General features: G+C 71.1%; 40 protein-coding genes and 3 pseudogenes (1 of these 43 running past the window's edge). 20 read left to right on the top strand and 23 right to left on the bottom strand.

Annotated features, from left to right (window positions below):
* Nucleotides 1-1,437: the 5' portion of a tyrosine-protein kinase domain-containing protein gene (locus IE239_RS13700; protein ID WP_190149558.1), read on the bottom strand. The gene continues 39 nt to the left of window position 1, outside the view; 1,437 of the gene's 1,476 nt are visible here — the first part of the coding sequence; the start codon lies at nt 1,435-1,437; its stop codon lies off the left edge, out of view.
* Between the two features lie 495 nt (nt 1,438-1,932).
* On the opposite strand from IE239_RS13700, the gene IE239_RS13695 reads away from it, so the two are divergent.
* Both IE239_RS13695 and IE239_RS13690 read left to right on the top strand, forming a co-directional pair.
* On the top strand, nt 1,933-2,418 hold the full coding sequence (locus IE239_RS13695; RefSeq protein ID WP_190149557.1) for an LAVTG motif-containing sortase-dependent surface protein: 486 nt from the start codon (nt 1,933-1,935) through the stop codon (nt 2,416-2,418).
* Nucleotides 2,419-2,434: 16 nt separating this feature from the next.
* Complete coding sequence (locus IE239_RS13690; protein ID WP_190149556.1) at nt 2,435-3,379, top strand: glutaminyl-peptide cyclotransferase; 945 nt, start codon at nt 2,435-2,437, stop codon at nt 3,377-3,379.
* Nucleotides 3,380-3,450: 71 nt separating this feature from the next.
* Here IE239_RS13690 and IE239_RS13685 read toward each other — a convergent pair whose 3' ends face one another.
* Genes IE239_RS13685 through IE239_RS13670 form a run of 4 tightly spaced genes read right to left on the bottom strand, consistent with a single transcriptional unit; the run spans nt 3,451 to nt 10,007 of the window.
* Entirely contained in the window at nt 3,451-4,647 is a 1,197-nt protein-coding gene (locus IE239_RS13685) for a glycosyltransferase family 4 protein (protein ID WP_190149555.1), read from the bottom strand.
* Complete coding sequence (locus IE239_RS13680; protein WP_190149554.1) at nt 4,634-5,608, bottom strand: D-glucuronyl C5-epimerase family protein; 975 nt, start codon at nt 5,606-5,608, stop codon at nt 4,634-4,636. Before IE239_RS13680 ends, IE239_RS13685 begins: the two co-directional genes overlap by 14 nt.
* Nucleotides 5,605-6,831: a glycosyltransferase family 4 protein gene (locus IE239_RS13675; protein WP_190149553.1), complete on the bottom strand. Its 1,227-nt coding sequence runs from the start codon at nt 6,829-6,831 to the stop codon at nt 5,605-5,607. The genes IE239_RS13680 and IE239_RS13675 overlap by 4 nt, the downstream gene beginning before the upstream one ends.
* Nucleotides 6,828-10,007 carry an O-antigen ligase family protein gene (locus tag IE239_RS13670; RefSeq protein ID WP_190149552.1) on the bottom strand — a complete coding sequence of 1,060 codons (3,180 nt, stop codon included), beginning with the start codon at nt 10,005-10,007 and terminating at the stop codon, nt 6,828-6,830. Before IE239_RS13670 ends, IE239_RS13675 begins: the two co-directional genes overlap by 4 nt.
* A gap of 79 nt (nt 10,008-10,086) precedes the next feature.
* Here IE239_RS13670 and IE239_RS13665 point away from each other — a divergent pair, with 79 nt between their 5' ends.
* Entirely contained in the window at nt 10,087-11,394 is a 1,308-nt protein-coding gene (locus IE239_RS13665) for a glycosyltransferase family 4 protein (RefSeq protein WP_190149551.1), read from the top strand.
* Nucleotides 11,391-12,098: an acetyltransferase gene (locus IE239_RS13660; protein ID WP_190149550.1), complete on the top strand. Its 708-nt coding sequence runs from the start codon at nt 11,391-11,393 to the stop codon at nt 12,096-12,098. Before IE239_RS13665 ends, IE239_RS13660 begins: the two co-directional genes overlap by 4 nt.
* A 272-nt stretch (nt 12,099-12,370) precedes the next feature.
* Here the strand turns inward: IE239_RS13660 and IE239_RS13655 are convergent, their stop codons facing one another.
* From IE239_RS13655 to IE239_RS13640, 4 genes are all read right to left on the bottom strand, one after another.
* Nucleotides 12,371-13,534, bottom strand: coding sequence for a DegT/DnrJ/EryC1/StrS family aminotransferase (locus IE239_RS13655; protein WP_190149549.1), 1,164 nt, complete (start codon nt 13,532-13,534; stop codon nt 12,371-12,373).
* A complete protein-coding gene (locus IE239_RS13650) occupies nt 13,527-14,255 on the bottom strand; it encodes a sugar transferase (protein WP_229878080.1) in 729 nt (242 codons plus the stop codon). Before IE239_RS13650 ends, IE239_RS13655 begins: the two co-directional genes overlap by 8 nt.
* On the bottom strand, nt 14,252-16,042 hold the full coding sequence (locus tag IE239_RS13645) for an SDR family NAD(P)-dependent oxidoreductase (protein ID WP_190149548.1): 1,791 nt from the start codon (nt 16,040-16,042) through the stop codon (nt 14,252-14,254). The genes IE239_RS13650 and IE239_RS13645 overlap by 4 nt, the downstream gene beginning before the upstream one ends.
* 422 nt (nt 16,043-16,464) lie before the next feature.
* Complete coding sequence (locus IE239_RS13640; protein ID WP_229878091.1) at nt 16,465-18,225, bottom strand: DUF4012 domain-containing protein; 1,761 nt, start codon at nt 18,223-18,225, stop codon at nt 16,465-16,467.
* Between the two features lie 407 nt (nt 18,226-18,632).
* Here IE239_RS13640 and IE239_RS13635 point away from each other — a divergent pair, with 407 nt between their 5' ends.
* Together IE239_RS13635 and IE239_RS13630 are read left to right on the top strand one after the other, a co-directional pair.
* Nucleotides 18,633-19,661 (top strand): P1 family peptidase, encoded by a 1,029-nt coding sequence (locus tag IE239_RS13635; protein WP_190149546.1) that lies wholly within the window; start codon nt 18,633-18,635, stop codon nt 19,659-19,661.
* 437 nt (nt 19,662-20,098) lie between these two features.
* Nucleotides 20,099-20,845 carry a DUF6227 family protein gene (locus tag IE239_RS13630; RefSeq protein WP_190149545.1) on the top strand — a complete coding sequence of 249 codons (747 nt, stop codon included), beginning with the start codon at nt 20,099-20,101 and terminating at the stop codon, nt 20,843-20,845.
* Nucleotides 20,846-20,864: 19 nt separating this feature from the next.
* On the opposite strand, the gene IE239_RS13625 is transcribed toward IE239_RS13630, so the two are convergent.
* The 5 genes from IE239_RS13625 to IE239_RS13605 form a co-directional block, all read right to left on the bottom strand.
* Nucleotides 20,865-21,137, bottom strand: a complete 273-nt coding sequence (locus tag IE239_RS13625) for a hypothetical protein (RefSeq protein WP_190149544.1) — start codon at nt 21,135-21,137, stop codon at nt 20,865-20,867.
* A 253-nt stretch (nt 21,138-21,390) separates the two neighbouring features.
* Complete coding sequence (locus tag IE239_RS13620) at nt 21,391-23,517, bottom strand: PTS fructose transporter subunit IIABC (RefSeq protein ID WP_190149543.1); 2,127 nt, start codon at nt 23,515-23,517, stop codon at nt 21,391-21,393.
* A gap of 421 nt (nt 23,518-23,938) precedes the next feature.
* Nucleotides 23,939-24,886: a 1-phosphofructokinase gene (pfkB, locus tag IE239_RS13615; protein WP_190149724.1), complete on the bottom strand. Its 948-nt coding sequence runs from the start codon at nt 24,884-24,886 to the stop codon at nt 23,939-23,941.
* Nucleotides 24,887-24,912: 26 nt separating this feature from the next.
* Complete coding sequence (locus tag IE239_RS13610) at nt 24,913-25,674, bottom strand: DeoR/GlpR family DNA-binding transcription regulator (RefSeq protein WP_190149542.1); 762 nt, start codon at nt 25,672-25,674, stop codon at nt 24,913-24,915.
* A 297-nt stretch (nt 25,675-25,971) separates the two neighbouring features.
* The gene (locus IE239_RS13605) at nt 25,972-27,537 is read right to left on the bottom strand and encodes an MFS transporter (protein WP_190149541.1); all 1,566 of its coding nucleotides are present in this window, start codon (nt 27,535-27,537) and stop codon (nt 25,972-25,974) included.
* A 62-nt stretch (nt 27,538-27,599) separates the two neighbouring features.
* Between IE239_RS13605 and IE239_RS13600 the strand changes: the two genes are divergently transcribed.
* On the top strand, nt 27,600-28,625 hold the full coding sequence (locus IE239_RS13600) for a helix-turn-helix transcriptional regulator (protein WP_190149540.1): 1,026 nt from the start codon (nt 27,600-27,602) through the stop codon (nt 28,623-28,625).
* A gap of 526 nt (nt 28,626-29,151) precedes the next feature.
* Here IE239_RS13600 and IE239_RS43470 read toward each other — a convergent pair.
* Both IE239_RS43470 and IE239_RS13590 read right to left on the bottom strand, forming a co-directional pair.
* Nucleotides 29,152-29,575 (bottom strand): annotated as a pseudogene (locus IE239_RS43470) (TetR family transcriptional regulator); the annotation flags it as partial.
* A gap of 859 nt (nt 29,576-30,434) precedes the next feature.
* A complete protein-coding gene (locus IE239_RS13590; protein WP_190149539.1) occupies nt 30,435-31,433 on the bottom strand; it encodes a sigma-70 family RNA polymerase sigma factor in 999 nt (332 codons plus the stop codon).
* 186 nt (nt 31,434-31,619) lie between these two features.
* Between IE239_RS13590 and IE239_RS13585 the strand changes: the two genes are divergently transcribed.
* Nucleotides 31,620-32,159, top strand: a complete 540-nt coding sequence (locus tag IE239_RS13585) for a GNAT family N-acetyltransferase (protein ID WP_190149538.1) — start codon at nt 31,620-31,622, stop codon at nt 32,157-32,159.
* A gap of 24 nt (nt 32,160-32,183) precedes the next feature.
* Here the strand turns inward: IE239_RS13585 and IE239_RS13580 are convergent, their stop codons facing one another.
* Nucleotides 32,184-32,993: a dioxygenase family protein gene (locus IE239_RS13580; RefSeq protein ID WP_190149537.1), complete on the bottom strand. Its 810-nt coding sequence runs from the start codon at nt 32,991-32,993 to the stop codon at nt 32,184-32,186.
* A gap of 280 nt (nt 32,994-33,273) precedes the next feature.
* On the opposite strand from IE239_RS13580, the gene IE239_RS13575 reads away from it, so the two are divergent.
* Nucleotides 33,274-33,783: a MarR family winged helix-turn-helix transcriptional regulator gene (locus IE239_RS13575; RefSeq protein ID WP_190149536.1), complete on the top strand. Its 510-nt coding sequence runs from the start codon at nt 33,274-33,276 to the stop codon at nt 33,781-33,783.
* A gap of 234 nt (nt 33,784-34,017) precedes the next feature.
* On the opposite strand, the gene IE239_RS13570 is transcribed toward IE239_RS13575, so the two are convergent.
* Nucleotides 34,018-35,559, bottom strand: coding sequence for an MFS transporter (locus IE239_RS13570; RefSeq protein WP_190149535.1), 1,542 nt, complete (start codon nt 35,557-35,559; stop codon nt 34,018-34,020).
* Nucleotides 35,560-35,863: 304 nt separating this feature from the next.
* Nucleotides 35,864-36,514, bottom strand: coding sequence for a TetR/AcrR family transcriptional regulator (locus IE239_RS13565; RefSeq protein ID WP_190149534.1), 651 nt, complete (start codon nt 36,512-36,514; stop codon nt 35,864-35,866).
* Between the two features lie 562 nt (nt 36,515-37,076).
* Between IE239_RS13565 and IE239_RS13560 the strand changes: the two genes are divergently transcribed.
* Nucleotides 37,077-38,387, top strand: a complete 1,311-nt coding sequence (locus IE239_RS13560; protein ID WP_190149533.1) for a M6 family metalloprotease domain-containing protein — start codon at nt 37,077-37,079, stop codon at nt 38,385-38,387.
* A gap of 238 nt (nt 38,388-38,625) precedes the next feature.
* Nucleotides 38,626-40,272 (top strand): IclR family transcriptional regulator domain-containing protein, encoded by a 1,647-nt coding sequence (locus tag IE239_RS13555; RefSeq protein WP_190149722.1) that lies wholly within the window; start codon nt 38,626-38,628, stop codon nt 40,270-40,272.
* 33 nt (nt 40,273-40,305) lie between these two features.
* On the opposite strand, the gene IE239_RS13550 is transcribed toward IE239_RS13555, so the two are convergent.
* The 3 genes from IE239_RS13550 to IE239_RS13540 all read right to left on the bottom strand — a co-directional run bounded on the left by IE239_RS13550 (nt 40,306) and on the right by IE239_RS13540 (nt 46,267).
* Nucleotides 40,306-43,875 carry a HelD family protein gene (locus tag IE239_RS13550; protein WP_190149532.1) on the bottom strand — a complete coding sequence of 1,190 codons (3,570 nt, stop codon included), beginning with the start codon at nt 43,873-43,875 and terminating at the stop codon, nt 40,306-40,308.
* Between the two features lie 437 nt (nt 43,876-44,312).
* On the bottom strand, nt 44,313-44,975 hold the full coding sequence (locus IE239_RS13545; RefSeq protein WP_190149531.1) for a response regulator: 663 nt from the start codon (nt 44,973-44,975) through the stop codon (nt 44,313-44,315).
* A complete protein-coding gene (locus tag IE239_RS13540; RefSeq protein WP_229878078.1) occupies nt 44,972-46,267 on the bottom strand; it encodes a sensor histidine kinase in 1,296 nt (431 codons plus the stop codon). Before IE239_RS13540 ends, IE239_RS13545 begins: the two co-directional genes overlap by 4 nt.
* Nucleotides 46,268-46,555: 288 nt before the next feature.
* On the opposite strand from IE239_RS13540, the gene IE239_RS13535 reads away from it, so the two are divergent.
* Nucleotides 46,556-48,046, top strand: coding sequence for an alpha/beta hydrolase family protein (locus IE239_RS13535; protein WP_190149530.1), 1,491 nt, complete (start codon nt 46,556-46,558; stop codon nt 48,044-48,046).
* Nucleotides 48,047-48,189: 143 nt separating this feature from the next.
* Here IE239_RS13535 and IE239_RS13530 read toward each other — a convergent pair whose 3' ends face one another.
* Nucleotides 48,190-49,695 (bottom strand): alpha/beta hydrolase, encoded by a 1,506-nt coding sequence (locus tag IE239_RS13530; RefSeq protein ID WP_229878077.1) that lies wholly within the window; start codon nt 49,693-49,695, stop codon nt 48,190-48,192.
* Between the two features lie 20 nt (nt 49,696-49,715).
* Here IE239_RS13530 and IE239_RS13525 point away from each other — a divergent pair, with 20 nt between their 5' ends.
* From IE239_RS13525 to IE239_RS13490, 8 genes and pseudogenes are all read left to right on the top strand, one after another.
* A complete protein-coding gene (locus IE239_RS13525; protein WP_190149529.1) occupies nt 49,716-51,890 on the top strand; it encodes a hypothetical protein in 2,175 nt (724 codons plus the stop codon).
* Nucleotides 51,877-54,237: a WD40 repeat domain-containing protein gene (locus IE239_RS13520; protein ID WP_190149528.1), complete on the top strand. Its 2,361-nt coding sequence runs from the start codon at nt 51,877-51,879 to the stop codon at nt 54,235-54,237. Before IE239_RS13525 ends, IE239_RS13520 begins: the two co-directional genes overlap by 14 nt.
* A gap of 316 nt (nt 54,238-54,553) precedes the next feature.
* Nucleotides 54,554-55,240 (top strand): RES family NAD+ phosphorylase, encoded by a 687-nt coding sequence (locus IE239_RS13515; RefSeq protein WP_190149527.1) that lies wholly within the window; start codon nt 54,554-54,556, stop codon nt 55,238-55,240.
* Between the two features lie 241 nt (nt 55,241-55,481).
* A complete protein-coding gene (locus IE239_RS13510) occupies nt 55,482-55,694 on the top strand; it encodes a hypothetical protein (RefSeq protein WP_190149526.1) in 213 nt (70 codons plus the stop codon).
* A 222-nt stretch (nt 55,695-55,916) separates the two neighbouring features.
* Complete coding sequence (locus IE239_RS13505; RefSeq protein WP_190149525.1) at nt 55,917-56,318, top strand: XRE family transcriptional regulator; 402 nt, start codon at nt 55,917-55,919, stop codon at nt 56,316-56,318.
* 85 nt (nt 56,319-56,403) lie between these two features.
* Nucleotides 56,404-56,792: pseudogene (locus IE239_RS13500) on the top strand (FtsX-like permease family protein); the annotation flags it as partial.
* A gap of 57 nt (nt 56,793-56,849) precedes the next feature.
* Nucleotides 56,850-57,035: a hypothetical protein gene (locus tag IE239_RS13495; RefSeq protein WP_373308095.1), complete on the top strand. Its 186-nt coding sequence runs from the start codon at nt 56,850-56,852 to the stop codon at nt 57,033-57,035.
* A 392-nt stretch (nt 57,036-57,427) separates the two neighbouring features.
* Nucleotides 57,428-57,671 (top strand): annotated as a pseudogene (locus IE239_RS13490) (DUF418 domain-containing protein); the annotation flags it as partial.

The raw sequence follows: 57,671 nt of genomic DNA, 5'->3' as shown, positions 1-57,671 counted from the left end.
CCTCCCTTCCAGAAGGGCCGACATGCGGGGAGCGGGCAGCTCGCCGTGCTGCCCGTAGGCGCCATAACCGCCATAGCGGCCGCCCTTGGAAACCGGAGCCATGCTGAACACCGTGCCGAGCACGCGCACGCCCACGCGCTCCAGTGCCTCCGCGGCGGTGCGCACCTGATCCCGGCTGGTCTTCGCGGCCCGTACGACCAACAGCGCGCCCTGCGCGAGGGAGGCGAGTCCCACGGTGTCGGCGACCGGCAGCAGCGGCGCGGTGTCGACGACGACGACCTGGTACATGTCCGCAAGTTCGCGCAGCACTTCTTCCATGCGCGCCGAGCCGAGCAGTTCCGCGGGGTTGGGCGGAACAGCGCCGCTGGCAAGCACCGAGAGTCCGCCGGCGACCTCCTGCATCACGTCTTCGAGACGGGCCTGGCCGATCAGCACCGTGGTGAGGCCGGCGTCCTGGACGAGGCCGAAGGTCGGGGCCACGCACGGGCGGCGCAGGTCGCCGTCCACGAGGCAGGTGGAGACGCCGCCCTCGGCGAGTGAGAGCGCGAGGTTGATCGCGGTGTTCGTCTTGCCCTCACCGGGCACCGAACTCGTCACCACGATGATCCGCGGCGGATCGTCGACCTGCGAGAACTGCAGGTTGGTGCGCAGCTTGCGGAACGCCTCGGCGCGCGTGGAGTGCCCGTCGGCACTGACGAGCGGCTGCCGTGGGGCGTTCCTGTCGTACGGAATGGTGCCCAGGCCGGGCAGGGAGATGAACTCGCCCACCGCCTCGCTCGACTTGAACGTGGTGTCGAGCGTCTCGCGCAGGGCTACCAGGCCGGCGGCGAGCAGCAGCCCGCCGAGCACACCCGCGGCGAGGTTCAGCAACGGGCGGGGCGTCGCGGGCCCGGTGGGGGCGATGGCCTCCTGGGTGACGCCGAGGGAGACGGGGGACACCGGTGCCGCGCCGTCGCCCTTGGCGCCCTTCTCGGACCGAGGCGAGCGGACCGAGCTCTTGGGGGTCTCCAACTGCTCGATAACCGAACTGAACCGTTTTGCCACGGCATTGGCGATGCGCGCCGCCCGCTGCGGGGCGGTGTCCCGGACGGTGATGTCGATGAGAACGGTCTTGAGCGGGACGACGGCGGTGATCCGGGATGCCAGCTCCTCCGGGGTCGTGCGCAGCCGCAGCTGTTTCACCACGGGAGCGGTGACCTGACGGGTCCTCACGATCTCGGCGTACGACTGCACACGCGCCTGCGAGAAGGTCTGCCCCTGATTCAGATCGACGGTGTCATCGCCGGTGCGGGTGGCGACGAAGAGCTGCGTCCGTGCCTCGAACACAGGGGTGCTCAGGCTCGTCACGGCGAGCGCCGCCCCGACCGCGAGAACCAGGCAGACCACGACCGTCGGCCAGCGTCTGGCAAGAGCCTTCAGGAATCCTTGGAGATCCAAGCTGTACCCCTCACAGGACTGAGAGAACTACCCGAATTGGGGCTTTCCGTTCCCTATGGACGCAGTCGACCATAAGGACTCGGACGCCCCGAGCGGGGGAGCCACCCCCTCACCACCCCCTCGAACGACTCTTGCGATACACAGCGCGCTAGCAGAGCCTCACCCATTCCAGCGACTTCCGCGCCGATGCGTCATGAAATGTCGCGATATGCGACTAATTCCATATATCCAGATCTTGGTGCCCATATGCCACGCCATGGTCGCCGCAGGCCCAGGCCAGGACCCAAGTCGAGGAGACTGAGGAAGATGACAGCATCGCGCAGGTGGCGAGCCGCACTGGCATCAGCGGCATCGACTGCCATTCTCATCGGAGCCCCGTTGATCGGGGCCCAGGCCGCCTCGGCGCAGCCATACCCGCCGCCGCCCCCACCGCTGTCGGTCAGCACCACCCTGGTGACAGCCGGAGGCTCGTTGACCTTCAGCACCCTCCCCGGCATGTTCACCCCGAGGGCCGACGTCACGGCGCTGATGGAATCAACCCCGGTCGTTCTCGGCCACTTCCGAGCCCTGGCCGACGGATCGGCTGCCGGGACAGTGACCATCCCGGCGAACACCGTCACCGGCTGGCACCTCTTCCGGCTCACCTCACGTCGCCCTCACCCGAGCATCGGCGTCAACATCTTCGTGCAGGGCGGACTGACGCCCAGTCAGCCCCCGAGGCCGCCCCACCACCCCGGCAATCCCGGACACCACGAGGGGCCGGGACACGGCGGGCACAACGGACCCGGCGTAGCGACCAACGCTTCCCTCGAACTCGCCGCAGCCGCCGAGCCGGCGCACGGCCCACAGGCGGACCGGAGCGATAGGAATCTCGCGGCGACGGGCAGTGACAAGTCCCTGGTGATCGGCGGAGCCGCGACCGCCCTTCTCGTGGCGGGCGGTGGCACGATGCTGACCGTTCGCCGTCGTCGCAGTTCCTGACGGATCACGAGTGCGCATGTGGCGGCCACGGCGTTCCGGCAGGGCGGCGGGCCGTCGCCTCGTCCTGGCCTACACCTTGCCGGCCGTCGCCGCGCTGCTGGTCACCGGCTCCGGCCGGATCGCAGCCGGCGCGCTGCTCACCCGACCGGAGCCGCTCGCGGCCCAGCGGGCCGGCAACGCGCTGTCCGCCGATCCGGCCGGCCGAAGCCACATGGGCGGGCCTCAGGCCGACTCCCACGGAGTCGAGCATCTGCGGCTGAGGGTCCTCGAAACCCTCCCCCACGACCCGAAGTCGTTCACCGAGGGCCTGGAGATGGCGGGCGGCACGCTTTACGAGGGAACCGGGCTGTCCGGCCGGTCCGCCGTACGGTCCGGTCCCCCTGGCAAGCCGGCCACTTCCCGCGCCGGCCTTCCCGCTCCTCTCTTCGGTGAGGGGATCACCCTGCTGGGTCGGACCCTGTGGCAACTGACCTGGCGGGACGGGGTCGCCATCGAGCGGGACGCGACGACGCTGAGGGAGCTGCGTCGCCTCCCCTACCCCGGCGAAGGCTGGGGCATCTGTTTCGACCGCCTCAGGCGGCGGCTGGTGACGAGCGACGGGTCGGCACAACTGACCTTCCGCGATCCGCGCACCCTCGCGAAGACGGGCGAGGTCACCGTGACCGAAGACGGCCGGCCGGTGACGATAGTGAACGAGCTGGAGTGTGCCGGCCGCGCCGTCTACGCCAACGTGCTGCCCACCGAAAGGGTGGTGCGCATCGACCCCGTCACCGGCACGGTGACGGCGAGCATCGACGCGTCCGGCCTCCTGCCCGCCGACGAACTCGTCCCCGGCTCCGCCCTGAACGGCATCGCGGCCGTCCCCGGAACGGACCAGTTCCTCGTCACCGGCAAGTTCTGGCCCAAGATGTTCCGTGTCGCCCTTGTTCCGGCACCGTCACCCACCCGAACCGCCCGCTGAACCGGCGGCGGGAGGTGACTCCTTCCGGCACAAGACGCTCCGCGTCGGCCCGCCGCCCACGGGTGACCTGATCACGCTGTCCCCGCACGAGCCAGGTCCCTGTACAGCCCTTCGAGTTCGGCGACCTTCAGGGAGCCGCGCTCGGTCCGGCTGATCAGCTCACGATTGGCCAGACGATCCGCGGCCTCCAGCGGCCCCGTGCCTGAGAGAGCATCAGCCAACGACCCGACCAGCGGATCGGGAAGCAGGTCCGCGAGCAGGCCGTCCGCCACCAGTTCCCGGTAGGGCGCGATGTCGGAGAGCAGCAGTCGGCACCCGGCAGCCGCGGCTTCGAGCACCGATGAGCTTCGCTGGTCGGCCCCGGGAACCGAGATCGCCGCATCGCTCGCGCGCATCAGACCGAACACCTCGGCCTGGCGGAGCGGCTGGTCGATGACGGTGACCCGGCCGGCCAGCTGCTGTGCTCGGGCGCGCAGAGCGTCGAGATATTCCTGCTGCGCACGTCCGGCGGCGGCATGAGCCGGCCGGTGCCCCGCCAGCAGCACGAGAAACAGGTCGGTCCGGACGCGTGCGACACGCGTGAACGCCGCGAGAATCTCGTGGGTCCGGTAGACCTCCGACGTGCTGCGGACCGACAGCACGACCGTGGCCCCGGCCGGAATGCCGTACCTCGCGCGCGTCGTCCGGGGATCGACGTCGCTCCCGGCATCCAGCAGCACGTCCGGGACTCCCCAGGACAGAACCGTGATCCGTGAGCGGAGAACCCGGTAGCGGCTCTCGACGTGCTCGGCCACCTCCCGGGAGGTCGGCACCACGCGGTCGGCCCGCCGGAGGGCCAGCCGGGCGACCGACGCCCGGCCGGGATGCCGGTCCGCCGCCCGCAGTTCAGAGCCCCACGGAGTGATCACCACCGGCACCGCCGGGCCGGCCGGCAGCAGAAGGGAGAGCGCCCCGTGCAGGCCGAGCGAATGGACATGGACGACATCCGGCCGCACCCTGCGCATCTCGCGACGCAGCCAGTGTCCAGCGCGCACCGCCCGCAGCGGCAGGCACGCTCCCGGCGGGACGGAGACGGCTCGCCAGCCCTCGGGACGCAGACCCGGCTCATGCCAGCTGCAGACGGTGACCTCGTGCCCTCGCACGGCCAGGTCGTCCGCCCAGCGCCGGGTGTGCGCCGACGTGGCCGGCGCGAGCAGGGCGACGCGCAGCGGCGCGGCGGGCGGACCGCCCGTGCCCAGCCGTCGCACGACCTGATCACGATCCGGCACGGCGCTCCCTGAGCACGAAACGTCCCTTGCCCACCGCGGCTCGCAGCCGTCCGGCGGGGCTCCGCGTGTAGCGGTCCCAGGTGGTCGCCACCGCCGGCCATCGCGGGTCGGCGAGCACTCCTCCGGCCGCGGTCAGCAACGCGGTGTGCAGGCAGTGGTAGGCGAGACTGGCGGGCGCCGGGTGCCTGAGGTCGTATCTGGTCCAGTACCCCAGGTCGAACTCGGCCAGCGAGTCGCGGAGCCGGTCCGCCGCCCGCTCGTGGACAGCCGTTCCCTGATGACGGCTCAGCTCACAGAGCCCGAAAAGGGCGAACACCGCGCCGTTGAGGATGTGGCTGACCGGTTCCGAGGGACACTCCTCGAGAAAAGGACGCCCCAGTCGGTCGTAATGCGAGCAACCGCCCGCGGCCAGCGGCCGGAGCATCAGTTCCGCCGCACCCTCACTCGCGTCGAGAAAGGACCGCTCGCCGGTCGCGGCATACCCGCGCAGCATCACGGACACCGCCAGGCCCTGGGCCATGGCCGAGTACCAGCCCGGGCGCACCCCGTAGCGGGGCACTGGCACGGGATAGCGCCAGCCGCCGTTGCCGTCCTGGCCGGCGCGCAGCCAGCGGGCCTGGGTCAGCAGAGCCTGAATGCCCGTCGTCCGTTCGTCCGGGACCGCGGGGCGTCGGCTGCCGGCGAGCGCGCCGGTGTGCTGTGCGAGCGCGTAGAGGCTGACCGAGACCGGGTTCCGGTAGGTCTCACCGGTCGCGGCACGGGTCACCACCAGGCGCTCGTGGTCGAGCACGCTCCCGGCGGTCATCGGCCGCAGGTCGAGCGGGTACCTGCCCGGCCGGCCGGCCGGCGTGTCACCCCGCAGCGCCGTCACGTCGACCGGGAAGCTCGGCCGCCGCAGATCGCGTACCGCCTTCCCCGCCATACCGACCAGCGTCGTTCCGGCCCGCATCCTGTCTTTCACGCCGGTCTCCCCCCGCGGAGCGGCCCGCGCTGCCCCCGTGCGGCCAGTGCTTCGTGGTACAGGTCGTTCACCTGGCTCACGGTTCCGGCGATGTCGAACTGCCGGAGCGCGAGTTCACGGCCGCGGCCGGCCATGCGCAGACGCTCTGCGGGGTCGGCGAACAGGGCGTTCACGGCCTCTGCCAGTGCCGTCGGATCGGCGGGCGGGACCAACAGGCCGGTGCGGCCGTGCCGGACGGTGTCCGGCAGGCCACCGACCTCGGTCGCCACCACGCCCTTGCGCATGAGCAGCGCCTCCACCACGGTGTAGCAGGCGGACTCGTCCATGGACGGGTTCACCAGTACGTCCAGCCCGGCCATGACGGAGCTGACGTCGGACCGGAAGCCGGTGAACCTGATCCGGTCGGCGACGCCGAGCCGGGCGGCGCGGCGTTCCAGCTCGCGCCGGTACTCCCCGTCACCGATCAGCTCGTCGCCGACCACGAAGAACCTGGCTTCGGGGTTCTGCCGCAGGATCAGCGGGACGGCGTCGATGAAGACTTCATGCCCCTTGACGCCGACCTGACGGAACTCCCGCAACTTGCTCGGATACATGTAGGCGACCATGCCGACGGCCGGCGTGTCGTCGGCGAGCCCGAACTCACGGCGGAACGGCTCCGGCGAGGTAGCCGGGTCGAAGCGGTGGACGTCGCAGCCGTAGTAGCTGACCGCGACCGACCGCGCACCCATGGCCCGGTAGCGGTGTGCGATGGCCCGGCAGGACCCGAGCACCAGATCGTCCCGGCGCAGCGAAAGCCACTCCAGGATCCGGAAGGGCGCCATCCGTAGATGCACCAGTCCGGGAACCTGCGACACGACCAGCGCCGAACGGTGGCCGGCCGACGCCACTCGGGCCGCGAGCATGGCGATGATCAGATGCGAATGGATGACATCCGGCTTGTACTCCCGGACGAACTTCGTCAGCCGCCACTGCGCAGCCATCAGCCCGGGCAACTGTCTGATCCGACGGGACAGTCCGAACGCGATGATCTCCACGCGGACGCCCCGGATCTCGCGCAGCCGGTCGGCGAGCGGGCCCTCGCGGGGCAGCACCGCGCACACCTCGTTGCCCAGCTCGGCCAGGCCGCGCACCTGATCGTGGAACCAGCTCCCGCCGACGGCGGTCGAGGTGATCTGCAGGATCCGCAGCGGCCGTGGGGGTTTCCCGATCTCGGACGTACTCATCGCGCCACCGCCGCGGATGCTCGTGCCGCCACCGACACCGACACCGACGCCAAGACCGGCGCCGGCAGCCGTGGCGGCGCCGGTGGCGGCAGCGGCGTCGGCGCCTCGGCCGCACCCGGCCTCGCAGCCAGGATGATCAGCATCAGACCGGCCAGCAGAGGAGGAACCAGCAGGACCTCGCCGAACAGCGAGCAGATGCCCACCCCGATCATGGCGAGCAGCGCCGCCTCTCCCGCGGGATCACCGGAGCGGATCGCGCGCCGGGCCCGTCGGACGCCGAGCACGGCAAGGGAGCCGACCCCGACCGCGCCCACCAGGCCGGTCTGCGAGAGCACTGTCAGGTAGGTGTTGTGCGCGAATTCCAGAAGCGGCAGCTGTAGGAACATGACCTCGTAATCACCGGTGGCTCGGTAGTAGGCGGGCAACTGGTCGGCGAAGTTGAGATAGCCGACGCCGAAGACCGGGTGCGCCTCGAACATCCGCAGTGCGCTGCTCCACAGATCGATCCGCACCGCGGAGTTGGCGTCGGGAGCGCCGCCGAGGATCGAGCCGAACCGGGCGGCGATCGCGGCGGGCAGCAGCGGAACCAGACAGGCCGCGCCGACGCCCAGGGCCAGGACGCCACGCAGCGACCTGCGTGCCGCGTAGAGCGCGATCACCGCGATCCCCGCGAGATAGGCCTCGCGGCTCAACGAGTACGCGACGCCCAGGGCGAGCGTGACGACCCCGGCGCCGGTCGCCAGCCGCGGCAGGCCCTTGCGGACGGCGGAACAGCGCCGGAGCAGGACCGCGGCGGCCATGACGAACAGGGCGCCCACGGCGTTGTGGTTGGCGGCGCCCTCTTGAGTGATGGCCAGAACGGCGGTGTCGGCAGGGGTGAGATCCCCCTTCATGGCGAAGACGGATCCCGCCTGAACGATTTCGATCAGGGCCAGAATCACGCTGCCGCAGCAGAACACCAGGAGCGCCCGGTCGAGAGCCGGTCCCGGTCCGGCGATCAGTGGCACAAGCAGCAGCGGCGCGCACACCAGCAGCAGGTACTGCCAGCTGCCGGCGCCCAGCAGATCGTCGTCGCCGATCACGGCGCCGGCGGCGACCAGATAGCCGACCGTGCCGACGGTGATCAGGGTGCCGATCAGCTTCGGCCATGCGATCTCCCTGCCGCGGACGACGCGGCCCACCAGGCAGACGACCATCAGAGCGGCCAGCCGTCTCGGACTGATCAACGAGGTGCCGGCGTCCGACTGCGAGAGCGGGATCGCGGCTGCGAGCACGTACAGACCCGCGTCCGGGACCAGCAGACAGGCCAGAACGAGGATCGCGGCACCGACGGCGCCGAGGGCGCCGACGACGTCGGCCGGGCTGAGGGCGGGGCCGTACGCCACGGCGACACAGCCGGCGCCCGCCACCGTCACAAGTCCCGCCGCGGCCATGGGCACTCGGCTGAACACAAGGGACCCGGCCTGTCTCGGGTACGCCCCCCGCAAGCGGTCGCCGACCGTCTTGACGGACCGTCGCCCGGTCGACGGGCGCGCAGGGGCGGTCCTCCTCCCCAGGGTGGCGGGCTCGGCCGGACGGCGCCGGCGGACGCGGAAGCCCAGCCGCGCGCCGCGGCCGATCAGCACCGCGAACACGAGGTACCCGGCCGAGTCGGCCGCGCCGGCGCCGACCGCGGCATAGCGGGGGGTCAGGACCGCGAGCAGCACGACATTGACGATCGCACCGATCACGGTCGCCGCGATCACCGGCCTGAGCAGGTCGGCAGCCGCCAGGTACGCCTGGAGCGAGCGGCCCATGCTGAACAGCACCAGGCCGGGCAGCATCGCCCAGATCACGTGCACGGCGCCGAAGTACGGCCGCCCGTAGACCGCCGGGATCAGGACGGGGGCGAGCGCCGCGGCCACGGCGGCCGACACGGCGGCGGCAGCGAACACGGTCCGGGCGATCCTGGCCGCCGCCCGGGCGTCGACGGCGCCCGACGTGACCGCGGGGAACATCACCAGCGCGACCGCACTCGGCAGCAGGAACATCGCCTCGGCCAGGGGCAGCGCCACGGCGTACATGGCGACAGCCGAGGCCCCGGCCAGCAGCTGGATCACCGGAACGTCGAGGCGCAGCAATCCGTAATGGATGAGATTCGGGAGATAGGCCTTGATGGCGAAGCTGCCGAAGGTCCGGGCGGACACCGGTTCACCGTCGTCGTGGACCCGGGCGGTGGCCGCGATCAACAGCGTCCCGGCGCAGAGCAGTTGCCCGGCCAGCGCCGACAGGAAGCAGCTCATGGGGGTCAGCGATCCAGCGGCGAGCAGGCCGCAGACTCCGACGAGGTGGCAGACCGCGGGGACGCTGCTCACGAGGTTGTACGTCCTGACCCGGCCCCGGCCGATCTCCGCCGTGCCGAGCAGCGTGGTCAGCAAGGTCACCGGGCACATGACGGCAGCGGCCACCGCCGACCCGAACGGCACGCCGAGCAGCGCGACCGGCCAGAGACGACCGACCAGCAGCCACAGCCCCGCCAGCGCCGAACCGGGAACCAGGGAGAACACCACGCTCCAACGGACGATCTGCCGGAACGCGGTGTGCGAGGTCCCGGCGAACCGGGCGTTGGCGTTGTCCATGCCCAGGACCGCGACGATGCTGAGCACGGTGGGGACCGAGATCATGACCGCGAACGTGGCCCTGCCCTGCACCCCCAGGTCCCGGGCCGCGATGACGCCCGCCGCGAAGCTCATCGCCGTTGCCAGCACTCGCGTGGCCAGCGTTCCCCCGATCGCCGCCGGGCTTACCCCCGGCAGCCGGACGCGGAGACTTCTCGTGATCGACAGCACCAGGGAATGCCCTCCGGAGTCGCAAGTCGGGAACGGTGCTGCTGGGGGCGGCGGATGCTCTCGACGCCTCGGCATGCAGGCACAATGTAGCGGCATGAGTAGCGGAAAGTAGCCATGAGAACACGTTGAGTAGTAGGTTTCTCGAAAGCCGGGCCGGTCACCGTCGGCATGGCCGGACGCCCGGGGAACGGCCTCTGCGGCATTGACGACCAGGCGGGACGGGGAAACGCAGTTGGGGAGGCGCCCATCGCGGTCGGCGCTCGTCCGCGGTTCGTCGAGCCGGCTCGTGACGCGCGGCAGCTCGCCCGGTGACGGCACGGCCGCCGTCAGGATCGCCGTCAGGCTCATCGACGAACCTCACGGGGCCGGTGCGAGCTCACTCCCGGCCGCCGTCGGTGGCGGGGCAGCTTTCGGCGGAGGTGAGGACATGAGGATCTGGATCTTCAACCACTACGCGGCGCCGCCCGACTGCGCCGCCGGCACCCGGCATTACGAGCTGGGCCGGGTGCTGGCGGCGCGGGGGCATGAAGTCACCGTCTTCGCCAGCAGTTTCAGCCATTTCAGCAGGCGCGAGGAACGGCTCGCGCCCGGCGAGAAAGGGGCCGTCCGAACGATCGACGGCGTCCGCTTCGTCTGGGTGCGCACGCCGCCCTACACCAGCAACGGGTACGGCCGTGTGCTGAACATGATCCATTACGCGGTCCGGGTGCTCTCGGCACAGCGCCGCCTGAACCGGCCGGATGTGATCGTCGGCTCGTCCGTGCACCTGGCCGCAGTGCTCGCCGCCTGGCTGGCGGCCCGCAGCCGACGTGCCCGCTTCGTCGTCGAGGTACGCGATCTGTGGCCGCAGACGCTGATCGACATGGGCGCGCTGCGCGCGAACGGCGTGCCTGCCCGGCTGCTCCGGCTGGCCGAGTCCTTCTGCTGCCGGCGCGCGTCTTCCGTGATCTGTCTGCTTCCCGGCGCCGCCGGCTACCTCCAGTCCCGTGGCGTGCCGGCCGACAAGATCCACTACGTGCCGAACGGGATCGCCGACCACCCCCGGCCGGGGGATCCGGTTCAGTCGGCCGACCGGAGCACTCCGGCCCCCGGGAACCAGGCCGCCGACCTGATCGACCGGATCAGGCGCTTTCGCAAGGATGGCTGTCTCACCGCCGGCTACATCGGCTCGCACGGGCCGGCCAACGGGGTGGCGACCATCGTCGCGGCCGCGGCGGAGCTGCGAGCAGCCGGCCGCCCAAAGGTGGCCGTGGTGATGGTCGGCGACGGCCAGGAGAAGGCCGCGTGCGAACGGCTCGCGCACCGGCACGGCCTGGACAACGTGCTGTTCTGGCCGCCGGTGCCGAAGCGGGCCGTGCCGGACGTGCTGGCCGAGCTGGATGTGACGTTGTTCTGCCTGCGTGATGTCGCGGTCTTCAAGTACGGCCTGAGCAGCAACAAGCTGTTCGACTACCTGGCGTCCGGCAAGCCGGTGCTGTTCGCGAGCAACGCGCCCGGCAGCCCGGTACACGCATCCGGCGGCGGCGTGTGCGTGCCCGCCGAGTCACCGGCGGACATGGCCGGCGCGCTGGCCGGGTTGGCCGCGATGAGCGGGACCGAGCGGGAGCGGATGGGCGAGCGCGGCCGCCGCTGGGTCTACCGGCATCACGGCATGACCGCGCTGGCGGACGCGTTCCTCACCGCCGTCTCGGAACCGGCGAGGGGCGAAGGGCCTGTGACGGAGGGGCGGCTGTGACGCTGCACATCGTGGGTGCGGGAGGCTTCGGCAGGGAGACGCTGGACGCGGTGCGGGCGGCAGCCGCGACGCCCGAGGTGGTCTTCGTGGACGAGCACCCGGCAGCCGCTGCGCTGGACGGCTGTCCGGTGCTGCTGCCGGGCCAGCTGGCCGCGTCCGGCGGGCAGCGGGACGAGTTCGTGGTCGCGATCGCCGACGCCGACGTGCGCCGCAGGCTGGCCCGGCAGTTCGAAGGTCGGGGCCTGCGCGCGGCGACAGTGATCGACCCGCGTGCGATCGTCTCCCCCGGCGCCAGGATCGGGCGCGGCTGTGTCGTGCTCGGCCAGACGTTCATCTCCACCGGCACCGTCCTCGGCGCACATGTCCAGGTCAACTATCAGGCCAGCATCGGTCACGACACGGTGCTCGAGGATTTCGTGACGATCCTGCCGGGGGCCAATGTCGCCGGCAGCGTGACCGTCGGCGCCGGGTCCACGGTCGGCAGCAACGCCGCCGTGCTGCAGGGCCGCCGGATCGGGCCGTCCGTCATGGTCGGCGCCGCGGCGCTGGTGACCCGCGACGTCCCCGCCGGTCAACTGGTCGTCGGCATCCCCGCGAGGTCCCGCGGATCGGCCCGGTCGTCGGCGCCCGAGCCCCACGCCGCTCAGCCGGGCCCGAAGACCGGCCCGGAAGCCCTGACCGTCAGCCCGGACCGTCCGGCCTGAGCAGGGGATCCGTGAGCTGCCACGGCGGCGACTCGGTCCGACGGCTTGTTCATCGCCGTCAGGAGCGTCGTCGTGGCGCATGGCGGTCATGACAGCCGTGTTCGGCGTCCGTCCTCCGTCCCAGCCGAGGGACCACCGTGCCGCTTCTCCTGCGTCGGCAGCGTCGGCCGCCGCCATGCCCTCATGGGGCAGCGAGCCGGTGGGTCACCGCCGCACGCAGGGCGTCGGCACGGCGGTGACCAGGACTCAGTCGCCGGGCGCGTGACGCGCGGTCACCGGGCGCCGACCGGCATCGGCCGGGCCGTGACCTTCGCTGACGCGCTTGCCCGGCCGACGGCGGTGATCACCGCGTCGGCGATCTCGGCCACCTCCGCCTCGGTCAGCCGGTGATGCACCGGCAGTGAGAGCATCGCCTCGGCGACGGCCTCGGTCACCGGCAGTGGCGCGGCGAGCCCCGTACCGCCGGCCCGCTCGGCGAAGACCGGCTGCCGGTGTACCGGCGGGAAGTAGATGCGGGCCTCGATGCCCTGGTCCAGCAGGTCGGCGAGCACCTGGTCGCGGATGCCGGGAAGCAGGCAAGTGTAGAGCATCCAGGTGCCCCGCGTGTCGGGTACCTGGTACGGCGTGGTCAGACCGGGGACGCCGGTCAGCCGCCGGGTCAGCGACTCCGCGATCAGCCGTTTGCGCTCCAGGATGCCGTCCAGCTTGCCCAGCTGCACCCGGCCGATCGCGGCCTGCATCTCGGTCAGCCGCCAGTTGTGGCCGAGGCTCTCGTGCCGGTACAGGCCTGTCTGACCGTGGTTGCGGAGGAGCCTCAGCCGCTTCGCGACATCCGGGTCGTCGGTCAGCACGATGCCGCCCTCACCGGTGGTGATGTTCTTGGAAGGGGTGAAGCTGAACATGGCCGAGCGTCCGAAGGCGCCGACCGGCCTGCCCCGGTACTCGGCGCCTGCCGCCTGCGCTGCGTCCTCCAGCAGCGGCACTCCTGCCGCGGCGCACACCCGCGCCAGCCCGTCGAGGTCACCGGGCTGCCCGGCGTAGTGCACGGTCATGACCGCTCGGGTGGCCTGGGTGATCCGGGCCGCGACCGATGCCGCATCAAGGTTGAACGTTCGTGGGTCGATGTCGGCGAACACCGGAGTGGCCCCGACGTGGCACACCGATGTCGCGGTGGCGACGAAGGTCATCGACGGGACGATCACCTCGTCGCCGGGGCCGATTCCCTCGGCGAGCAACATCGCGTTCAGCGCGGCCGTGCCGGTGCAGAACGTCACGCCGAACCGCACCCGGTGCCGGTCGGCGAACTCCTGCGCAAAGGCCTCGTTCTCGGGGCCGTTGGTGAGAACGCCGCTGCGCAGGACCCGGTACACCGCCTCGCATTCCTCCTCGCCGAGGTCGGGACTTGCCAGCCGAATCCGGACGTTGCTGTCAGGCACCTGAGAGCATCCTTTCTGGTGTGCCGGCGATCGGGTCGTTGCTGTGGGCGACGGTGGCTCCACCTCTGGCCAGGACCGTCCAGACGGTGAGGAACAAGATGGCCAGGTCGAGCCAGAAACTCTGATGGCGGACGTACCGCAGATCCCACTCGATGCGCTCCGGCCAGCTCAGGCGCTGTCGCCCGTGCACCTGCGCCAGGCCGGTCAGGCCGGGGGCGGCCAGCAGCCGCTGACGCTGACGACCGGTGTACCGGCGCACCTGGTAGGAGAGCGTCGGCCGAGGACCTACCAGGCTCATCTCTCCGCGCAGCACATTGACCAGCTGGGGCAACTCGTCGAGGGACGTGCGGCGCAGCACCCGTCCGACCGCGGTCACCCGAGCCGGATCGGCGTCGCCTGGTCTCTGCGAGTCGCACGGAACGTTCCGCATCGTACGGAGTTTCAGCATGACGAACGGGTGACTGTCGCGGCCGACCCGCTGCTGCCGGAACAGGACGGGTCTGCCGTGCGCGAGCAGGTGGGCCAGCGCGGCGATCGCGCAGAGCAGCGCGGCCGGCACGATGATCAGACCGACCACGACCAGGTCCAGCATGCGCTTGCCGCGGTACGAACTGCGGGGAGGCGCCTGGTTGTCGGCCACGGCGCCGCCGGGAAGCGCACTGCGCTCCTTCGGGATCACCGAGCCTGCCCGGCGCCGGCCCGGCATGGGCGGGGCGGTCATCTGCTGGCCTCCGCCCTTCCGGGCTGGCCGTGCAGCACGGGCCGGCCGTCCGGCTCGTCGGGGCCGGGCGAGGCGGCGAGGAGCGCGAGGGCGGCGCGTACCTCATCGGGAGCGGTGAGATGACGGATGCCGGTGACCTTCTGGGCATCGAGCGCGGGCACCGGCACCTGCCTGACCAGCGGATGCCTCGGCCGGTGGTCCGCTTCTCCCCTGCCCAGCAGGTCCTCGACCAGCTTCTCGCCGGGCCGCAGTCCGGTGAAGACGATCTCGACCTGCCGCGATGCCGCGGCGGCCATACGACGGGCGAGATCGACGATGCGGACGTGGTCTCCCATGTCCAGGACGAGGACCTCACCGCTCTCGCCGACGGCCACGGCCTGCAGCACCAGTTGGACCGCCTCCGTGGCCGTCATGAAGTACCGGGCGACCTGCGGGTGAGTCACGGTGACGGGGCCGCCCGCGGCGATCTGCGCGGACAGTGAGCCGAGCAGCGAACCCCGGCTGCCCAGGACGTTCCCGAATCTGACAGACACCCAGGTCCCGGGGAACTCAACGGCCATGTGGGCGGTGAGCCGCTCGGTGATCCGCTTGGAGGTCCCGAGAACGCTCGACGGGTCGGCCGCCTTGTCGGTGGAGACGTTCACGAACGACCGCACGCCGCAGGCCGCGGCCGCCTGCAGCACGTTCAGCGTGCCGGCCACGTTCGTCTTCAACGCCTCGCCCGGATACCGCTCGAGCAGCGGAAGGTGTTTCACGGCCGCCGTGTGGAACACGATCTCCGGGCGGGTCTGCGCGAAGACCTCGCTGACGCGGGCGGCATCGGTGATGTCGGCGAGCACGACCTCGTCGGAGTCGAGCAGTGCACGGCCGTGCAGCGCGAGCTGGACCGCGTGCAGGGCTGATTCGTCCCGGTCGAGCATCACCAGCGACGCGGGACCCAACTGGTGCAACTGGCGGCACAGTTCAGAACCGATCGAGCCGCCTGCGCCGGTGACGAGGATGCGGCGTCCGGCGAAACGACCGGCCAGCGACTTCAGGTCCAGGCAGATCGGGTCGCGCCCCAGCAGCTGGGTGATCCGCGGATCGCGGACGTCGTCGATCCGCGCCGGTCCGGCGACCAGTTCCTCGACGCGCGGGATCACCTTGGCGATCAGGCCGTTCGACTCGGCCAGGGCGGCCAGCTCGGGGAGAAGCCGGCCGTCACGGCACCGGCCGGCAATGGCGATGACGACGACCGTCGCCCCGGTCTCCGCGGCGACCTCGGCGAGTCGCTCCCGCCCACCGCGCACCCGGATGCCGCAGATCCGCAGTCGCCGCTTGCCGGGGTCGTCATCCAGCAGGGCAACCGGTTGATACCGGGCGCCGGGCTGACCGACCAGCCGCTGCACCAGTTGCGTTCCGGCGCTGCCCGCACCGAACACGATGACCTTGACGGCGGTCGGGGCAGGCCGTCTCGGTCTGCGCTGAACGGCCGCGACCGCGACCCGCACGGTGATCGTGGCAAGCACGCCGACCAGGGCGGCGAGGCCGGCCGTGGCCGGTCTGCCGCCCACCAGGGCGAACTCTGCTCGACAGATGCCCTCCAGAAGCAACGCGGTCAGCCCGGCGGAGACCAGCACCGCGCTCAACTCCGCGCCGCTTTCCGCCTGATAGCGCCCTGAGTAGAGCCCGCACACCGTCCCGGCCAGTACCGCCGCCGCCCCGGCGACAGCACAGACGATCACCAGATCGCCGGGGTCCACGGGCGGGTCGGAAGCACTGCGGCTGGTCAGACCGGCGACCAACATGCCGAATGTCCAGGCGATCGCGTCCACTGCGGCTCGCAGGGCCGGCCGACGGTGCCAGGCCGCGACGCCGGAGCGCCCACCCGGCCGGGCTTCGCCTTCCTGTGCGGCTCGGAAAACGGCCGGATGAATCACTGCCAGCTTGTCATTGCCGGCGCATTCCCCACGCAAGGTGAACCCCGATCAGCAGGATGTCAGTTGACAGAGGTCTATTTGGGCACTTTGCTGATGGGATATCCACCGACGCTGCCGCGTCCTATCGGGTGGTATTCGAAAATTACTCACCCTCACGGACCCGTCTTTCGGGTATGTGTTCGCCTGAACGGCTGGGTGAAATACCGCTGCGTCTGTCCAGGGCGCGCGTGAGCCGTTCACGTTCGCTCAAAGTCCACAGGCCGGACGAGAAGCCGGCCCGGGCGGGCCGACTACTTGGCACACGGCCGGACGAACACCTTGGTGTGCTGCGGCCGCGCCAGCGGCTGCACGGGGACGACGGGGGAGCGCTCCGAAGCCGGTTCCAGCAGACGCACGTCCACCTCTCGCGATCTACCGGGCAGGAGTTCCACCTGCGCGCCCAGGACCGGGTGCCCGCGTTCTTCGGCCGACGACAGCAGAAGCTGCCGCCCGTCGAGAGTCGCGCCGGTGAACCGCGCGCCGGAACTGGCGTACAGCGAGAGCCAGACCTGTGTGGACCCTGGCGGGTGCGGGTGCCCGGGATCGTCGGAGCGCAGAGTGACCAGGGCGGGCAGACCCGCGGCGGGAGCGGCGTTGGTCAGCTTGATCCGCACCACGCTGGACCGGGTTCCGCCTTCACAGGGACCGAGTTCGTAGGTCAGCGAACGTCCCAAGTAGTAGTCCATCTTGTTGCCTGCGGAATTGTTGACCACGAGATAGGCGAAAGGCCCTGTTCTCTGGGGAACTTCGCCCGCCAGCCCGGCTTCCTCCAGCGCCGACTGGGTGGAGGCCTCTCTGGTCCACACACGGAGCCGGCCGTCATCGGCGTTCTGCCGGAGCGACCGGAGGAGAGCCCCGGAATCGGGGTGGCCGTTCAGCAGGGCGGCGGCGACGGACTGTGCGACCTGTACCAGGAAACGCTTGCGTTCGATGTTGCTGTGAGACGCGTAGAGGGTGCTCTCGGTGAGCTCTACCGTGTTCGCCGCCGTCAGCCGTTTTCCGTCCGGAAGCCGGACCGGTCCCGTGGCTTCGAGGACATGGGCGAGCCCTACGGGATCGGTCGCGATGGCCCCGTCGAGTCGCCGGCCCGTATGCCGCTGCCACAGTCCCACCCAGATCTGCGCCGCATAGGGGAAGTGAGCGGACAGATTGGAATTGGCCAGCCCCTGCGCGCTCTCGGCGGGTCCGTATCGGCCGGTGAACGCCGGCCCGAAGTCCGCCACGGGGGTGGGGGTTTGCGGCAGCGTGTCGTCCGACGCGAAGTCGTGCAAGGTGATGCGGCCGTGATCGGCGGTCAGGATACCGAAGGTTCCGACGAGCCCGCCGGTCCCCCGGGCCTCGGCATTGTTCTGGAAGGCGACGAAGTAGGAACGTGGCCCCGAGGCGCCCAGAACAGGCGCCAGCAGTCGCGTCGTCTTCTCGGCCTTGGAGACCGACTCGGAAAGGCCGGCCAGGCGGTCGGACAGCCGCTGCCGTTCCCTGTCGACGCGACCGACCGCCGTCGAGCCGGGCAGGCCACTCAACCCTGTCTGAATTCCGGCAAGTTGACGGTGAACCTTTCCCAGCAGCTCCGTGGCCGCCGAAAGCCGGTGGAGGTCGACCCGATCGTTGTGCACGATCTGGCCGGACGCGAGCATCTGCTGCAGTCGCAACGCCTCCGGCAGCACTCCGGTGGCCATCTCGTCGGCGGCGACGCTCAGCCCCCGGGCAGTGCGCAGCGGTGGGCTCATCAGAGGGAGTTTCTCGGCCACGCCCCACACCGGCGTACTGGCCGCCTTCCGGGCGGCCGCCGTGTGTTTCCGGAGGGAACTCAACGTCTCGTTCGCGGACTGACGATGCCGGACCATCTCCGTGCTGATTCGGTAGGTGGCCGCCTCGGCCGCGGCGAGATTGCCCTGGACCGCGCGGATCTCCCACAGCAGGCAACCGGCCGACGCGGCGGACAACAGTACGACGACCGCCGCAGCCCAGAAGAATGCCCGGCGGCTGCCACGCCGAGCCATCACAGCCATGAGCACCCGCGCACGCGGTCCGCCCCGCTGAAAGGCCCACCCGTGCGGTCGCTCTGCCGGCTCCCTCTCCGCAGGGCCCTCCAGGCCGGACGCCGGATCCTTCCCTGCCGTCATTTCCTACCCTTGAATCGAAGGATTTCCATTCCACAAAGAACCGGTTATTCGGGTCGCATCAGTAATGACAGCCACCAGGACTCGCCGCAAACTTCACCGCGCCAGGGGCCGGAAACTGGGCCCGGACAGCCTAAGCGTCGGTCTCCGGGGGAATTTCACCCCGTGAATGCACGGACCGTGCGCGGCGTTCTCCCGTCATACGGCTCGTGTCGTCGTGGCCCTCGCCCCGCCGGATCCGCCCGGTCCGGCGCGACACCACCGGGCCCGACGCTCGCGGGGTGAGACTGGCTGCCATGACAGTTGACGCTCTGACGGACGTCCCCGGCGTGCGGGTGGGCCACGCGACGCGGACCGGTGACGGGTGGCTCACCGGCGCCACGGTCGTCCTCGCGCCCGAAGGCGGCGCCGTGGCCGCGGTGGATGTGCGCGGCGGCGGCCCCGGCACCAAGGAGACCGACGCCCTCGATCCGCGCAACCTGGTGCAGAAGGTCGAGGCGATCGTGCTGACGGGCGGCAGCGCGTACGGGCTCGACGCCGCGTCCGGGGTGATGGCCTGGCTGGAGGAACAGGGGCGCGGCGTCCGTGTCGGCCCGGACCCGACGCACGTCGTGCCGGTGGTGCCGGCCGCCTGCGTCTTCGACCTGGGGCGCGGCGGCGACTTCCGGGCCCGGCCGGACGCGGCCACCGGTCTGGCGGCCGTGACGGCTGCCGCGGCGAGCGAACCCGGGGCGCGGGTGGCACAGGGGTGCGTCGGCGCGGGGACGGGTGCGGTGGTCGGGCCGCTGAAGGGCGGCGTGGGCACCGCGGCCGTCGTCCTCGACTCGGGGATCACCGTGGCCGCGCTGGTGGTGGCGAACGCCGTGGGCTCGGTGCTGGATCCGGAGACGGGGGCGTTGTACGGGGAGTTGTTCCAGGGGCGCGTCACGTACCCGGAGGCCCAGGTGCACGAGGCCGCGCGACGGCGGCTCGCCGAGAGTGCGGCGAAGAACGCGCCGCCACCGCTGAACACCACTCTCGCGGTGGTCGCCACCGACGCCGACCTGTCCAAGGCGCAGGCGCAGAAGCTGGCGGGCACGGCGCACGACGGGATCGCCCGCGCCGTGCGTCCGGTGCACATGCTCAACGACGGGGACACCGTCTTCTCGCTGGCGACGGGCGCCCGGCAGCTCGCCCACGGCAACCCGCTCGCCCTGAACGAGGTCCTCGCGGCGGGCGCGGACGTGGTGACCCGCGCGATCGTCCGTGCCGTGCGCGCCGCCGAGCCCGTGAACGGTCCGGGCGGAGCCTGGCCGTCGTACGGGGAGCTGTACGGCGGCCGGTGACGAGAAGACGGACGACGACGGGAAGGACGTCGTGGAGGGAACACGCCGTGGAGGGAACACGTCGTGGGCGGAGCGGACCGCCGGAAGCGGCGCGTGACCGCCACCGCGAGCCCCCCGCTCACCCCGTACACCCAAGCACCCCGCTCACCACGATCCGCCGCTGATCACGAGCAACGGGCACGTCGGAGCGCCCCGCGCAACGGAAGGGAGGCGAGCGTGCGGAGCGCCCCGCGCGCCGGGTGCGCAAGGGCCTCCGCGAGTGCCGGAAGCGGCGTCTGACCGGCGGTTTCCGAGGTGACGTCGGGTCGTGCGGGAACCATCCGCGTGGCCCGGGCGTTTTCTCCGGCGTAGGTTTTCTCGGTTCCCGGACATGATGTCCGACCGAGGGGCTACGGTATGCACCCACAAGGTGACATGCAGCAACGCCGGGAGAAACCTTGAGCGTTCCGTACGAGACGACAGCGTACGAACCAGCCGAGTCGCCCGAGTCTCCGGAGGAGCACCTCGCGCGACTGCTCGGTCGCGCCCTGAACTCCTTCGAGCTGCCCGACGAGACCCTGCAGCGGCTCGACTGCGCACTCGCCCACGACAGCTCCCTGCACTCCGCGCACCACAGCGCGGGCCTGCACCGGGAGACCTACCGGCACACCTGGCTGCTGGCCGACGGCTGCGCGCTCACGCTGTGGGAGCTGGTGCACAACACCGCCCCGGGCAGCGAGCCCCAGCACGAGGTGTACGTGGACGAGGAGGAGCTGCGCGCCGCCACGGCCCGGCTGCCGCTGCCGTCCGAGGCGCCGGACTTCGAACTGCCGGTGCTGGTACAGCTCTCGCCGGTTCCGGCCCCCCGCCATGTGTACGTGCCGGACGACTCGGCGGACCATGCGCGTCGCCTGCTGCGCCGCGCGGAGAACCCCGACCGGCCGGACGCGGCCACGACGGCACTGCTGAGGTCGGCGTCCGCGCACCAGATCACGCAGGCCTTCGGGCGTCCCTGCCGCGCGGGCCGGATCGGTCTGGGCTACTCGCTGTACGAGCACGCGTTCCTGCTGCGTGACGGCCGGGAGATCTCCCTGTGGGAGGTCGAGCACACGGCGACGCCCGACGGGCGGCACATGTGCGAGGTGTACGCGTCCGAGGCCGCGGCCCGGGACGCGATGGAGCGCCGGGCGGCACAGGTTTCCTGAGCCGCGTCCGGCGCCGGGGTCAGCGGCGGTCGCCGAGTCGGCGCACCAGGCCCGCGAAGGCGTCCTCCTCCGCCGTGGTCAGCTCGACGGTCTCCCGGCGGGGTCCGGCCGTCTCCTGGCGCGGAAGCGCTGGGGCCGCGGGGAGGGCGGGAAAGGCATGGAGCGCCGCGTGAGCCTCGGCGCGTGCCCGCATACGGCGCAGGACCCGGGTCAGGACGAACAGCCAGGCGACGGACGCCACGGCGAGAACGGTGAGAGCCGTCAGCTGGGCGGGCGCGAGATACACGGGCATACCGCCCAGTACACACCACGGTCCGGGACTTCGGCCCCGGACCGTGACGTATCTCGCAGGCCACGCAGATCGGCCGATATGCCCAACGGGTGGCTGCGCCCGGTCCGCGCAGTCTGCGGAGCGGGCACGGAAGGCGGCGAGCGGACGGCCTCGCCGCCCAGGCGCAGAGCGACGGGGCGGCGAGGTCAGAGGGCCGAGCGGCAGAGGCAGGGGCCAGGGGGCCGCGCGATGAGGGCGCCGAGCGGCGAGGGGGCTACGCGGCCACCGGCTGCTTCGTCTGCTGCGCGGTCGCGGTCGCGGCGGCGTCTCCCGCCGTTCCGGGACCTGCCGTGCCGGGGGCCGGCTTGCGCAGGCCCTTGAGGACGACGACCACGGCCGTCGTCACGCACACGCCCGCCGCGATGGCGATCAGGTACAGGAACGGGTTGCCGATCAGCGGGACCACGAAGATGCCTCCGTGCGGGGCGCGGAGCGTGGCGCCGAAGGCCATCGACAGGGCGCCGGTGACCGCGCCTCCCAGCATCGAGGCCGGGATGACGCGCAGCGGGTCGGCAGCGGCGAACGGGATCGCGCCCTCGGAGATGAAGGACGCGCCCAGGACCCAGGCCGCCTTGCCGTTCTCACGCTCTGCGTGCGTGAAGAGCTTGCCGCGGACCGTCGTGGCCAGAGCCATGGCCAGCGGCGGGACCATGCCTGCCGCCATCACCGCGGCCATGATCTTCATCGCCGAGTCGCTCGGGCTGGCGACCGCGATCCCCGCCGTGGCGAAGGTGTACGCGACCTTGTTGACGGGTCCGCCGAGGTCGAAGCACATCATCAGGCCGAGCAGGGCGCCGAGGAGCACGGCGTTGGAGCCGGTGAGGCCGTTCAGCCAGTCGGTCAGGCCCTTCTGGGCCGAGGCGATGGGCTTCCCGATGACGACGAACATCAGGAATCCGACGACCGCCGAGGAGATCAGCGGGATCACCACCACCGGCATGATGCCGCGCACCGACGCCGGGATCTTCACCTTCTGGATCGACAGCACCACACCACCGGCGATCAGACCGGCGGCCAGACCGCCGAGGAAGCCGGCGTTGATGGTGACGGAGATCGCGCCGCCGACGAAGCCCGGGACGAGTCCGGGTCGGTCCGCCATGCCGTACGCGATGTAGCCGGCCAGGACCGGGACCAGGAAGCCGAAGGAGACGACACCGATCTGGAAGAGCAGCGCGGCCCAGCTGCCGGACTGGGTCCACACGAAGTGGTCCATGACCGAAGGCGCCTTGTTGATCTTGTATCCGCCGACGGCGAAGCCGAGCGCGATGAGCAGACCGCCCGCGGCGACGAACGGGACCATGTAACTCACGCCGGACATCAGCCACTTGCGGAGCTTGGTGCCGTAGCCCTCGGTGGAATCGCCCGCCCGCTCGACGGGCGTCCCGGAAGCCGACCCGGCCGTCACCTCACCGCGCGCAGCCCTGCCGCGCACCTCGGTGATCAGCTCGGCGGGACGGTTGATGCCCGCCTTCACGCCGACGTCCACGGTGGGCTTGCCCGCGAAGCGGTCCTTGTCTCGCACGGGGACGTCGTGGGCGAAGATCACGCCGTCGGCGGCGGCGATGACGGCCGGGTCGAGCCGGGTGAAGCCGGCCGAACCCTGCGTCTCGACGACCAGCTCGATGCCAGCCTCACGGCCCGCGTTCTCCAGGGACTCGGCCGCCATGTAGGTGTGCGCGATGCCGGTCGGGCAGGAGGTGACGGCGACGATCCGGAAAGGACGCTCGGAGCGCTCGGTCTCGGCGGCGGGGGCGGGCGCCGGGCCGGATGCGGGGGCCGTGTCGGCGTCGGCGGAGGCCGCCGCCGACGCCGACACGGAGTCTGAAGGTGCGCCCTCGTCCTCGACGGAGGACGCCGCGACGGAGGACGTCTCGGCGGACCGGGGCTCGACGGCAGGGGGCTCGTCGCCGCGGATCAGCGCCGCCGCCGTCGCCGGGTCGCCGGCCGACCGCAGCGCGTCGGTGAAGTCGGCGTTCATCAGCTGACGGGCCAGCGACGACAGGATCGTCAGATGGGCGTCGTCCGCGCCGGCGGGGGCGGCGATGAGGAAGACCAGGTCGGCCGGGCCGTCCGCCGCGCCGAAGTCGATGCCGGCGGCGCTGCGCCCGAAGGCGAGCGTCGGCTCGGTGACATGGGCGCTCCGGCAGTGCGGGATGCCGATGCCGCCGTCGAGGCCGGTGGGCATCTGCGCCTCGCGGGCGGCCACGTCGGCGAGGAAGCCCTCCAGGTCGGTCACCCGGCCCAGGGCCACCATGCGCTCGGCGAGGGACCGCGCCGCCGCTTCCTTCGTTGAGGCGGACAGGTCGAGATCGACCAGGTCCGCGGTGATCATGTCGCTCATCGCGGGCTCCTTCGCACGCGTATCGCCCGGGGCGTGGGGTGGTGGGCGAGGGTGGGGACGGGGAGTTGAGTGGAGACGGGGAGGGGGGTGGAGACAGAGGTGGAGCGGGGGGTGGAGGCAGGAGTGGAGCGGGGGGTGGAGGCAGGAGTGGAGCGGGGGGTGGAAGGAGGAGTGGAGCGGGGGGTGGGAAGCAGGGCGGGGGATACGCGGCGGGGGAACGGGGGGAGGACGGAGGCGGGGCCGGGGAAGCCCCGCCTCCCCGGGGTCACAGGCGGGTTCGGGTCCTGTTTCCCCTGGTCAGCAGGGCGGCTCAGGATGCCCTGCCGGCCGTAGCGGGCGGCGGTCGCCTGGGAGGCGCGCCGCTGTTCGGCCGCCGGTCCGCTGTGCGGCGCGGGCCGCGCGGGCCACGCGGGGGCCGTCCTCATGACACCGGCTCCCGCAGTTCGCGGTCCACCGGCACGTCGGCCGTCACCGTCACAGCCGCCGGGTCCAGGTCGTCCGGGGTGGGCATCACGCTGCCCGGCAGCTGAACGGCGGCCGCGCCGTGCGCCACGGCCGAGGCGAGCGCCGCCGGGCCGCTGCCGCCGGCGATGAGGAACCCGGCGAGGGAGGAGTCGCCGGCGCCCACGTTGCTGCGGACGACGTCGACGCGCGCGCTCCCGAACCAGGTGCCCGAGTCCTCGACCAGCAGCTGTCCGTCGGCGCCCAGGCTGGCGAGCACCGCGCGGGCGCCCATCCCCCGCAGCTCCTCGGCCGCCTTCACCGCATCGCCGACGGTGGCCAGGGGCCGGCCGACCGCCTCCGCGAGTTCCTCGGCGTTCGGCTTCACCACGTCGGGCCGCTCGCGCAGGGCTTCGAGGAGCGCCCGTCCGGACGTGTCCAGGGCGATCCGGGCGCCTCCGGCGTGCGCCCGGGCGACCACCTCCGCGTACCAGGACGGCGCGAGCCCGCGGGGCAGGCTGCCGCAGCAGGCGATCCAGTCGGCGCCGCGCGACTGCTCGCGCACCGTCTCCAGCAGCAGCTCCTGCTCCTCGGCGGACAGCTCCGGACCGGGCGCGTTGATCTTCGTGAGGACGCCGTCGGACTCCGCGAGCGCGATGTTCGAGCGGGTGGGTCCGGCGACCGGGACCGGCGCGACCTCGATGCCCTGGGCGTCCAGCAGGTCGGCGACGAGCGCGCCCGGCGCACCGCCCAGGGGCAGGACGGCGATCGTGCGCCGCCCGGCGGCGGCCGCCGCGCGAGAGACGTTCACGCCCTTGCCGCCCGGATCCATGCGCTCGCCGGTGGCTCGGATGACCTCGCCGCGGTCGAGGGAGGGGACCTCGTAGGTGCGGTCGAGGGACGGGTTGGGGGTGACGGTGAGGATCACGCCCGCGGTGCTCGGGCCGGTGCCGCTCATGCTCGTACCACTTCCGTGCCGCCGCGCTCGATCGCGGCCGCGTCGTCGGGGCTCAGTGCGCTGTCTGTGATCAGCAGGTCCACGTCGCCCAGGTCGCCGAAGCGGGCGAAGTGCTCCTGGCCGTACTTGGCGGAGTCGGCGAGCAGGACGACCCGACGGGCGGCGGCGACGGCCGCCCGCTTGACCGCGGCCTCGGCGAGGTCGGGAGTGGTGAGCCCGTGCTCGGCGGAGAAGCCGTTGGCGGCGAGAAACACGACGTCGGCCCGGATCTCGCCGTACGCGCGCAGCGCCCAGGCGTCCACGGCGGCGCGCGTACGGTGACGCACGCGCCCTCCGATGAGATGGAGCTGGATGCCGGGGTGGTCCGCGAGACGGGCGGCGATGGGCAGGCTGTGGGTGACGACGGTGAGCTCGGCCTCCAGCGGGAGGGCCGCGGCCAGCCGCGCGACCGTGGTGCCGGCGTCCAGGATCATCGTGCCCTCGGAGGGCAGTTCCGTCAGGGCGGCTTTGGCGATGCGGTCCTTCTCGTCGGCCGAGGTGCCCTCGCGTTCGGCGAGGTCCGGTTCGAAGTCGAGGCGTCCGGCCGGGATGGCTCCGCCGTGGACGCGGCGCACCAGGCCGGCCCGGTCGAGGGCCTTCAGATCACGGCGGATCGTCTCCGCCGTCACCTGGAACTCCTCGGCCAGCGACAGGACGTCGACCCGTCCGCCGTCACGGGCGAGCCGCAGGATCTCCTGCTGCCGCTCCGGTGCGTACATGCCCGTTCCTCTCCCGCCGATACCCGTTCATGCCCGAAATTGTGTTTTCGCCACGGAGGCTACGCCCGGATTTCCGGAAAGTAAACAGGTTCGGACTCGATTCGGGCATGAACGGACTTCCGAGCCGGGGCTCCTCTGCCGGCCCGCCGGACACCGTGAGGGCCATGGACAGGGCGAAAGGGCCCGCCACCGTTGCAGTGACGGGCCCTCGACGGGACTCGGATCCCCAGGCGCTCATGAACCCAGCGGCTGATGGGCTGGCCCCATGGGCTGGGTTCATGGGCTGGGTCCATGGGCTCAGACGGCGAACTCGCGTTCCCGCTCCTCGGCGGGGGGCGCGTCCGAGCCGCCCGTGGCGTCCGAACCGTCCGTGGCGCCTTCCACGTGCAGCGCGGGCCGCTTCGGCAGGGCGAACATCAGCAGGAAGATCGCGAACATCACCAGGGCCACCCAGCCCAGGGCGTGCTGGAAGGCGTTCACGAAGGCCGGGCCCACCTCGGACGCGGTCAGCCGGTCGCCGATCTCACCGAAGAAGACGACCGCGACGAGCCCCAGACCGAGCGCGTTGCCCATCTGCTGAACGGTGTTGATGAGCCCGGACGCCGACCCGGCGTGCTCACGCGGCACCTCCGACAGCACCGCGTCGGTCAGCGGGGCGAAGATCAGCCCCATACCGGCGCCCATGACGACCAGTGGCAACGCCATCTGCCAGGGAGCGATGCCCAGCCCGTAGCGCTCGGACTCCCAGATGTAGAGGAGCACACCGACGACCATGGTCAGGGCGCCCGCCTGAAGCACCTTGCGACCGAAGCGCGGGGTCAGCTTCTGGACGGACATTCCGGCGGCCGTCGATACGGCGATCGAGAACGGGACCCCGGTCAGACCGGCCTTCATCGGGCTCCAGCCCAGGCCCGTCTGCATGTAAAGCGTCCACACCAGGAAGAACACGCCGAGGGCGATCCCGAAGACGGTCTGCACGGCGACGCCCGCCGCGAAGCTGCGCACCCGGAAGAGGGAGAGCTCGACCAGCGGTGAGCCGTCCCGCGCGCCCTTGCGCCGCTCGTAGGCGACCAGCGCCCCGAAGACGCCGAGCGCGCCGGCCATCGACACGTACCCCCATACCGGCCAGCCCAGCTCACGACCGCGGGTGAGCGGGTAGAGCAGCATGAGCAGGCCGAGGGTGACCAGGACGACGCCGACGATGTCCAGCTTCAGCGCCTTCGGCGCCTTCGACTCGGTGATGAAACGGCTGCCGAGGATCAGTCCCGCGATGCCGACCGGCAGGTTGATCAGGAAGATCGGCCGCCACTCCAGCCCGAACAGGTTCCACTCCGTCAGCAGCGCGCCGAGCAGCGGACCCGAGACGGCTCCCAGTCCCACGATCGCTCCGAACAGCCCGAACACCTTGCCCCGCTCGTGCGCCGGGAAGGTGGCGTGCACGATCGACAGCACCTGCGGGACCATCATCGCCGCCATGCCGCCCTGCAGAATCCGCGAGGCGACCAGCATCTCGGGGTTGGCGGCGAAGCCGCACAGCGCGGAAGCCAGGGTGAAACCGCCGATGCCGAGCAGGAACAGCCGCTTGCGCCCGTGGATGTCGCCGAGCCGGCCGCCGGTGATGAGTCCGGCGGCGAAGGCGAGCGCGTAGCCGGCGGTGATCCACTGGATCTGACTCCAGGAGGCGCCCGCGTCCTGCCGTATCGAGGGGATGGCGATGTTGACGATCGTGACGTCGACGAGGTCCATGAAGGCCGCGGTCATCACGATGGCGAGCGCGAACCAGCGACGCCGGTCGCCCGGGGTCGGCTCAGGGGCTGTCTCGAAGGCGGGCGGTGTCTCGGTTGAGGTCTCCGTGGAGGTCATGATGTGACAGTAGGACGGCAGTAGGTCAGATCATGTCCTACTCGTACGGCATCCTCGGATGCATGACGACGGACACTCCGGCTCGGCTGCTGCAGCTCCTCTCCCTCCTCCAGACGCCCCGCGAATGGCCCGGCGGCGAGCTCGCCGGCCGCCTCGGGGTGTCCCGCCGCACGGTCCGGCGCGACATCGACCGACTGCGTGAACTGGGCTATCCCGTGCAGGCGACCATGGGCTCGGACGGTGGGTACCGGCTGGTCGCGGGCAAGGCGATGCCGCCCCTCGTGCTCGACGACGAGGAGGCCGTCGCGATCGCCGTCGGACTGCGCGCGGGGGCCGGTCACGCGCTGGAGGGCGTCGACGAGGCCTCCGTGCGGGCCCTGGCCAAGCTGGAACAGGTGCTGCCGGCCCGGCTGCGCCACCGTGTCTCCACCCTCCAGGCCGCCACCACACCGCTGACCAGCGGGGACGGCGCGAGCATCGCCCCCGAGACGCTGACCGTCATGGCGTCGACGGTGGCCGGCCAGGAGCGGCTGCGGTTCGCCTACCGCGCCAAGGACGGCACCGAGTCGCGTCGGCTGACCGAGCCCTACCGGCTCGTGTCGACGGGCCGGCGGTGGTATCTCGTGGCGTACGACCTCGACCGCCAGGACTGGCGGACGTTCCGGGTCGACCGGGTCCGGGACCCGTTGGCGACCGGAGCGCGGTTCGCTCCGCGGGAGCTGCCGACGGGGAGCGCGGCGGAGTACCTCCGGCGCTCCATCCACGGCCGCGCGGACGCCCGCACCTACGAGTACGACGTCACGGTCGAGGCGCCGGCCGAACTCGTCGCCGCACGCCTCCCGTCCTGGCTGGGAACACCGACCCCGGACCCCCCGCACGACGGCGACCGGAGCGAGGGCGACCGGAGCGAGGGCGACGCCCGCGAGGGGCGCTGCCGACTGCGCGGGTCGACCAGTGACCCGGTGGAGTGGGTGGCGGTGCGACTCGCGATGCTGGGCTACGAGTTCTCGGTCCGGGAACCTCGCGAACTGGTCGACTGCGTAAGAGAGTTGGGTGAACGACTGGGCCGAGCGGCGGCATCCTCCTAGCCCACCGGGCCCGCAGGACCCGTCCGAGCCACCCGGCCCGCCTGACCCTCCGGACCAACTCAGCCCGTCCTGCCTGCCTGGCCCGCTTGGCGCGCCTGACCCGCCTGGCCTGCCTGACCCGGCGACCAGGAGAAGTCGCGCAGGGCTCGCAGATTGGCCAGGGCCAACTCCGCCGGGCCCTGCGGGCCGGTGGGCGAGGTGTCCGTCACCGCCCACCCCTCCACAGCGACCCGGACGGCGGCTCCGGCCACCGCCGCTGTGAAGCGCTCGTAGGGCGAGGCGGCGGCAGGGGCCGGCCCGGCCGCCTCCAAGACACCGGGCTCCAGTGCCTCCGGACGCGGGGCATCCAGACGCGGGGCATCCAGATCCGAGGCGTTCAGGTCCGGCGGGCCTTGAGCCGGCGCGCCCGGCTCAAGGGCACTCAGGTCCGGCGTGTCCGGATCCGGCGCTCCCGGGGTCGGCACAGCCAGGTCCCGGGCGCCGGGATCGGAGGCGCTCAGGGTCCGCATGTCCAGGTCCCGGGTGCCCGGTCCCGAGGCGCCTGCGGCGACTCTCGCCCGTTCCGCCAGCACTTCCGTGAGGGTGGCCTCCGAGGTGTGACACACCTCGGCCCAGACCTTGCCGAGGGCCGGACTCGCCATGGCCAGCCGGATCAGGGTGCGCACCCACTCCCAGGACGCCGCCGACACCCCCTGGCCCGGCACGAGCGTGTGACGCACCGCGTGTTCGAGGGCCTCCGGCACGGTGAGACCGGCCGGGGCCTCGCGTACCGCCTCCGCCCAGCGCTGGGCGCCCGCCGCGTAGAGGGGGGCGACGGCCTCTTCCTTGGTGGCGAAGTACCGGTAGAAGGTGCGCGGGGCGATCCCCGCCGCCTGTGCGATGTCCTCGGCGCGGGTGGCCTTCAGGCCCCGGCTGACGAACAGGCCGGCCGCCGCCCGGGCGATCTCCATCCGGGTCGCCGCTTTGCGCCGCTCGGTCAGCGAAGCCGAGCCGGAGCGGGGGGTCGAGCTGATCACTCCGGCAGGCTATGCCCATGTGGCACAATCTGCCATTCGGGCGGGCCACCCCGTGGTTCAGGTACGGGGTGCCCCGCCTTCTCGACGTGCCCGCGCCGCACCGAGCCGCGCCCGTCAGTCGTGTGCGCCCGCAATTGTCACCGAAATCCACACCATTGTCCGCCCTCCTGCCCCCCCACTCGTCCCGCACCCGCCCGTGCCTCGCCTCACACCCGTCCCGCACCCGTAGCTCGCCCGCTCCGACCGCCTCGTCCCCCTCCGCCTCGCCCCGCCCTCGCATGGGTGACATCGGGGGTGAGCATCGGGGGTGAAAAGGAGCCGGGCTCCGGCGCCTGGGGGGAGAGGCGCCGAAGCCCGGCTCTCGGAGAGTCCCGGCGCCGGGGGATGTGCGGCGGGACTTGGCTCAAGGGACGTGGTCCAAGGGGCTTGGCTCATGGGCTCGGCTCATGCGGGCCTGGCTCATGCAGGGCTGAGATCTCGGGGTGGGCTGCAGGGTCCGGCGGTTCCGAACTCCCGTGCCCAGAAGTCTTTTTCCCCCGTACCTCCGATTGAAGCGGCGTTCCCGCGCCATGTTTGCGCGGCCGTCTCGATCCGGCGCACGCGGGCGGAAACCCGGCACCACGCGACGCCCCAGGCCCACCAGCGCCACGCAAGGCCGACGAAGGACGCTTCTCCTCCGGCCGGGCGGTGCTCCTCACCGGTCGGCCGGGGCCTCACACCGCACGTCCGCACGCCCGCACGCCCGCTCGGCCGGGCGGCCTCGCCCGCCCGCCCGGCCCGCGGAGTCGTCGGTTTACGCCGCCGCCTCGAAGCCCGTGTCACGGGCCAGCTTCTTCAGTTCCAGCAGGGCGTGCTTCTCGATCTGGCGAATGCGTTCCCTCGTCAGACCGTGTTCCTTGCCGACCTCGGTCAGGGTGCGCTCGCGGCCGTCGTCGATGCCGTAGCGCATCTTGATGATGGAGGCCGTGCGCGGGTCCAGGCGGTCGATCAGACCGTCCAGCTCCTCGCTGCGCAGCAGCGTCAGGACCGACTGCTCGGGCGAGACCGCGGAGGTGTCCTCCAGGAGGTCGCCGAACTGCGTCTCGCCCTCGTCGTCGACCGCCATGTTCAGCGACACCGGGTCACGGGCCCAGTCCAGGACGTCCGTGACGCGCTCCGGGGTCGAGCCCAGCTCGGTCGCGATCTCGGCGGGCTCCGGGTCCCTGCCGTTCTCCCGGTTGAACTCGCGCTGCACGCGCCGGATCCGGCCAAGCTCCTCCACCAGGTGGACGGGCAGACGGATCGTGCGCGACTGGTCCGCTATGGAGCGGGTGATGGCCTGACGGATCCACCAGGTCGCGTACGTGGAGAACTTGAAGCCCTTGCGGTAGTCGAACTTCTCGACCGCGCGCACCAGGCCGGCGTTGCCCTCCTGGATCAGGTCGAGCAGGGGCAGACCGCTGCGGGGGTAGCGCCGGGCCACCGCGACGACCAGACGGAGATTGGAACGGATGAAGACGTCCTTGGCCCGCTCGCTCTCGGCGACCAGGACCTCGAGCTCCTCACGGGAGGCGTCCGCCCTGGACTCCTCCTCGCCGTCGAGGACCCGTTGCGCGAAGACACCCGCCTCGATGGTCTGGGACAGCTCGACCTCCTTGGCGGCGTCGAGCAGCGGTGTACGCGCGATCTCGTCGAGGTACATGCCGACCAGGTCGCGGTCGGCGATCTCGCCGCCATGGGCGCGAACACTGCGGGCCGCGCTGCTCGTCTCGCCGGAGGCGGACTTGCGGCGGGCGACGGCACGGGTTGCCATGCGTGCTCCCTTGCGATGGTGGTTCAGCGGGTGGCCCTTCAGACGCCCGGCACTGTCGGAACTCTGGACTCTCCTCGGGTGCCCTGCATCTGATGGAAACAACGACTGGAATCAGGACAGAATTCCCCACCCGCACCCCGAATTTTCTGATCATGCAGTACCCTGTCGGACCACCTGGGAGGCATGATGCCGTCGGAACGTACAGAGGTGCAGGTCAGGCCAGGAGTCGAGGCCGATCTCGACGCGCTCACGAGCCTTTACAACCACTACGTACGCGAGACGGCCATCACATTCGACACGGTGGCCTTCACAGCGGAAGAGCGACGTCCTTGGCTGCTCTCCCACCTTGAAGACGGGCCGTACCGCCTGATGGTTGCCACAGAAGCGGACTCACAGGACATCCCGGGGACCTCACAGGAAATCCTGGGTTACGCCACATCCAGCCCCTACCGGCCGAAGGCGGCCTACTCCACCTCGGTGGAGGTGACGGTGTACGTCGCCGCGCACGCGGGCCGGCGCGGCATCGGCACGCTCCTCTACCAGGCACTGTTCGACGCGCTGGCCGGCGAGGACCTGCACCGGGCCTACGCGGGCATCGCCCAGCCGAACGAAGCGTCCGCGCGGCTGCACGAACGCTTCGGTTTCCGGCCCGTGGGCACGTACCGCGAGGTGGGCCGCAAGTTCGGCCGCTACTGGGACGTGGCCTGGTACGAGAAGGAGCTGTAGCTCCCGCCGGCCCGTCCGGGACGATCAGCCGAACTGCACCGACCGCTTGGCCAACCCCATCCAGAAGCCGTCGATCACGGACTTCTGGGCGTCCAGCTCGCCGGACGCCTCCGCCGCGCCCATGGTCACGAAGAGCGGGGCGAAGTGCTCGGTGCGCGGGTGGGCGTACCGGCCGGCCGGCGCTTTGCGCAGGAAGTCGAGCAGGCCGTCCCAGTCACGGGTCTCCAGCGCGCGCCGCCCCCAGTCGTCGAACTCGGACGACCAGGTCGGCACTCCCCCGCCCGGGTGCCGCAGTGCGGCCAGGTTGTGGGTGAAGAACCCGGAGCCGACGATGAGGACGCCCTCGTCGCGCAGCGGCGCGAGCCTGCGGCCGATCTCCATCAGCCTCACGGGGTCGAGGGTCGGCATGGAGACCTGCAGGACCGGGATGTCGGCGGCCGGGAACATCTCGACGAGCGGGACGTAGGCGCCGTGGTCGAGGCCGCGGTCGGGGATGTCCTGCACGGGAGTGCCCGGGGCGCGCAGCAGCTTGCGCACGCTCTCGGCGAGCTCGGGTGCGCCGGGGGCGTCGTACTTCACCGTGTAGTAGTGCTCGGGGAAGCCCCAGAAGTCGTAGACCAGGGGGACGGGGTCGACGGCGCCGAGGGCCAGCGGGGCCTCCTCCCAGTGGGCGGACACCATGAGGATCGCCTTGGGCCGGGGCAGCCCGGCGGACCAGGCGGCGAGTTCCCCGGGCCAGACCGGGTCGTCCGCGAGCGGCGGAGCGCCGTGACTGAGGTAGAGCGCGGGCATGCGCTCCTGGGGACGGGAGCGCTCCTGGGTTGCGGCGGACATGACGGCGACTCCTTCCGGGACCTCGGCCCCTGGTTTCCGGTACTGCGCTTCCCTCCCGGCACTCCGTCCGGGCTTTTCACGGAGTTCCGGACGATCCCGGGCGCCCCGAGCACTCCGCGCACTCCGGGCCCTACGGGCACTCCAGGTGCCCGGGTGCACCGAGCGGCCCGACACACTCGCACGGTTACTCGTGTAGTTGATTGAAATCTAAAACGTCAACGGACCCGAGCATATTCCGTTTTGGTTTAAATTTCAAGGAGAGGCCGTTTACAGTGGGACGATGAAGACGGCATCCCCATCCGCTGAAGAGCCCCGCTGGCTCACCGCCGAGGAGCAGCTCATCTGGCGCTCCTACGTACACGCCACCACCCTGCTGGAGGACCACATGGACCGCCAGCTCCAGCGGGACGCGGGTATGCCGCACGTCTACTACGGCCTTCTGGTCAAGCTCGCCGAGTCCCCGCAGCGGCGACTGCGGATGACCGAGCTGGCCAAGCACGCGAAGATCACCCGCTCCCGCCTCTCGCACGCCATAGCCCGGCTGGAGAAGAACGGCTGGGTGCGCCGGGAGGACTGCCCCTCCGACAAGCGCGGCCAGTTCGCCGTGCTGACCGACGAGGGACTGGAGATGCTCAGGCGGGCCGCACCGGGCCACGTGAGCGTCGTCCGCAACGCCGTGTTCGACCGGCTCAGCCCGGAACAGCAGAAGTCCCTCGGCGAGATCATGCAGATCGTCGCCGAGGGACTCCAGCCCGACGAAGCGGGGGCGGACCTGCCCTGGCTGCGCTAGGGCGTGTTTCGAAAGTCCCGTCTGCCCGGCTGCCGAACCGCTGCCCGTGCCGCCCGGACAGACCCCGGAGAGGTCCGGGCGGCACGGGCGGTGTGGGCAGCGCGGGCAGTGTGGGCGGCACTGGCGGTGCGGCCCGCACTGCCCTCGCGGCCTACGTCCCCTTCCCCGTGAAGCCCTGCCGGGCGAGGCCACGCGGGTCGTGCGGCCTCCCCCGGCGGACCGGGACCGTGCGGGTCAGTGGACCATCACCGGGACGGCGTCCTCGGCGTCCTTCGCCCCCGAGCCCGCGACCGCGCCCATGTCCGGCTTGCCGGCGTTGACGAGGGTCAGGGCGATCGTGGCGGCCGCGACCAGGATGCCCACGGCGAACCAGATGGCGCTGGTGTAGCCGTGCACCATGCCCTCCAGCTGCACAAGCTGCTGCTGCGGCTTGGAGGCGGCGCCCGCCATGTGGTCCTTGATGTACGACGTCGTCGCGGACGCGGCGATCGTGTTCAGCAGGGCGGTGCCGATCGCGCCGCCCACCTGCTGCGAGGTGTTGACCATCGCGGAGGCGACCCCGGCGTCCCGCGGCTCGATGCCGTACGTGGCCAGTGACATGGCCGGCATGAACGCCGTACCCATACCGAGGCCGAGCAGCAGCATCGCCGGCATCAGCACGGCCGCGTAGGAGGAGTCGATCTCCAGCCGGGTCAGCAGCAGCATGCCGAGCGCGGCGACCAGGAAGCCGGGACCCATCAGCAGACGCGGGGCGACCCGCGTCATCAGACGGGTGCCGATCTGGGTGGAGCCGGTGATCATGCCCGCGATCATCGGGAGGAAGGCGAAACCGGTCTTGACCGGCGTGTAGCCCTTCACGACCTGAAGGTAGTAGGTCAGGAAGAGGAACAGGCCGAACATCGAGATGATCGCGAGGCCGAGGGAGAGGTAGATCCCGCCGCGGTTGCGCTCGGTGATCACGCGCAGGGGCAGCAGCGGGGCCTTGACCTTGGACTCGACGACGACGAAGGCGGCCAGCAGGACGGCGGACGCGACGAACATGCCGACGGTCACGGAGTCGCTCCAGCCCTCGGACTCGGCGCGGGTGAAGCCGTAGACCAGGGAGACCAGGCCGAGGGTGGACAGGATGACGCCCGGGATGTCGAGAGCGGAGCGGTTGCGGCCGCCCTCGGGCTCACGGATGACGAAGTAGGCGCCGGCCGCGGCGATGATCGCGAACGGGATGTTCACGAAGAACGTCCAGCGCCAGTCCAGGTACTCGGTGAGGAAACCGCCGAGGATCAGGCCCACGGCGCCGCCGCCGCCGGCGATCGCGCCGTAGATGCCGAAGGCCTTGGCGCGCTCCTTGGCGTCCGTGAACATCACGGCGAGCAGGGAGAGCGCGGCGGGCGCGAGCAGTGCGCCGAACGCGCCCTGCAGTGCGCGGGCGCCGAACATCATCGCCTCGTTGGCGGCCGCGCCGCCGAGCGCGGAGGCCGCGGCGAAGCCGCCGAGGCCGACGACGAAGGCGCGCTTGCGGCCCCACAGGTCGGCTATGCGGCCGCCGAAGAGCAGCAGACCGCCGAAGGCGAGGGCGTAGGCGGTGACGATCCACTGCCGGTTGCCGTCGGAGATGCCGAGGTCCAGCTGGGCCGAGGGCATCGCGATGTTCACGATGGTCGCGTCGAGGACGACCATCAGCTGGGCGAGGGCGATGAAGGCCAGCGCTTTCCAGCGGTTGGCGTCCGGGACGCCTGCCCTGCCGGGGGCCGGGGCCTTCTGGGCTGTTTCAGACATGGGGATACCCGCTTCGGTACTTCGTGACGGAAAAAGACGGAGATAACGGCAGACGGAGACAACGGCAGAGAGGACTACGAAAGATCGTGAAGGAGTGCGAAGGGACTCCGATGGGCTCCGAGGAGCCGCGAAGAGGTGGGAAGGATGGGAAGGGGTGGGTCAGGCGACAGAAGACGCCGAACCCAGGTGGTGCGGTGGCATGACGGACGGCGGGGCGGCGGCTCGTCCTCGCTGACGGCCGACGCACTCGACGTGGGTGGTGACTGCTGCTGTTCCGCGAACTAATCGCTCAGGGACCAGCCGCTCAGCACTGGCGCAGATCCTCCAAGGTCACGGCGGCCCCCGGGAGCACGGACGGAGCCGGAGCCCGCAGCCCGTCCAGGAACAGCTGCAGGTGGCGGTGGACGAAGCGGTCGACGCTCAGACAGGCGGTGCCGGCCGGGGGCCGGCTGAGCTGGGCCACCACGATCATCAGGTCGCCCACGCCGACGTCGGGCCTGAGCTGCCCGGCCGCCTTCGCGCGGTCCATGACCTCCTCGATGATCCGCTCGACTCGTTCGCGGGCGGCTTCGAGGTCGGGGTGGTGCTCGTCGAACGTGCTGGAGACCATCGGGCACAGCGCGCTGATCCGCTCGTCGGCGGCCGCGTGCACGAATCGCTCCAGCGCCCCGAACGCGTCGCCGGTCTCGGCGAGGGCGACCTGTCCGGCCTGGACCGTACGGTCCAGCACCGAGCAGACGACCTCACGGACCAGCGCGTCCCGGTCGGGGAAGTTGCGGTACACCGTGGCGTTGCCGACGCCGGCCCGGCGAGCGATCTCGTCGAGCGGCACCTCGGGGCCGAACTCGGTGAACATCTCGCGGGCGGCGCTGACGATCCGCTCCCGGTTGCGCAGGGCGTCGGCGCGGGGCCGGGTCGCCTTGCGCTCTACGGGAATCGCGGTCGCGGTCTGCACGGCGTACTCCTGACTGAGGCTCTGAGTCCGGCTCGCGAAGCACCCGGCCGGAAACGAATCCGGCCGACGGCGAGTCCGACTCGGGACGGGGATGCGATCCGGGGAGTGAGTCCCCGTTTCGCTCGGACACAGTGCTAAACGGGGAAGGCGTCCCCGGTTATTTCCCGGATCCAGAACTTTTTGGATGTGACCTGAATCACGCACCCCTGAGCGGACAGAACGCCCCGAAACAGGGCGTGCGACCTGCCACCCGCCCACTCGCTCGCCTGCCCCCGCCCGTTCACTGGTCCGTCCGCCCGTCGGTCCGCCCATCGCCCGTCAGGGCACGGCAGGCCGAGAGACCGGGCCGGGCGGGAAGGCCGGGAGACCGGGCCGGGCAGGAAGGCCGGAAGGCCGGGCCGGGCGGGGCCGGAGAACGGGCCGGGGCGGCCCCGCAATGGCCGTACCGGTCGGTAATCCACGATCGGTCTCCTCCAGCGCGCGCCCCCGGACGGCGCGGCAGAGGGTGAACGAAAGGGTGCAGCCGGTGACCGGTGGCTGCCTGGAGCGGAAAGGCCCCTGCATGCAGCCGCAGCCCGTGCGCACCGCCGGGGCCCTGAGCCGCCGGATATGCCCGCGCCGCGTCGCCGCCTTCGCCTCGGTCACGGTCCTGACCCTGGCGGTCAGCACCTCGGCGGGCACAGGCCACCGCCTGCCGCTGCCCGGCTCGACGACGGCCGGCGCGGGCCCCGTCGCACTGGCCCGCTCCTCCGCCCTCGCCCCTTGCATGATCAACCCCGGCACGGCCGTCCAGATGTCCGAAGGCCTGCCCACCCCGGGCGGGTACTCCCGCTCCACCGGCACCGTCCGCGCCCTCACCCTGATGATCGACTTCTCGGACGCACCGGGCCGGGGCAACGCCCTCAGCCGCTACCGCGAGTTCTTCCCGCAGACCGAGGAGTGGTTCCGCACGGCGTCCTACGGCCGCCTCGACTACCGCGCCGAGGCGCCGATCCGGCACTGGCTGCGCATGCCCAAGCCGTTTCACGCTTACGGCATAGAGCGCGGCGCGCCCTTCGACCCCGGTTACCGCGAGCTCGTCCAGGACATCGTGACCGCCGCCGACCCGACCGTCGACTTCCGCGCGTACGACCTCCTGAACGTGCTGGTCACCCCCAACGCCGGGCCCTCCGCCCTGGACACGGTCCTGTCGGTGACATTCGCCGGCAACGTGGAGGCGCCGGTCGCCGACGGGGTCACGGTGGCGAACGCGTCCTTCGTCTACTCACGTCAGGACGACGGATCGGGCTCCTACGACCGCACCGGCTACCGGGTCCTCCCGCACGAGAACGGCCACGTCTTCGGCCTGCCCGACCTCTACACCCAGGAGGGCGGAGGCGCCGTGGGGCACTGGGACATCATGAGCGAGGACTGGGGGGCCAACAACGACCTGCTCGGCTGGCACAAGTGGAAACTGGGCTGGCTGGACGCCGCCCAGGTCTCCTGCGCGGCGACACCGGGCACCAGGGAGTACACCCTGACCCCCCTCTCGCGCCCGGGCGGCCCGAAACTGGTCTTCGTCCCGACCGGCGGCCGCACCGGCTACGCCGTCGAACTGCGCACCCGCGGCGGCAACGACGAGAACGTGTGCCGGCCCGGCATCCTGGTCTACAAGGTCAACGCCGACGTCGACACCGGCATGGGCCCGGTGACCGTCTACGACTCCCGCACCGACAGCGGCGGTTGCACCCGCAGCCCCAACGTCCACGCGGAACTCTCCGACGCCCCCTTCACCCCGGGCGAGACGTTCAAGGACCCCAGGAGAGGCATCAGCATCACGGTCGACGCGGTGGACCCGCGGGGCGACTACCGGGTACGGGTGACGCGCAGATAACCCCACCCCGCGAGCCCGCCACCCCGCCGCCCGGTTCCTCCCGGCGGCGCCCCGTTACGGTGTCCACGAGATCCACGAGCTTCACGGAATCGACGAGATCCGCGCGATGGCCGAGATCCACGCGATGAACGCGCTGGACACGATCCACGCGATCCACGCGATCGACGACCCCATGAGCCCGGCGGGTCCACCGGAACGAAGAGGTCCACGAGGTCACGACGGGGAGCACAAGCCGCCCATGCCACTGCCCGACCCCGCCCCGGCGCCGCCCGCCGAGGCCGTAGCCCCGCTGATGCGCGGCGTCGCCGTACTGCACCGGCTCACGGAGGCGAACGGCGTGCTGAGCCTGAGCGCACTCGAACGCGCCACGGGCCTGGCGCGCTCCACCGTGGACCGGATCGTCGCCACCCTCGCCCGTATGGGATACGTCCGTCTGGACGGCCGGGACGCCACCCTGACACCGCGCGTGATGGAGCTGGGCAACGCCTACCTGGCCGCGCTGCGCCTGCCCGCCCTGCTGTCCGGGCGGGCGGACGCGCTGGCCGACGAACTCGACGAGTCCGTGTCCCTGGCGGTCGCCGACCGCGACGGCATCCGCTTCGTCCACCAGGCGACCCGCCGCCGCGCGATGTCCCTGAGCTTCCGCATCGGCGACCTGCTCCCGGCCGAACGCACCGCGCCCGGGCCGCTGTTCGCGACGGAGTGGACGACCGGGGAGTGGCGGACCTGGCGCGCCCGCCGACAGCGGGACCCGCAGAACCGGGGCTTCCCCACCGTCCCGCCCGCCCAGGAACCGCCTGGTGGGACAGCGGCGCCCGACGACTTCGAACGAAGGACGACGGAAGCCGCCCGCGCGGGTTACGCCCTGGACGACCAACTGATCGAACCCGGCCTGGTGGCCGTCTCCGTCCCCGTACGGGATCCCCGCACCGCCCGGATCGCGTGCGTGGCGAGCGTCGTCAGCCACACCAGCCGCCACACCGCGGCCGACCTGCGCGACACACTGCTCCCCCGTCTGCGGACGGCCGTCGCGACGATGGAGGAGGACCTGCGCCAGGCTCCGCCCGCCGAACCCGGCCCGACGCGCTCCGGTCTGGCGATCTGGACGGGAGCGTCGAAGCAGGAACTGGGCCGCGAGTTCGTCGAGTCGCTGGCCCGCGGCCTGACCGTCCTGACGGCGTTCGGCGAGGGCAGGGCCGAACTGACCCTGACGGAGGTCGCGAAGGCGACCGGCCTGGCGAGGGCGACGGCCCGCCGCGCGCTGATCACCTACGAGCACCTGGGCCTGCTGACCTCGGCCGGCGCCGCGGGCGAGGGACCCGCGCACCGCGCCTTCGCCCTCACCCCCCGCGTCCTCTCCCTCGGCTTCCCGCCGCTCTCCCGCACGTCCCTCCCCCAGATCGCGATCCCGCATCTGAGGGCTCTGACGGACGACATCCAGGAGACGACGTCCCTGGCCGTCCTGACCGAATCGGGCGACGAGATCCAGTACACGGCCCGGGCACTCGCGCACCACGTCATGAGCGTGGACGTACGGCTGGGCGCGCGGCTCCCGGCCGGCAGGACGACGACAGGACGGCTGCTGCTGGAGACGACCCCGGCCCCGGCCACTCCCACAGCCCCGGCCGACCCTGCCCCTGCCCTTCCCCCCGCCCCCTACACGGTGACGGACGAGGAGCTGGAGCAGGGCGTGCGCGCGATCGCGGTCCCGATCCACGACCGCACGGGCCGGGTGATCGCCGCCCTGAACGCGGCCACCCACGTCGCCCGCCGCACCACCGAGGAGTGCGTCCGCGACATACTCCCCGCCCTGAGATCAACCGCCTCCCGCATCGAGACGGACCTCCACACAGCGGCCCGCTTCACCCGCGTCCCCCTGACCTGACCCCGCACCCCCACCGCCCCACACCCCAGTTGCTCACCCGGACGAGCCGAAGGCGGTGGCTGCGTTCTCGCCGCCCCAGCCGGTCGGGCTGCGCCAGATGACATTGACGCCGAAGACGCCGCGAACCGTGTCCACGGACCAGTCGTCGGCGGGCGGTTCGGAGAGAACGAGGTAGAGACCGTCGGCCGGCGTGGGCAGCGTGTGGTTGATCTCGAGCAGTCGGGTCGCACCCGAGCGGAGGTCCGCGTAGGTCGAACGGTCCGCGCCCAGGGCCTCGTAGAGGAAGAGGCCGTGTCCGGTGGCGCAACTGACGTCCACCACAGGCGAGTCGGTCGGCTGGAGGTCCGCCCAGAGGAGTGATGCCTTCAGCGCGTGACGAACCGCCTCGTGCTTCTTGCACGCGCGGTCGGCGCCGGCGGCCGCCTCCAGGGCGCGCAGGAAGCCGTCCTTCGTGGTCGCAGCCGGTGTCGCGACGGGGTCCGCAGTGGTCATCTGCACTTCTTCCTTCTGATCGGGTTGCGTCGGGGCGACGGGGACCGCGCCGTCGGAGTCCGGTGTCGTCACCGTGTCGAAGCGCGCCCGGAGCCGTCGCCGCGCTTCGGCGAGGGTTCCCGCCCAGCCGGAATCCGCCAGCCCCGCCGCGAACCGGTCCTGGTCGAAAGTGCCGTCCTTGAGCGCACGGTTGGTCGTCGCGGCGAGGTCGCGAAGCACTCCGAGTCGTTCTCTGTCCGGATCGCCGAACAGGTGAAGCACACTGACCCAGTCGGCCTGGTCCCGGCGGAGGATGCGATTGGCCATGCCCTGGAGTTCGGAGAGACGACCGCGGGCGTCGGGGACTTCGCCGTCGCTCTCGGTCAGTTCTCCGAGCACGTCCAGTGCCGCGAGGTAGCGCCCCGCCATCCGCTCCGAAACGGGCGACCGACCGCGCTGGTCGGCGGTGAGCACCGTCTGGGTCGTCTCGTTGGCGAACACCCAGCAGTCCAGCTTGGCGCCCCGCAGCGGGGGAACCGATCCATGGCGGACGGTGAGGACGAGCGGTCGGTCGATCACCGGCGACAACGGCTTGACCTTGTAGCGACCGCCCGGGGCCCGGCCCACGACCTCGACCCGGACGTCGGTCCCGATCCGGGGAAGGCTTCCGGCTCTGACTCCCGCTCCCTCCGGCCGGGCATCCGGCGCCGTCGGCTGCGCGTCGGACGCGGCAGCCTGCACGTCGGACGCGGGCGGCTGCACGTCGGACGCGGCCGCCTGCGCATCGGCCGCCGTCGACTGCGTATCGGCCGCCGTCGGTGCCTGGGCGTCCCCGGAGTCGGTGAGCGCCGTCGGCAGCGGGGCGGTGTGCAGGACGGTCAGACTCTGGGTGCTGCGGGTGAGGGCCACGTACAACTGGCGCAGCCCGGCGGGTCCGCGGTCGGCGATCGTCGCGGGCTCGACGACCAGGACGTGGTCGTACTCCATGCCCTTGACCTGGGCCGCGGCCAGCACGGAGACCGCCTCGCGGTTCCGCTCGCCGAGGTCGTCGTCCTCGGCGAGCCTGCGGCTGATGGCGTCCAGCCAGTCCGAGTCGTCGGGAACGATGACGGCCACCGAGCGGGGGGTGCTGCCGTCGCTGGTGTCCATGAGCCGGGCCACGTGGACGACGATGTCGTCGAGCAGCTTCCACGGCTCGGTCGCCACGGTCCGTACGGCGTCCGCTCCCGCCTCCCGGACAGCCTGCGGGTACGGCAGGCCCGGCGCGATCGTCCGTGCGAGAGGGGCGACGAACTCCATGATCTCGGCGGGCACGCGGTAGCTGGTGGTGAGCTGGGCCACGCTCCAGTCACCGTGGTCGGAGAGAAGGGTGCCGAGCAGGTCCCAGCTCGTCGGGATGTGGGCGCCCGTCGCCTGCGCGAGGTCGCCCAGGACGGTCATGGAGCCGCCGGCGGCGGAGCGCCGTCGCAGGGAGCGTGCCTGCATGGGCGTGAGGTCCTGGGCCTCGTCGACGACGATGTGGCCGTACCGCGGTGGGGTGTCACCGCTGATCAGCACGCGGAGCTCTTCCAGGCAGACGCGGTCTTCGAGGGTCCACGGATCGGCGTCGGCACTCGCCGCGCGGGCCCGCAGCAGGGTCGCCTGCTCGTCCTCCTCGAGGACGCCGTCGGCGCATTCCCGCAGGAGGTCGGCCGAGTCGTAGAGGCTGCGCAGGGCCTCCCGAGGACCGGGGGACGGCCAGACGCGTTCGACGAGGCGCTCGACCCGGCGGTTGCGTTCCAGGTCGCGGCGGATGGTGCCGGCCTGCCCGCGGCGCGGCGCGATGTCGGCGAGTTCCTGGAGGAGCCGGTCGACGAAGAGGCCGCGGAAACGGTCGCGCCGTTCCCGGAAGGGCCCCTCGCCGGTATGGGCCCGGTCGAGGAGGGCGAGGACCTCGGACTTCGGCACGCGGAGGGTCGTGCTGCCGGCGGTGACGAGGATCGCGGGCTCGTCGCCCTCGAAGGAGGGTGCGACGGTGAGGGCCTCGAGAGCCGCGGGGCGGTAGTCGCTCTCGACGCGGCGCCGCAGCACGGCCGCCATGCGTCTGTCCGACTTCACGAGGCGCGCCTTCGGGGAGTCCGCGCCGAGGATCTCGCCCTCCCACAGACGGTCCAGCTGGACGGCGTTGACGTCCCGGGTGCCGAGGGTGGGCAGGACGTGTCCGACATAGTCGAGAAACCGCTGGTGGGGACCGATGACGAGGATGTCCTGGGCCTTGAAGTGCTCGTTGTTGACGAGCCAGGTGACCCGGTGGAGACCGACCGCCGACTTGCCGGTACCGGGGCCGCCCTGCACGACGAGGATGTCCGAGGGCGAGCCGGTGACCAGCTCCATCTGGTCACGGCGGATGGTCTCGACGATGTCCCGCATCCGACCGCCACGCGACCGCTGGAGCTCCCGCAGCAGGAAGTCGTCCGGCTGGAGCGCCTTGCGCCGACGGCGTCGAGAGGCATCGCCGGGGACGGGGGCCGGCAGAGGCTCCGGGGCGGGGGCGGGGGCCGTGTCCCTCTCCTCCGCTCCGCCGTCGTCGTCGGCGGCCCGACGGGGCTCGGGCACGACGGCAGGCTCGGGGGCGACCGCCGTCTCGGGGGCGACCGCAGGCACGGGAACGGGCGCGGCAGCGGGCGCGGGCGTGGGCACGGGGGCGGGCGTCGGCAGGGAGATCTCGTCGAAGTAGCTCTCGACGATCCGCCGTACGCAGCGAAGCTGCCGGCGCAGGACCACCTCGCCCGGGTTCTCGGGCCGGGTCTCGATCCACTTCTTCGCCAGGGGGCTGGTCCACAGCAGGACCACCGGCTCGTGCGCCGCGTCGTGCACACCGCGGCGCCCGATGTACCAGGGACGGGGGTCAGCGCCCCGGTCCTCCGGCGCGTCGATGCGGGAGAAGACCAGCGCCTCGTCGCCGAGCCCTCCGTAGGCCTCCGCACGAGCCTCCGCCTCGGCCCGGTTGGCGATCCCGTCCTTGCCGCTCGCCGATGCGGTGGCGGCCGAAGTTCCGCTCAGTTCAGCCAGTTTGGCGGTGTAGCAGTCGTACGCGTGATCCACCGCCCGCTGCTCGCCGGCGAGGATCTCGTCCCGAGTGCTGGTGCTCATGTGCGTCCTCCCTGCGGTGCCGGGGGACACCGCCACGGGCATGTGCCCGTACCCCGCTGACACAACTATCAGAAACCGGACGGTGACGAACAGTCATTGGTTGCTGCGCCCGACCCGAACAGTGACGACGAGACGGACGACGGCGAGGAGGCGTAACCGCGCGCCCGTACAGTCGCAGGCGGTCCGGCCCCAAAGTCACCACCCATGACTCCGGGGCCGGACCGCCTTGGGCATGAGACTCAGCCAGGCCACCGGGTGAGCACGGGTCAGACGATGCTGAACAGATCGGGTACCCGCCAGGGCGCTGATCGGCCTGCGGGCTGCCGCCTCGCCCCACCGCTTCGCGGCGGTCGTGGTCCGCTCACAGAGCGCGCGGCTCGATGCCGGTGCCCTCGACCGCCTCGGCGAACTCGGCGTCGCATCGCTCCCTGCCGACCTCATGCCGGGTGGATGAGGCGACTTTCGTAGGCGAAGATCACGGCCTGTATCCGGTCGCGGAGTTCGAGCTTTTGCAGGATGCGCCCCAGATGGGACTTCACGGTCGCCTCCGCCAGGTACAGGGTGGCCGCGATCTCGGTGTTGGACAGCCCGCGGCCCACCTTGACGAGCACCTCGCGCTCGCGGGCGCTGAGCCGGCTCAGCCGCTCGTCGCGGTCGGCGCTGCTGCCGTCGGGGATGTGCGGGCGGAGGTTCTCCAGCAGGCGGCGGGTGACGCGCGGGGAGACCACCGCGTCGCCCGCGGCCACGCTGCGTATCGCGGTGAGCAGTTCCTCGGGCCTGGCGTTCTTCAGCAGGAAGCCCGAGGCTCCGGCTTTGAGTCCGGCGAACGCGTACTCGTCGAGATCGAAGGTGGTGAGGATCAGCACTCTGCTCCGCGGGGAGATCCGGATGACCTGCCGGGTCGCCTCGATCCCGTCGGTCCCGGGCATCCGGACGTCCATGAGGACGACATCGGGGCGCAACTCCCGGGCGAGGCGTACCGCCTGGATGCCGTCTGCAGCTTCGCCGACCGGCGCCATGTCGGGCTGAGTCTCCAGGACCGTGCCGAAGGCCATACGGAGCAGCGCTTCGTCGTCGGCGATCAGGATGCGGATCGTCATGCGGACGCCGCTTTGCCGCTGCCGAGGGCGAGGCGGGTGTGAACTCCCCAGCCGCCGCCCGGGAGCGGTCCGGCCCGCAACGTCCCCCCGTAGGCGGCCGCGCGCTCGCGCATGCCGTGAATGCCGTGGCCGGACGGTGTGGCGCCGGGAAGCGGCGAGCAGGGGCCGCTGTCCGTGACGTCCACTGTGACGGTCTCGGGTGAGCACCGTATCCGGACCTTCGCGTGTGTGCCGGTGGGTGTGTGCTTGAGGGTGTTGGTCAAGGCTTCCTGTACCAGGCGGTAGACGGTCAGCTGTGCGGTGGCGGGTATGTGGGTGTGGCCGCCCTGGATCTCGACGCGGGCCGGCAGCCCGGCGGCGCACATCTGGTCGGCGAGGGTCCGTAGTTGTGCGATGCCGGGCAGCGGATGGCGCTCCGCGTCCGGTTCGTCGGTCCGCAGGACGTCCAGGGAGCGCCGCATGTCGGTCAGGGCCTGCCTGCCCGTCTCGGAGATCTGGAGCATCGCGGTGGTGGCCTTGTCGGGCGAGCGGTGCTGCGCGTAGACGGCGGCGTCGGTGAGCGCGACCATGACGGACAGGTTGTGGGTGACGATGTCGTGCATCTCCCGGGTGATACGTGTCCTCTCCTCGGCGACGGCCAGTCGCGCCTGCTGGTCCTGTTGTTGCTCCAGTCGTGCGGCCCGTTCCTCCAGGGCCGCGAGGTAGGCGCGCGTGGTCCGCACATTCACACCCAGGACGGCGGCGGCGACGACCATCGCCGTCACCGCGACGAAGGGGGTCAGGAACGCGCCTTCCGTCGCCCAGCGCAGACAGGCCAGCAGGGCCCCGCCCTCCACGATGGCACCGGCGACAAACGTGCCGCGCCGCCCCGACTTCGCGGCCACCGTGTAGAGAGCCACCAGCAAGGCGATGTCCGCCGGCAGTTGGACGCCCGTCAGCCACTGGACGAAGGCCGCGGCTGCCACGGCGCCGAACACCGTGAGCGGGGCCCGGCGCCGCCACACCAGGGGCAGTGCGAGGGCGGCGGTGAGGGCCAGGGTCACCGGGAGCTCTTGCGGCGCGCGCGTGGTCACGATGTGGAGCAGGAGCAGCGCCGGCAACACCGAGTCCCGCACCACGGGCGGCAGCCGAAGGCCCCGGCGCCGGGCGGCACTCACCAGTCGCCCCGCTCGCACAGAAGCCAGGCCGGCGTACCTCGTCAGCCGTACGGCTGTCCTCGCCCGCGGCACCCGATCCCGGTCCTGGTGGCGCATCGGGTGGGCGCTGCCGGTTTCCGCGACCGCCTCGGTCATCACACGTCCCTGTCGTTCGGCGTCATCGTGGTCCCGGCCGGGGCCGCCACCGCGTACAGCCGGAGCCGGGTCGGGTACGGGGAGCGCAAGACCGGCGCTGCCCGTACGCACCGCGGCCCTGTCACGGTAGGCCGTGGTCCAGTGGAACGCGTGAGCCCACCGTCTGAAGGAATCGCACCGAAGTACGACCACAGGAGGAGCCCGGCTACCCCCCACGGTCGCAAGGCCGCTCACATGGGCATGCCTCGGATTGCGACTCCGGCTGTACGCGGTGGCGACCCGAGGGCGATGTGGCAGCGTGTGCCCCGCGCCGAGCATGGCCGGGTGACCGAGAACATCATGGGACTGCACATGTCCCTTCTGGAAGTCCTTGTCCTGCTGGGTGCCGTCGCGCTGGTGGTGGCGCGCTGGCTTCCCCCTGCCGTCCGCCCGGGCGTCTCCATCGCGGCGGGGGCAGTGTTCGTGCTGTCCGTGATCGTGCTGAGCGTAGTGGGGATCCGCTGGCAGCTGCTGCCAGTACTGGCAGGCGCTGCCGTCGCGTTGCCGTTCGCCCTCTCTCCCCTGCTGCGACGCCGTACCGGCCGGCCGTCGTGGCGGGCCCGGTGGTGGCTGGCCTTGCCCGGCTCGGTGGCCTGCGTCGGCCTGATCGCCACGGGTCCGGTGGCCGCCTGGGCCTTTCCCGTACCAGTGTTCCCCGAGCCGTCGGGCCGTTTCGCGGTCGGCACCCGCGTGGTGCAGTGGACCGACCCACGCCGCCCCGAGACCTTCACCGCCGATCCGCACGACCGGCGCACGGTCGTGGTCCAGCTCTGGTATCCCGCGCAGAAGAGCCCCGCAGGCGCGCAGCGGGCCCGGTACCTCGGCCGCACGGAGCACGAGGCGCGCACCGTCTCCGACGCCCTCGCCCGCGCGGTCGGCCTGCCTGGCTTCCTGGTCGACGGGATCCCACGTGCCCACACCCGTTCGGTCTTCAACGCCCCGGTGGCCGACAGGGGTGGACGGTTCCCGGTCGTGCTGTTCTCTCCGGGATCGGGCGGAGTGCGCACCCAGAACACCGCCTGGGCGGAGGAACTGGCCAGCCACGGTTATGTGGTCGCCGCCCTCGACCACCCGTACGACTCCGCCGCCGTCGTCCTCGCCGACGGCCGAACGATTCACACCAAGACCACCTCCACCGGCGACCGGGACAAGGACGACAAGCTGGCGGTCGGCTGGACGACTGTTCGGGGCGCCGACCTCCGCTTCGTCCTCACTCAGCTGGACCGTCTGGGCCGAGGTGAGATCGCCGGCCCGCTGACCGGACGCCTGGACACCGGCCGGGTCGCGGTCACCGGCCACTCCATGGGTGGTGCCGCCGCCCTGCAGGCGGCCCGGCAGGACCGCCGGTTCGACGCCGTCATCGATCTGGACGGCTACCCCCACGGCCCCGCCTCCCCCTCCCTCCACCAGCCGACGCTCGCGCTCACCCAGGCCATCACCCCCGCAACCGACCCGCAGTACCTACCCCGCCTCACCAAGGCCCTCGAGTGCGACACCGCGACTAGTTACCGGCTCACCATCCCCGGCGCCGCACACCTCACCTTCATGGACGGCCCCCTCTACCTGCCGCCTGTGCCCTCGATAGTCGGCTCCCTGGGCCGCACCGAGAGCGCCCGCGTCGTCGCCGCAACCACTCTCGCCTTCCTGGACACCACTCTGCGGCACCAATCCGGTGACCTGCCCGGCGTTCTGTCGGCCTACGGCGACCTCAGCGTCTACCGCCCGGCCGACAACCGCTGATCAGCTGTGCGACGGCAGCCGACGGCACGGCCCCCGTCCCCTTCTCAGCCGGAGCGCAGTCCGCGGTGCCGCCCCCGCCGCAGGCAGGCAGGCCGAGCGTCGTACGCAGCGGGCCGGCCAGCGTGCAGGTCCGGGAGACCGGGTCAACACTGTCCCCTGAGGCTGGGCTTCTCTCCCGCTTCCAGCACAGCACCGGGTTCACTGGCCAGTACCAGTTGGGTGATGACGTGACCGTCAATGGTGCGGACCTTGACACGGTACAAGCCTGGCACGCTGACAGTGGCCCTGGCTCTGATATGGCCATCACCCCAGTTCAGTTTGAGAGCCTGTGAGTTCTGACCGGCGACGTCGACCATTTCGCACCGGAGCCCTGCCAAGGAATCCACACCGCTGAGCATGATGTTCCAAGGAGTTCCCACTTCTACGAGATCGGGGACGTCCAGCCCGCAGCCGGGCGCGCCCTGAGGCGGGCCAAGGTGTTCGTCGTCCCGCAGTATTTCTGCGACAGCCTTGAGCGCGACGCGATCGGAGGCAATGGCTCCATGCTGTAGCGGAAGTGGTGTGACAGCGGGTCCTACTGCTGCGGAATCCTTGTAGACGGTGCCGTCGCCTTTGACGTCGTAAAATCTCAGGCTGCCACGCGGGTCCCGAATGAAGTCGCCACTGCTGTGCTGGCGAACACCATGGTGATGCGGGTGGACGACGCCGTCACGGATGGTGAGGCTCTGCATGGTGGCCTGGTTGGTGCCGGCCACGGCCCAGTGCCCGGGCAGCATGACGTTGGCTTGCTTCGCGTGAAAGGTGTCCGCTGCCTGTGCGAGTTCGGCGTTACCACCGATGCGTGTCACGTCGTCAGGGGTAAGGCGACGGATGTTGTTTCCCTCGATGAGGCAGGTGTACTGCGGCAGAAGGTCGTGAAGACCAGGCATCGTTGCTGAGATGGACTGCAGTTGCCGGTGCGGGAGCGGGACTGGGGCGCCGCGTCCGGTGTTCAGGATCGCGGTTGCTTTCACCGCGCCGTAGAAGGGCGTGCCAAGGGTGAGTACGGCGCGGGTGTCGTCGGCCAGGTCGCTGTCGTGCGTGGCATCGAGGGCGGCTCGGGTGACCAGACCTCCCATGGAGTGGGCCACGAAAACGAGGCGTGCGGGCCGCTCGTCGACACGGTTGCGCCGCGCCTCGTCGTGTGCGGAATGGAGGCGCCAGGCGGTCAGGTGGCGGCGGGCGGCCTCAGCCAAGAGGTGGCCGTTCACGGCGACGGGCAGGCGCCAGTCGTAGGCGAACTCCAGGATCGCGGCCGGATCGGCGACGCAGTCGCGGACAGCGCTGATCAGGTTCGTATAAGGCTCGAATCCCTGGAGGTAGGGAGTCCAGGACGAGTGGCGCATCAGCTGAGTGGCCTTGACCCGGGTGGTCTTGCCTTCCAGTTCCTCCGGAGTCAGGCGCAGCGGTTCGAGCCCTCTGGGTCGGGTCCAAGCCCTCAGGAGCCATGACACGCCGGACAGGCCCCAGACGGTCTTCTGGGTGACGGTGTCGTAGAGCTCGCTGCCCATGATGCCCGGAACGATGACGACAGCGTCCTGGGTGATGTCGGCAGTCACAGCCGATGCGCCGGCGAAGGACTTCGCAGATTCTGACCCGTGGCGATGCATGGCTGTGAACAATAGAGAACATGCAGGGGGAGCACGGGGAGATCGGCTCAGTCGAGCAGGCCAACCCGTCAAAGAGTGCAGAGGGCGCGGCGCTGGCCTCCGGCTCACTGGTCATCGTGACGGTGGAGGACGGGGACCCCGAGTTCACCAAGGCCGTCGAGGAACAGCTGTCGGTGGTGACCGCGTGGTGGGAACCCGGGCCGGCCCCGGGGGAGGGGTTCGTGCAGACCGTCCTGCGTGCGCCGGAAGAACGTCACGACGTGGAGCACTTCCTGTACACCTCCGGCATCCGGGAGGCGGCAGAGGACGAGGCGCTGGTCCTGTACATCACGTCACACGGCGCCGTCGGTACGTCCACCAGGCACTTTCTGCTCCTGCCAAGCACTGATACCGATCGGCTGCCGGCGACGGGTATGCCGACGAACGAGGTCGTCATCGCCGCTCTCGACTCGCGAGCCCGTCATGTACTGGTGATCGTCAACGCTTGCGAGGCGGAAGGCATCGACGCGGAGCTGAGGGCCCTGGCCCGTGATCTTGCCCGGCCCGGGACGCGGGAGAGGACGCTGAACGTGGTGGCGACGACATCGACCCGTTCCCCGGTACTGGGCCGCGAGTTCGCCGTCGTCCTGCGCAGGGCCTTCGAGTGGCTTCAGGACGCAGCCGGGATCGCCCGTGCGCACCTGTCGATCTCCGAGTTCATCCAGGCCCTGGAGCAGGCCACTGAGCGACTCAACGAAGAACGGGGTCTCTCGCTCGCGGGTCCCCGACCGGTCCTCCAGGGCAAGCTCGGCGCGCCGATCCCCACTCTGCCCAACCCCGGCTACCGGCCCAAGCCTCAGGTGGTCACCCAAGCCAGAGAGGAGGTCGCGGCCACGCCGGAGGAACTGGAGTACTGGCTGGACCGTGCCAGCGGCCGGGCCGGCAGCGACGATCCCGGCTGGTACTTCTCCGGCCGCCAGGAACTCAACCGCGAACTGGCGGGTTTCGTCACAGGTCCTGCCGGCGTGCTCATCGTGACGGGCACCGCCGCCAGTGGGAAATCCGCGGTACTGGCCCGGGCGGTGACCCTCAGCGACTCCGCCTTCCGAGCGTCCCCCCGCTACGCGGAGGCAGTGAGCAAGGTCCCGGCGGACAGCGTTCCGGACGAGGGATCCATCCATGTAGCGGTGTCCGCCCGGAACCGCGGGCCGCTGAGTCTGATCGAGGCCGTCGGCAGCCGACTGGGCTGTGAGCAGGACCGCGCCCGGCCTGCGACAGACGCCCTGCGCCAATGGCAAGAAGGACTGCGCACGTTCTTCACGACTTTCCGGGAAGGCACGGTCACGGTGGTCGTCGACGGCCTCGACGAATCCCCGGACGCCGTCGCCTGCATCCGGGATGTTCTCGTGCCCCTCGCCGCCTGCGCCGGTGGGCCCGACACCGCGAGCCCCGACACTGCGAGCGGGGTCCCCGTTCCTGCGCAGGCCGCCGGCTCTCCGTCGTCCGTGAGGCCCCCCGCTCACCGGGGTCTGCGTCTGTTGCTCGGCGTCCGCAGTTCCAGCCCCGGTACCCCGGAAGCGGCCGCCGCCACCGGCATGCGAGGGCTGTTACAGGAACTCCTGGAGGCCTTTCCCGCAGCGCGGGTGGTGCGTACGGACGGTGAGGGGATGCAGGCGGACATCGCCGCTTATGCCGCTGCTCTGCTGGCCGGGGCGGCCTGGTGTGACGACCCGGCCGTGGTCGCCTCGGCGGCAGAGCGTGTGGCGCGCCGTGTGGGTCGGTCCTTCCTCGACGCGCGCTTGGCCTCCGAACAACTTCGCCGCGCCGACGGAGCCACGCTGCTCGGCGACCCGCTCTGGCTCTCCCAGCTCGACCGGGGCACGGCAGGCCTGTTCGAGCAGGACCTCGACCAGGTCACCGATGACGGACTGATCAGGGAGGAGGCGCTCGCGCTGCTACGCGCCACCGCTTTCGGACTGGGCCGGGGGATTCCCTGGGCCCAGGTGTGGCCGGCCGTGGCCTCCGAGCTGCTGCAGGCCCGCCTCGATCACGCCGACGAGAAGATCCGGCGGCTCCTGGGAGGCCGGCTCGCCGGGTATCTCACGCACGACATCGAGGATGACCACGTGGTGTACCGGCCCGCCCACGAGCAACTCGCAGCCCTGCTGCGCCGCTGGCCTCAGGAGACGAGGAGGGCCTCGGATGAATCCGGATGACCCGCAGAGGGACATTCGTGCCGCCGAGCAGCAGGCTCATGCGCGCATCGCGGCCGCACTGGCGCGTCTGGTCGGTCCTGACGCGGTGAGCGTTCCCCACCCCTATCTGAGCCGCTATCTGGCTCACCATGCCGCGCTCGGTGGGGCATTGGACGACAGCCGTGTGCCGCCCGGTCTGCTGCCGTGGGTCGTCGGCGACGGGGTCCGGGGACTTCTCGGCCTCCCGCAGGCGCATCGCGCGGACCGTGCCTGGCTCACCGCATGGGCTGCGGTCGAGCCCTACGTCCAGGATGCGGATCATCCCTCCCGGTGCACCAGTCTGCATCTCGCCTACACGGCGTTGCGGTTTCCCGGCGTTCCCCGTCAGCGTCTCCCTCAGGAGGCCGCGGAATTCGCCGGCTCCCGACTGTGCGTCCTCTGGTCACGATGGACGCCCCCGTCCAATGTGCTCGCGACACTCAGCCGTCGCAGTCTGTCGCTGGCCACGACCGAAGGACCCGGTGGCGCAGAACTGCTGGCCGTGGGCAACGAGGGGGGCGGCATCGAGCTGCTCGACGCGGTCACCGGCGCACCTGTCGGGGACCGGATTCCCGCACACGACGGCGACGTACGGTGCCTGTTCTTCGCGGCGTGCTCCACCGGCGGCGGAGCGCTCGTCTCGGGCAGCACCGACGGCACGGTCCGCGTCTGGGACACGACCCGGGGAACGCTGCTCGACCACAGGACGTTCGGGGGGCGTACCTGGACCTCTGCCGTGACCGGATACCGCGACGACGCGGGGACGTTGACCGTGGCAGCGATCAACGGAGACGGCGCGGTGAAACTCTGGCGCGATGACTCGGAGGAACACCACCTGGCCGACTTGAGCCCTCACCCGTCGGAAGGAGCCGCATTCGCGCTGACCCTGGCCGTCGGCCCCGGGGGCCGGCAGCTGCTGATCGGTGTCGGCCGCACCCTGAGCATCTGGGACGCCGCAGATCACCGGTTGCTGCACGAGTACCCCGTCGACGCTCCCGTCAGGTCCCTGACCGACACCACAGTGCCCGGCCGGATCGCCACCGGCCACACCGACGGCTCCATCACGCTGTGGGACACGGCCTCAGGGGCCCAGGCCACCCTCACAGGAGAGGGAGAGCCCGTCACCGCCCTGGTGGCGCTCCGTGTCGACGGCCTGGACCTCCTCGCCGCAGCAGGCTCAGGGTCAGCGATCGACCTGTGGGACACGGGAGCCGAAAGGCGGACCGGTCAGCTCACCGGGCACACGGACACAGTGACCGCGCTGCGCCCGTTCTCAGCCGACGGCACGGACCGGCTCGCCTCCACAGCCCGGGACAACACCGTCCGGCTGTGGGACACACGTGCCATCCGTCGTGCGCTTCGGGGCAGCGTCACCACGCCCGCCGTCGTCACTGCGGCAATCACTCCGGACTCCGTCGCCGGACCGCAGCTGGCGGTCAGCTACGCCACCTCACAGACCCAGGTCTGGGACACGCTCAGCGGGTCGAGCACCGGCACGTTCGACAGTGACTCGCAGCGTCCCTCGTCCGCCCTCACCTGGGCACAGGGGAACCAAGGCCGGCATCTGCTCCTCTGGTCGGCTTCCGACCACAGCATCCGGTCCTGGGACCCTGTGCCCGGCACTGCTGTCGGCCCCCCTCTCCAGGGGCACTCCCAGCCGATACGGGCCCTTGCCGCAACGGTGGCCTGCAACGGCCGACGGGTGATCATCAGCAGCGACGACTTCACCGTCCTGCTATGGGACCTGGACAGAGGACGATCGCTGCAGCGGTGGCGACATCCCTACACGGTCCGGACGGTGGCCGCGGCGTCCGACGGCGTCAGCGCGGACTGGTTCGCTTCCGGCAGCGCTGACGGGGCCGTGCGCCTGTGGTCCACCACAGACGAGGCGCCCAGGCACGTCTTCTACTGTTCGCAGGGAATCATCAATGCCGTGGCCATCAACGCGGGTCCCTCACCGTCGTCCCCTTTCCTTGCCAGCGGCGGAGACGACGGCACCGTGCGCCTCTGGGACCTTTCCGCCCTCGCACCCGTCGGCGAGCCCCTTCAAGGGCACACAGGCCCCGTCGAGGCCATCACCACCTGGACGACGACATCCGATGTCCCTCGCCCCTTCGTCGCCAGTTCCTCCCGGGACGGCACGATCCGGTTCTGGGACGTGGCGACCCCGTCGCGCTGCATTCTGCAGTTGGCCACGGGAAGCCCTGTGCACACGCTGTCCGCGTATCCCTCCGGTGAATCCGCCGACACCGTCGTCCTCGCCATGGCGGGAGAGGCCGGGGTCGCCGTTCTCGAGGTGGACTTGGCAGACCGGTCGCCCACGGGTTAGGCCGTGCGCCCCCTTGAATCCTTCGTGCGCCCCTCATGGGATCGGCGGGATCAGCCGCTCTCGCCTTCCCGGCAGCAGAAAATGATCGTTCGGCTGCGTTCAGACGCTTGTGCATCAGGGGCGCGTGCCCGACACCCGTCACCACGCCGAGTGAGAGGCAGATGTCTTGACGGCAGATGGCAAAGGCATGTCCTGAAGAAAGCGCCCGGCTCGCCGCACGCGGTCGAGCACGCCTGCCCGTGCCTCACGTGCGGCGAGCGACCAGCCAGACCTGATGACGACACGCGCAAGTTCGGACCCGAGTGAGGAGCGGCCCATGAGCGACTGCACACCGTTGGAGGTAAGTCTCATACCGGCGCCGGAGCGCGGGGTGTGGCGCCTGGGAAAGGCGAAGAACCCACGCAAGTACAACGAGATCAGCCGGGAGGACGACAGCCGCTCGGGTGGCAACCGGTGGAGCCTGGTGAGCTATGGCACTCTGTACTGCGCCTCTGACCTCGACGGATGCTTCGCCGAGGCGCTGGCGCCCTTCCGCGTGGATCCCGAACTGCGTGAATTCATCGGCGACGACTGGGACGAGCCCTACTTCATGAGTCCTGGCAACCTTCCCCAGGACTGGCGCACCCGGCACACGCTGGTGCGATTACAGCCGGCCAAGGAAGCGCGGTTCCTGGACGTCGACGACGAGCAGACGCTGCGCACGCTGTCGGGGGAGCTCAAGGAGGAGTTGGCGCCGTTCGACATCACCGACCTGACCGCCGAACACGTGCAAGGCACGAACCGCAGGGTGACGCGCCAGATCGCCGCCTGGGCGATCGCACAGCGCGACCCGCAACAGGGGCGTCTGATCCACGGGATCGCCTACCGCTCCCGCTTCGGGATGCGTCAGTGCTGGGCCATCTTCAGCGACGTCGACCTGGAAGAGGCGGAGAGGCAGCCCATCTGGCCGGAGACCGAGGGGCTGCGCAGAGTCGCTGAAGAGTACGGCCTCACCATCCGCTGACGCTGCGAATCCCGCTCTGCATCCCCCACACGCCCACGCCTCGAAACCTCCCTCACTCGCATAGCCCGAACGGAGGAAAACCCCCCGAACCCCGCCTGGCCCCTCAGGCCACCGGATCAGGGGAATGCCCACGTCAGCGACTCAACCACAGTCCCAAAAAACGATCTTGACGAGTTGTCAGGCAACAGAAGTTAGCGCAAAAGTGGTGGAGTTAGGGGTGGATTCTGGGTAGCCTTAACGCATGAACTATTGGGGAGAGACCATGAACACACTCGGCCAACACTTACGAGCAGCGGCCACCGCCGCGCCTTCGATCGTGCTGATACCCCCTGGCGACGCTCAGCAGGCCGGCCAGTTGAGCAACGGACGTCGCAACACGCTCCTGCACAGCCTGCATCCCCTCAGTCAGCCCCGCCCCGGATCCGCCTCCGAGACCGGCATGCAGCGACGCTGACCACGGGCGTCTGACGCCGCCATGAGCCGCAGAGGTCACGCTTCCCCGCGGATCCACTCATCAGAAGCGTCACATCAGCCAGCGGCGCCGAGCCCGCATCTGCACTCCATCGGACGTGCGGCAGGCCGAGTCGTCCGCTATCAAGTCCTGCACCCGTTGCCTGACGCGCGACCAGTCGGCCATCAGCCGAGCGGGCAGTCAGATCACGAGGGAGGAAGTGCCATGGCCACCACAGCCAATGTTCCTGCGGCCGCCAAGAGTGCAGCAAGCGCCGAGCGAGCCCACGTCACCACGGTGCGCATGTCCATCGCGGACATCGCCCGTTTCCTGCAGGACAACCTCGGCCAGCGCCTGACCGCCCGGATCACCAACATCAACGACCCGCGACAGGTCGGCAAGTGGGCTTCGGGTGATTCAGCACCACGCCAGGAAGCCGAAGACCGTCTTCGCGCGGCCCTGCAGGTGTTCCAACTCATCCAGGACGCCGAAAGCCTCTACACAGCACGTGCCTGGATGATCGGGATGAACCCCCAGCTCGAGGACGAAGCCCCTCTTACGGTCATCGCCGAGGGGCGCTTCAAAGACGTCATGGTCGCTGCACGCGCCTACGTCGACGGCGGCTGACCGCCTGCGGCTGGACGCACACGGCAGCGCAGACTCCTGTGCCGCTCCACGTACAAGGCCCTGGAGCGGCACAGCCGACACCTCCGCCTCCATCCGCACCGGCCTGTTCGTCGGCGCCGCCTGCGTACTGGCGCTGATCGGCGTGAGTCTGCTGGTGTCACGGCTGGAGCAGCTGCGCGAGCGCCGCAGACTGCTGTCGTCGCTGATCGCCTTCGGAACCCGGCGCCGCACGCTGCCCCTGTCCGTGCTGCGGCAGACGACGATCCCGATCGGTCTCGGCCCGGAGCTGCCACGGCGGTCGGGCTGACGCTGGGCGCGGTGCCGCTGAAGATGACGGGCAAGTCGGTGGGCGTGGACTGGGCGAGCGTACTGTCGATGACCGGCATCGCCATCGCCGTCGTCCTGCTGGTGACCGTGCTCAGCCTGCCACCACTGCTGCGGCTGATGCGCCCGGACAGCCTGCGCACCGAGTGAGCCATACGCCCCGAAGGCCCCTCTCCACCAGAACCGGCGGCCCACTGTGCTGGATCGTTGGGCGCCGTCCAGCTGGAGCTCGACCACTGCCTGGAGCCCCTGGTGCGCAAGCCTGGCGCCCTGCCCGGGGCGACGGCGCTGGAACAGGCCCGCGCCGCAGGCAAGTTCACCCCGGTCCACGACGCATGGGGGGGGAAGCGGTCCGCAAGGCTCACGGCGACGCTGAGGGAACCCCTGCGCTGATCGAGGTCCTGCTGCTGCACCGGCACATGACGCACGATCACGTGGTGGCCGACATCGCTGCCGCCCTGAAGGCAGATCCGGCAACTGCGCCCGGAACGGACGTTGATGGAAGCCGCCTTCTACGGCATCGGCGTCCTGGCGGCAGACTGTGTACGACGAGAGCACGGGGATGTTCACCGACCTCTGTCCTGATGCGGCGGTGCCGAAGAACGCGGGGCGTGGTGAGCCTGCTGTCCCGCGGCGTCCCGGCGGCCAGGTCGGCGACCACAGTCGTTCGTGTACGGCCGAGACCGACCCCCGCCGGTCGGAGGGGGGCAGTCGGCCGACCGGCGGGGCTCCTTCCGCAGCCCGGCGGATGGTCGACCGCCCACCGCCTCGGCAGGGTTGTCACGGTGACCGAGATCGAAAGCGCCGAGAAGACGCCTCCCCGGCCCTTGCCCTCATCCGGGTCCGACACGGCGAAGGAACGCCCCGCGCCGTTGACGCGGCTGGTAGGGGTGGACCTCGCCCGTGCGCTGGCCGTGTTCGGGATGTTCGCCGTGCACGTCGGCCCCTTTCCCACGCCGGGGGGCGGCGTCGGCGACTGGTTCCTGGAGCTGGCGAGCGGCCGGGCGTCCGCGCTGTTCGCCACCCTCG

Source organism: Streptomyces humidus, assembly GCF_014649655.1.
GTDB lineage: Bacteria > Actinomycetota > Actinomycetes > Streptomycetales > Streptomycetaceae > Streptomyces > Streptomyces humidus.
The sequence above is the reverse complement of the archived record's forward strand: the minus strand, read 5'-3'. Positions and strand labels throughout refer to the sequence as shown.

Bases quoted from the DNA above. Each gene is read 5' to 3' on its own strand.
- IE239_RS13695 (WP_190149557.1), top strand. From the start codon at position 1,933: ATGTTCACCCCGAGGGCCGACGTCACGGCGCTGATGGAATCAACCCCG.
- IE239_RS13690 (WP_190149556.1), top strand. From the start codon at position 2,435: ATGTGGCGGCCACGGCGTTCCGGCAGGGCGGCGGGCCGTCGCCTCGTC.
- IE239_RS13675 (WP_190149553.1), bottom strand. From the start codon at position 6,831: ATGAGTACGTCCGAGATCGGGAAACCCCCACGGCCGCTGCGGATCCTG.
- IE239_RS13670 (WP_190149552.1), bottom strand. From the start codon at position 10,007: ATGAGCCTGACGGCGATCCTGACGGCGGCCGTGCCGTCACCGGGCGAG.
- IE239_RS13665 (WP_190149551.1), top strand. From the start codon at position 10,087: ATGAGGATCTGGATCTTCAACCACTACGCGGCGCCGCCCGACTGCGCC.
- IE239_RS13650 (WP_229878080.1), bottom strand. From the start codon at position 14,255: ATGACCGCCCCGCCCATGCCGGGCCGGCGCCGGGCAGGCTCGGTGATC.
- IE239_RS13645 (WP_190149548.1), bottom strand. From the start codon at position 16,042: ATGTTGGTCGCCGGTCTGACCAGCCGCAGTGCTTCCGACCCGCCCGTG.
- IE239_RS13640 (WP_229878091.1), bottom strand. From the start codon at position 18,225: ATGGCTGTGATGGCTCGGCGTGGCAGCCGCCGGGCATTCTTCTGGGCT.
- IE239_RS13635 (WP_190149546.1), top strand. From the start codon at position 18,633: ATGACAGTTGACGCTCTGACGGACGTCCCCGGCGTGCGGGTGGGCCAC.
- IE239_RS13625 (WP_190149544.1), bottom strand. From the start codon at position 21,137: ATGCCCGTGTATCTCGCGCCCGCCCAGCTGACGGCTCTCACCGTTCTC.
- IE239_RS13620 (WP_190149543.1), bottom strand. From the start codon at position 23,517: ATGAGCGACATGATCACCGCGGACCTGGTCGATCTCGACCTGTCCGCC.
- IE239_RS13610 (WP_190149542.1), bottom strand. From the start codon at position 25,674: ATGTACGCACCGGAGCGGCAGCAGGAGATCCTGCGGCTCGCCCGTGAC.
- IE239_RS13605 (WP_190149541.1), bottom strand. From the start codon at position 27,537: ATGACCTCCACGGAGACCTCAACCGAGACACCGCCCGCCTTCGAGACA.
- IE239_RS13600 (WP_190149540.1), top strand. From the start codon at position 27,600: ATGACGACGGACACTCCGGCTCGGCTGCTGCAGCTCCTCTCCCTCCTC.
- IE239_RS13590 (WP_190149539.1), bottom strand. From the start codon at position 31,433: ATGGCAACCCGTGCCGTCGCCCGCCGCAAGTCCGCCTCCGGCGAGACG.
- IE239_RS13585 (WP_190149538.1), top strand. From the start codon at position 31,620: ATGCCGTCGGAACGTACAGAGGTGCAGGTCAGGCCAGGAGTCGAGGCC.
- IE239_RS13580 (WP_190149537.1), bottom strand. From the start codon at position 32,993: ATGTCCGCCGCAACCCAGGAGCGCTCCCGTCCCCAGGAGCGCATGCCC.
- IE239_RS13575 (WP_190149536.1), top strand. From the start codon at position 33,274: ATGAAGACGGCATCCCCATCCGCTGAAGAGCCCCGCTGGCTCACCGCC.
- IE239_RS13570 (WP_190149535.1), bottom strand. From the start codon at position 35,559: ATGTCTGAAACAGCCCAGAAGGCCCCGGCCCCCGGCAGGGCAGGCGTC.
- IE239_RS13560 (WP_190149533.1), top strand. From the start codon at position 37,077: ATGCAGCCGCAGCCCGTGCGCACCGCCGGGGCCCTGAGCCGCCGGATA.
- IE239_RS13555 (WP_190149722.1), top strand. From the start codon at position 38,626: ATGCCACTGCCCGACCCCGCCCCGGCGCCGCCCGCCGAGGCCGTAGCC.
- IE239_RS13550 (WP_190149532.1), bottom strand. From the start codon at position 43,875: ATGAGCACCAGCACTCGGGACGAGATCCTCGCCGGCGAGCAGCGGGCG.
- IE239_RS13545 (WP_190149531.1), bottom strand. From the start codon at position 44,975: ATGACGATCCGCATCCTGATCGCCGACGACGAAGCGCTGCTCCGTATG.
- IE239_RS13540 (WP_229878078.1), bottom strand. From the start codon at position 46,267: ATGACCGAGGCGGTCGCGGAAACCGGCAGCGCCCACCCGATGCGCCAC.
- IE239_RS13535 (WP_190149530.1), top strand. From the start codon at position 46,556: ATGTGGCAGCGTGTGCCCCGCGCCGAGCATGGCCGGGTGACCGAGAAC.
- IE239_RS13530 (WP_229878077.1), bottom strand. From the start codon at position 49,695: ATGCATCGCCACGGGTCAGAATCTGCGAAGTCCTTCGCCGGCGCATCG.
- IE239_RS13525 (WP_190149529.1), top strand. From the start codon at position 49,716: ATGCAGGGGGAGCACGGGGAGATCGGCTCAGTCGAGCAGGCCAACCCG.
- IE239_RS13520 (WP_190149528.1), top strand. From the start codon at position 51,877: ATGAATCCGGATGACCCGCAGAGGGACATTCGTGCCGCCGAGCAGCAG.
- IE239_RS13515 (WP_190149527.1), top strand. From the start codon at position 54,554: ATGAGCGACTGCACACCGTTGGAGGTAAGTCTCATACCGGCGCCGGAG.
- IE239_RS13510 (WP_190149526.1), top strand. From the start codon at position 55,482: ATGAACTATTGGGGAGAGACCATGAACACACTCGGCCAACACTTACGA.
- IE239_RS13505 (WP_190149525.1), top strand. From the start codon at position 55,917: ATGGCCACCACAGCCAATGTTCCTGCGGCCGCCAAGAGTGCAGCAAGC.